The 56,990-nt window shown below is 73.1% G+C and carries 52 protein-coding genes (2 of these 52 cut by a window edge); 16 read left to right on the forward strand and 36 right to left on the reverse strand.

The genetic code is table 11. The features are described 5' to 3' along the window. Positions 1-505: the 5' portion of an enoyl-CoA hydratase-related protein gene (locus FE634_RS19810; RefSeq protein ID WP_148240910.1), read on the reverse strand. 275 nt of this gene lie to the left of the window's left edge; only the first 505 of its 780 coding nucleotides appear in the window; its start codon is at positions 503-505; the stop codon falls past the left edge of the window. A gap of 92 nt (positions 506-597) precedes the next feature. Between FE634_RS19810 and FE634_RS19815 the strand changes: the two genes are divergently transcribed. The 9 genes from FE634_RS19815 to FE634_RS19855 all read left to right on the forward strand — a co-directional run bounded on the left by FE634_RS19815 (position 598) and on the right by FE634_RS19855 (position 10,800). Then, positions 598-2,292: a molybdopterin-dependent oxidoreductase gene (locus FE634_RS19815; protein ID WP_138876885.1), complete on the forward strand. Its 1,695-nt coding sequence runs from the start codon at positions 598-600 to the stop codon at positions 2,290-2,292. Positions 2,293-2,397: 105 nt separating this feature from the next. Continuing rightward, positions 2,398-3,123 carry a fasciclin domain-containing protein gene (locus FE634_RS19820; protein ID WP_137295210.1) on the forward strand — a complete coding sequence of 242 codons (726 nt, stop codon included), beginning with the start codon at positions 2,398-2,400 and terminating at the stop codon, positions 3,121-3,123. Positions 3,124-3,161: 38 nt separating this feature from the next. Then, positions 3,162-3,776, forward strand: a complete 615-nt coding sequence (gene sigK / locus FE634_RS19825; RefSeq protein WP_137295209.1) for an ECF RNA polymerase sigma factor SigK — start codon at positions 3,162-3,164, stop codon at positions 3,774-3,776. After that, positions 3,773-4,498 (forward strand): anti-sigma factor, encoded by a 726-nt coding sequence (locus tag FE634_RS19830; protein ID WP_138876886.1) that lies wholly within the window; start codon positions 3,773-3,775, stop codon positions 4,496-4,498. Before sigK ends, FE634_RS19830 begins: the two co-directional genes overlap by 4 nt. Continuing rightward, positions 4,498-6,471, forward strand: coding sequence for an FAD-dependent oxidoreductase (locus FE634_RS19835; protein WP_138876887.1), 1,974 nt, complete (start codon positions 4,498-4,500; stop codon positions 6,469-6,471). The genes FE634_RS19830 and FE634_RS19835 overlap by 1 nt, the downstream gene beginning before the upstream one ends. Beyond that, complete coding sequence (locus FE634_RS19840) at positions 6,468-7,730, forward strand: SAM-dependent methyltransferase (RefSeq protein WP_137295206.1); 1,263 nt, start codon at positions 6,468-6,470, stop codon at positions 7,728-7,730. The genes FE634_RS19835 and FE634_RS19840 overlap by 4 nt, the downstream gene beginning before the upstream one ends. Continuing rightward, entirely contained in the window at positions 7,727-9,052 is a 1,326-nt protein-coding gene (locus FE634_RS19845) for an SAM-dependent methyltransferase (protein WP_138876888.1), read from the forward strand. The genes FE634_RS19840 and FE634_RS19845 overlap by 4 nt, the downstream gene beginning before the upstream one ends. 189 nt (positions 9,053-9,241) lie before the next feature. Further along, positions 9,242-10,051, forward strand: a complete 810-nt coding sequence (locus FE634_RS19850) for a DUF1295 domain-containing protein (protein WP_137295204.1) — start codon at positions 9,242-9,244, stop codon at positions 10,049-10,051. Beyond that, the gene (locus tag FE634_RS19855) at positions 10,048-10,800 is read left to right on the forward strand and encodes a serine hydrolase (RefSeq protein ID WP_138876889.1); all 753 of its coding nucleotides are present in this window, start codon (positions 10,048-10,050) and stop codon (positions 10,798-10,800) included. The genes FE634_RS19850 and FE634_RS19855 overlap by 4 nt, the downstream gene beginning before the upstream one ends. A gap of 21 nt (positions 10,801-10,821) precedes the next feature. On the opposite strand, the gene FE634_RS19860 is transcribed toward FE634_RS19855, so the two are convergent. The 16 genes from FE634_RS19860 to FE634_RS19935 all read right to left on the reverse strand — a co-directional run bounded on the left by FE634_RS19860 (position 10,822) and on the right by FE634_RS19935 (position 27,588). Further along, positions 10,822-11,247 (reverse strand): hypothetical protein, encoded by a 426-nt coding sequence (locus FE634_RS19860; protein WP_138876890.1) that lies wholly within the window; start codon positions 11,245-11,247, stop codon positions 10,822-10,824. Positions 11,248-11,321: 74 nt separating this feature from the next. Beyond that, on the reverse strand, positions 11,322-12,437 hold the full coding sequence (locus tag FE634_RS19865) for a YihY/virulence factor BrkB family protein (protein ID WP_187366765.1): 1,116 nt from the start codon (positions 12,435-12,437) through the stop codon (positions 11,322-11,324). A 187-nt stretch (positions 12,438-12,624) separates the two neighbouring features. Then, positions 12,625-13,797, reverse strand: coding sequence for an acyl-CoA dehydrogenase family protein (locus tag FE634_RS19870; RefSeq protein WP_137295201.1), 1,173 nt, complete (start codon positions 13,795-13,797; stop codon positions 12,625-12,627). Next, entirely contained in the window at positions 13,794-15,740 is a 1,947-nt protein-coding gene (locus FE634_RS19875; protein ID WP_138876891.1) for an ATP-binding protein, read from the reverse strand. Before FE634_RS19875 ends, FE634_RS19870 begins: the two co-directional genes overlap by 4 nt. 5 nt (positions 15,741-15,745) lie before the next feature. After that, entirely contained in the window at positions 15,746-17,338 is a 1,593-nt protein-coding gene (locus tag FE634_RS19880; RefSeq protein WP_148240911.1) for an acyl-CoA carboxylase subunit beta, read from the reverse strand. After that, positions 17,335-17,805 (reverse strand): SRPBCC family protein, encoded by a 471-nt coding sequence (locus FE634_RS19885; RefSeq protein WP_222847629.1) that lies wholly within the window; start codon positions 17,803-17,805, stop codon positions 17,335-17,337. Before FE634_RS19885 ends, FE634_RS19880 begins: the two co-directional genes overlap by 4 nt. Positions 17,806-17,872: 67 nt before the next feature. Further along, positions 17,873-19,639, reverse strand: a complete 1,767-nt coding sequence (locus tag FE634_RS19890; RefSeq protein WP_222847630.1) for an acyclic terpene utilization AtuA family protein — start codon at positions 19,637-19,639, stop codon at positions 17,873-17,875. Continuing rightward, the gene (locus FE634_RS19895; protein ID WP_138876892.1) at positions 19,632-20,432 is read right to left on the reverse strand and encodes a TIGR03084 family metal-binding protein; all 801 of its coding nucleotides are present in this window, start codon (positions 20,430-20,432) and stop codon (positions 19,632-19,634) included. Before FE634_RS19895 ends, FE634_RS19890 begins: the two co-directional genes overlap by 8 nt. Next, positions 20,429-21,043, reverse strand: coding sequence for a TetR/AcrR family transcriptional regulator (locus FE634_RS19900; RefSeq protein ID WP_316043820.1), 615 nt, complete (start codon positions 21,041-21,043; stop codon positions 20,429-20,431). The genes FE634_RS19895 and FE634_RS19900 overlap by 4 nt, the downstream gene beginning before the upstream one ends. Positions 21,044-21,088: 45 nt before the next feature. Continuing rightward, positions 21,089-21,949 (reverse strand): FkbM family methyltransferase, encoded by an 861-nt coding sequence (locus tag FE634_RS19905; RefSeq protein WP_138876893.1) that lies wholly within the window; start codon positions 21,947-21,949, stop codon positions 21,089-21,091. 9 nt (positions 21,950-21,958) lie between these two features. After that, positions 21,959-22,387 carry a DoxX family protein gene (locus FE634_RS19910; RefSeq protein ID WP_138876894.1) on the reverse strand — a complete coding sequence of 143 codons (429 nt, stop codon included), beginning with the start codon at positions 22,385-22,387 and terminating at the stop codon, positions 21,959-21,961. After that, positions 22,384-23,463: a VanZ family protein gene (locus FE634_RS19915; protein WP_138876895.1), complete on the reverse strand. Its 1,080-nt coding sequence runs from the start codon at positions 23,461-23,463 to the stop codon at positions 22,384-22,386. The genes FE634_RS19910 and FE634_RS19915 overlap by 4 nt, the downstream gene beginning before the upstream one ends. 10 nt (positions 23,464-23,473) lie before the next feature. Further along, positions 23,474-24,385 (reverse strand): endonuclease/exonuclease/phosphatase family protein, encoded by a 912-nt coding sequence (locus tag FE634_RS19920; RefSeq protein WP_138876896.1) that lies wholly within the window; start codon positions 24,383-24,385, stop codon positions 23,474-23,476. Between the two features lie 154 nt (positions 24,386-24,539). Beyond that, on the reverse strand, positions 24,540-25,235 hold the full coding sequence (locus tag FE634_RS19925; RefSeq protein ID WP_138876897.1) for a histidine phosphatase family protein: 696 nt from the start codon (positions 25,233-25,235) through the stop codon (positions 24,540-24,542). Next, a complete protein-coding gene (locus FE634_RS19930; RefSeq protein WP_138876898.1) occupies positions 25,235-26,326 on the reverse strand; it encodes a phosphotransferase family protein in 1,092 nt (363 codons plus the stop codon). Before FE634_RS19930 ends, FE634_RS19925 begins: the two co-directional genes overlap by 1 nt. Continuing rightward, positions 26,323-27,588, reverse strand: a complete 1,266-nt coding sequence (locus FE634_RS19935; RefSeq protein ID WP_138876899.1) for an acyl-CoA dehydrogenase family protein — start codon at positions 27,586-27,588, stop codon at positions 26,323-26,325. The genes FE634_RS19930 and FE634_RS19935 overlap by 4 nt, the downstream gene beginning before the upstream one ends. A gap of 60 nt (positions 27,589-27,648) precedes the next feature. Between FE634_RS19935 and FE634_RS19940 the strand changes: the two genes are divergently transcribed. After that, positions 27,649-28,206, forward strand: a complete 558-nt coding sequence (locus FE634_RS19940) for a hypothetical protein (RefSeq protein ID WP_138876900.1) — start codon at positions 27,649-27,651, stop codon at positions 28,204-28,206. Positions 28,207-28,957: 751 nt separating this feature from the next. Here FE634_RS19940 and FE634_RS19945 read toward each other — a convergent pair. The 9 genes from FE634_RS19945 to FE634_RS19985 form a co-directional block, all read right to left on the reverse strand. After that, positions 28,958-30,466 (reverse strand): CoA-acylating methylmalonate-semialdehyde dehydrogenase, encoded by a 1,509-nt coding sequence (locus FE634_RS19945; RefSeq protein WP_138876901.1) that lies wholly within the window; start codon positions 30,464-30,466, stop codon positions 28,958-28,960. Positions 30,467-30,479: 13 nt separating this feature from the next. Continuing rightward, positions 30,480-31,841, reverse strand: a complete 1,362-nt coding sequence (locus FE634_RS19950; RefSeq protein ID WP_138876902.1) for an aspartate aminotransferase family protein — start codon at positions 31,839-31,841, stop codon at positions 30,480-30,482. Positions 31,842-31,971: 130 nt separating this feature from the next. Continuing rightward, on the reverse strand, positions 31,972-33,126 hold the full coding sequence (locus FE634_RS19955) for an ABC transporter substrate-binding protein (RefSeq protein WP_138876903.1): 1,155 nt from the start codon (positions 33,124-33,126) through the stop codon (positions 31,972-31,974). 65 nt (positions 33,127-33,191) lie between these two features. After that, positions 33,192-33,980 (reverse strand): ABC transporter permease, encoded by a 789-nt coding sequence (locus tag FE634_RS19960; protein ID WP_148240912.1) that lies wholly within the window; start codon positions 33,978-33,980, stop codon positions 33,192-33,194. Continuing rightward, on the reverse strand, positions 33,977-34,900 hold the full coding sequence (locus tag FE634_RS19965; RefSeq protein ID WP_137295185.1) for an ABC transporter ATP-binding protein: 924 nt from the start codon (positions 34,898-34,900) through the stop codon (positions 33,977-33,979). The genes FE634_RS19960 and FE634_RS19965 overlap by 4 nt, the downstream gene beginning before the upstream one ends. Next, positions 34,897-35,835: an ABC transporter permease gene (locus tag FE634_RS19970; protein WP_137295184.1), complete on the reverse strand. Its 939-nt coding sequence runs from the start codon at positions 35,833-35,835 to the stop codon at positions 34,897-34,899. Before FE634_RS19970 ends, FE634_RS19965 begins: the two co-directional genes overlap by 4 nt. 7 nt (positions 35,836-35,842) lie before the next feature. Continuing rightward, the gene (locus FE634_RS19975; RefSeq protein ID WP_138876906.1) at positions 35,843-36,871 is read right to left on the reverse strand and encodes a TIGR03842 family LLM class F420-dependent oxidoreductase; all 1,029 of its coding nucleotides are present in this window, start codon (positions 36,869-36,871) and stop codon (positions 35,843-35,845) included. Positions 36,872-36,908: 37 nt separating this feature from the next. Then, positions 36,909-38,348 (reverse strand): dihydropyrimidinase, encoded by a 1,440-nt coding sequence (gene hydA / locus FE634_RS19980; protein WP_137295182.1) that lies wholly within the window; start codon positions 38,346-38,348, stop codon positions 36,909-36,911. An 11-nt stretch (positions 38,349-38,359) separates the two neighbouring features. Continuing rightward, positions 38,360-39,199, reverse strand: coding sequence for a nitrilase-related carbon-nitrogen hydrolase (locus FE634_RS19985; protein WP_246060906.1), 840 nt, complete (start codon positions 39,197-39,199; stop codon positions 38,360-38,362). A 123-nt stretch (positions 39,200-39,322) separates the two neighbouring features. On the opposite strand from FE634_RS19985, the gene FE634_RS19990 reads away from it, so the two are divergent. Both FE634_RS19990 and FE634_RS19995 read left to right on the forward strand, forming a co-directional pair. Beyond that, positions 39,323-40,657: an aminotransferase-like domain-containing protein gene (locus FE634_RS19990; protein ID WP_148240913.1), complete on the forward strand. Its 1,335-nt coding sequence runs from the start codon at positions 39,323-39,325 to the stop codon at positions 40,655-40,657. Positions 40,658-40,726: 69 nt separating this feature from the next. Continuing rightward, a complete protein-coding gene (locus FE634_RS19995) occupies positions 40,727-41,116 on the forward strand; it encodes a hypothetical protein (protein WP_138876908.1) in 390 nt (129 codons plus the stop codon). Positions 41,117-41,299: 183 nt separating this feature from the next. Here FE634_RS19995 and FE634_RS20000 read toward each other — a convergent pair whose 3' ends face one another. Both FE634_RS20000 and FE634_RS20005 read right to left on the reverse strand, forming a co-directional pair. After that, positions 41,300-43,510 (reverse strand): 3-hydroxyacyl-CoA dehydrogenase NAD-binding domain-containing protein, encoded by a 2,211-nt coding sequence (locus FE634_RS20000; RefSeq protein WP_138876909.1) that lies wholly within the window; start codon positions 43,508-43,510, stop codon positions 41,300-41,302. Positions 43,511-43,539: 29 nt separating this feature from the next. Continuing rightward, on the reverse strand, positions 43,540-44,751 hold the full coding sequence (locus tag FE634_RS20005) for an acetyl-CoA C-acetyltransferase (RefSeq protein ID WP_138876910.1): 1,212 nt from the start codon (positions 44,749-44,751) through the stop codon (positions 43,540-43,542). 125 nt (positions 44,752-44,876) lie between these two features. Here FE634_RS20005 and FE634_RS20010 point away from each other — a divergent pair, with 125 nt between their 5' ends. Next, positions 44,877-45,575, forward strand: coding sequence for a MerR family transcriptional regulator (locus FE634_RS20010; RefSeq protein ID WP_262347498.1), 699 nt, complete (start codon positions 44,877-44,879; stop codon positions 45,573-45,575). A 79-nt stretch (positions 45,576-45,654) separates the two neighbouring features. Here FE634_RS20010 and FE634_RS20015 read toward each other — a convergent pair whose 3' ends face one another. After that, positions 45,655-47,142 carry a DEAD/DEAH box helicase gene (locus FE634_RS20015; RefSeq protein ID WP_262347499.1) on the reverse strand — a complete coding sequence of 496 codons (1,488 nt, stop codon included), beginning with the start codon at positions 47,140-47,142 and terminating at the stop codon, positions 45,655-45,657. Positions 47,143-47,341: 199 nt separating this feature from the next. Here FE634_RS20015 and FE634_RS20020 point away from each other — a divergent pair, with 199 nt between their 5' ends. Then, positions 47,342-48,223: an NAD(P)H-binding protein gene (locus tag FE634_RS20020; protein WP_262347500.1), complete on the forward strand. Its 882-nt coding sequence runs from the start codon at positions 47,342-47,344 to the stop codon at positions 48,221-48,223. 6 nt (positions 48,224-48,229) lie between these two features. Here FE634_RS20020 and FE634_RS20025 read toward each other — a convergent pair whose 3' ends face one another. The 7 genes from FE634_RS20025 to FE634_RS20055 all read right to left on the reverse strand — a co-directional run bounded on the left by FE634_RS20025 (position 48,230) and on the right by FE634_RS20055 (position 54,665). Then, positions 48,230-48,919 (reverse strand): type II CAAX endopeptidase family protein, encoded by a 690-nt coding sequence (locus tag FE634_RS20025; protein WP_138876913.1) that lies wholly within the window; start codon positions 48,917-48,919, stop codon positions 48,230-48,232. Between the two features lie 82 nt (positions 48,920-49,001). Further along, complete coding sequence (locus FE634_RS20030) at positions 49,002-49,196, reverse strand: CsbD family protein (RefSeq protein ID WP_138876914.1); 195 nt, start codon at positions 49,194-49,196, stop codon at positions 49,002-49,004. 94 nt (positions 49,197-49,290) lie between these two features. After that, positions 49,291-50,766: a flavin-containing monooxygenase gene (locus FE634_RS20035; RefSeq protein WP_148240914.1), complete on the reverse strand. Its 1,476-nt coding sequence runs from the start codon at positions 50,764-50,766 to the stop codon at positions 49,291-49,293. 175 nt (positions 50,767-50,941) lie between these two features. Continuing rightward, positions 50,942-51,697 (reverse strand): amino acid ABC transporter ATP-binding protein, encoded by a 756-nt coding sequence (locus FE634_RS20040; protein ID WP_137295522.1) that lies wholly within the window; start codon positions 51,695-51,697, stop codon positions 50,942-50,944. Beyond that, the gene (locus FE634_RS20045; protein ID WP_137295523.1) at positions 51,694-52,545 is read right to left on the reverse strand and encodes an amino acid ABC transporter permease; all 852 of its coding nucleotides are present in this window, start codon (positions 52,543-52,545) and stop codon (positions 51,694-51,696) included. Before FE634_RS20045 ends, FE634_RS20040 begins: the two co-directional genes overlap by 4 nt. A gap of 19 nt (positions 52,546-52,564) precedes the next feature. Continuing rightward, positions 52,565-53,452, reverse strand: a complete 888-nt coding sequence (locus tag FE634_RS20050) for an ABC transporter substrate-binding protein (protein ID WP_137295524.1) — start codon at positions 53,450-53,452, stop codon at positions 52,565-52,567. Between the two features lie 43 nt (positions 53,453-53,495). Next, positions 53,496-54,665 (reverse strand): CaiB/BaiF CoA transferase family protein, encoded by a 1,170-nt coding sequence (locus tag FE634_RS20055; protein WP_148240915.1) that lies wholly within the window; start codon positions 54,663-54,665, stop codon positions 53,496-53,498. An 87-nt stretch (positions 54,666-54,752) separates the two neighbouring features. On the opposite strand from FE634_RS20055, the gene FE634_RS20060 reads away from it, so the two are divergent. Beyond that, entirely contained in the window at positions 54,753-55,928 is a 1,176-nt protein-coding gene (locus tag FE634_RS20060) for a MalY/PatB family protein (RefSeq protein ID WP_138876915.1), read from the forward strand. Between the two features lie 10 nt (positions 55,929-55,938). Continuing rightward, positions 55,939-56,990, forward strand: partial view of a UDP-glucose dehydrogenase family protein gene (locus FE634_RS20065; protein WP_262347501.1) — the 5' portion only. It continues 262 nt past the right edge of the window; only the first 1,052 of its 1,314 coding nucleotides appear in the window; its start codon is at positions 55,939-55,941; its stop codon lies off the right edge, out of view.

A 56,990-nucleotide genomic window follows, 5' to 3' on the forward strand; every position in this document is an offset into this window, starting at 1 on the left:
CGCTCAGGGCGGCGTAGGCCGCGGCGCGCGACGTCAGGCGGGGCAGGACGGTGAGGGAGATGATCGCCGGCGCCAGACCGAGCTTGACCTCGGTGAGCGCGAAGGTGGCGTCCTCGGCGGCCACGACCACGTCGGAGGCGGCGACCAGGCCGATGCCCCCGGCGCGGGCGGCCCCCCGGACCACCGTGACGACCGGCTTCGACATGCCCACGACGAAGCGCTGCAGGTCGACGATCGCGCGGGTGCCGGCCGACATCCCCTCGGCGGCGGCCTCCGCGAGGTCGGCGCCGGAGCAGAAGACCCGCCCGCTCGAGACCAGCCGGACGACACGGACGTCCTCGTCGGCCTCGGCCCGCGCGAGCCGGTCGGCCAGCTCGGTCACCAGCCGGCGCGAGAGCGCGTTGCGGTTGTGCGGGGAGTCGAGGGTGACCGTCGCGACGGGGCCGTCCACGCGCAGGTGGACGAGCTCCTCGTGGACGGCGTCCGCGGCGGGTGTCGTGGCCATGGCGGCCATCCTGCCGCACCCGGCGCCGCCCGCACCGGGGGCGGCCCGGCGCCCGACCCATCCGGAACACCCGTCGGCAACGAACACCGCTCATGGCCACCTCCCGTCCCACCCGTCGTCTGTACGCCCTCTTCGGCCTGATCTCGACCCTGGTCGGGATGGGGGTGGGCCACCTCACGGCGTCCCTGCTCACGCCGGACTCGTCCCCGGTGCTGGCCGTCGGCTCCGGGGTGATCGACCGGACGCCGGTCTCGCTCAAGGAGTGGGCGATCAAGAACTTCGAGTCCGACGGGTTCAGCATCGGCCCGATCGACTTCGCGGCCCGCAACTACGACAAGATCGTGCTCGTCGGCTCGGTGTTCGTCGGCGTGCTCGTGCTCGCCCTGGTCGCGGGCCTGCTGGCCCGCCGCAGCTTCGCGCTCGGCGCCGGCCTGCTCGTCGTCCTGGTCGCCGTGGCCGCGGGCGCTGTGCTGACCCGCCCGATCGTCGAACCGCTGGACGTCGTCCCGAGCATCCTGACCGCGCTCGCCGGCGTCGGCGCCCTGTGGTGGCTGCAGCGCACCGCGCTCGGCCTGCCGCTCGACCCCCGCGCCCGCTCGAGCGTCGAGGTCGCCAAGGCCGAGGGCGCCCGCGCCGCGGCCGCCGACCGCACCGGTGAGCCCACCGTCGACCGGCTCTCCGAGGGCCACGTCGACGCCCCGGCCGACGCCGACACCCGGCCCAGCCGGCGCGGCGTGCTCGTCGTCGCCGCCGTGCTGACGGCGTCCGCCGCCGTGCTCGGCGGCGCGGGTCGCTGGATCATCGGCCTGCGCGGTCGCCCCGAGGACATCGCGCTCCCCGAGCCCACCGCGGGCGGCGCCCTGAAGCCGCTGCCCGAGGGACTCGAGGCGCGGATCAAGGGCATCACGCCCCTGCAGGTCGCCAACGGCGACTTCTACCGCGTGGACACCCGCCTCGACACCCCCGTCGTCTCCTCCGACGACTGGACCCTCACCGTCGACGGCGACGTCGAGAACGAGCTCACCATCACCTTCGAGGAGCTCCTCGACATGCCGATGGTCGAGCGCGACATCACCCTGACCTGCGTCTCCAACAGCGTCGGCGGCAAGTACGTCGGCGGCGCGCGCTGGCTCGGCGTCCCGCTGATGGACATCCTCGACAAGGCCGGCATCGGCCGCGGCGCGGACCAGATGATCGCCACCGACTTCGACGGCATGACGATCGGCACCCCGATCGACCTGCTGCGCGACGGCCGCGAGCCGCTGCTGTGCGTGGGCATGAACGGCGAGCCGCTGCCGCGCGAGCACGGGTTCCCCGTCCGCGTCGTCGTCCCCGGCCTCTACGGCTTCATCAGCGCGACCAAGTGGGTCACCCGGCTCACCATGACGACCTACGCCGACACCGAGTCGTACTGGACCGAGCGCAGCTGGGACACCCGGGCCCCGATCAAGCCGTCGGCGCGCATCGACACGCCCCGCGCGCTCACCACCGTCGACGCCGGCAAGGTCAACGTCGGCGGCGTCGCGTGGGCCCAGGACAACGGCGGCGTGATGAAGGTGCAGGTCAAGGTCGACGGCGGCGACTGGGCCGACGCCCAGCTCGGCCCGGACGTGAACAACGTCTACTGGCGCCAGTGGTTCCGCGAGATCGAGGTCGAGGGCGGCCAGCACACCATCTCCGCGCGCGTCGTCGACGGCGACGGCGAGCTGCAGACCGACGTCAAGGCCGCGCCGTTCCCCGGTGGCTCGAGCGGCATCCACTCGTTCTTCTTCACCGCGGCCTCCTAGCGCCGGCTCGCGGAAAAACCTGCAAATCAGTTCCCATCCGGGCAATCCGCCCGGGGCCCGTCACCGAATCACTCACGTCATTCACTCAACGGAAGGTCCCACCCGATGAAGCTCCAGACCCTCCGCCGCGGCACTGCCGCTGCGGCCGTGCTCACCCTCTCGATCTCCCTCGCCGCCTGCGGCTCGGAGGACGACTCCTCCGACGACAACGCCGGCGACACCAGCTCGGCTCCGGCCGACACCGAGTCGGAGGCCCCGCCCGCCGAGGACACCCCGTCCGAGGACACCGGCACCGAGGAGAGCGGCGAGTTCGACGCCGTCTTCGGCCCGGCCTGCAGCTCGCTGCCCGCCGACGGTGAGCCCGGCTCGCTGACCGGCATGGTCGTCGACCCGGTGGCCACCGCCGCCGGCACCAACCCGCTGCTCAAGACCCTCGTCGCCGCCGTCGGCGCCGTCGACGGTCTCGCCGGCACCCTGAACGACGCCCCGGCCCTGACCGTGTTCGCCCCGACCGACGACGCCTTCGCCGCGGTCGACCCGGCGACGCTGCAGAGCCTGCTCGACGGCGCCAAGGCCGACGGTGCGCAGAGCGACCTCGCGACGATCCTGTCGCACCACGTGCTCGGCGAGAACCTCGACCCGGCCGGCATCGTGGGCGAGCAGCCCACCCTGATCGGCGACAACCTGACGGTCTCCGGTGACCCCGAGTCCGGCATGACCGTCTCCGACGGCAAGGTCGAGGCCAAGGTCCTCTGCGGCGGCATCCCGACGGCCAACGCCACGGTCTACGTGATCGACTCGGTGCTGACCAACGCCATGCCGACCTCCTGATCAGCTCACCTCTCGACTGACAGGGCAAGATCAGCTCCATGAACCGGCTCACGCCAGCCTCCGACGGCACCCCGCTCCGCGGGGTGCCGTCCGGCGGCCCGGCCCCAGGTGACGTCCTCAGCGACCTGCTCCGACGCTCGGCCAAGGGCGACCAGCAGGCCTTCGCGCAGCTCTACGACGCGACGTCCGCGCGGGTCTACGGGCTGGCGGTGCGCGTGGTGCGAGACCCCGCCCAGGCCGAGGAGGTCGCCCAGGAGGCGTTCCTCGAGGTCTGGCGGACCTCGTCCCGGTTCGACCCTGATCGCGGGAGTGCCCTCTCCTGGCTGATGACCATCTGCCACCGCAAGGCGGTCGACCGGGTCCGCTCGGCCGAGGCCTCCTCGCGGCGCGACACCTCGTACAACCAGCACAACCAGGCGATCGACCACGACACGACCGCCGACGCGGCCCAGGCCTCCATGGAGGCGCGACGGGTCCGCGACGCACTGACCGGGCTCACCGAGGTCCAGCGCGAGGCCATCGAGCTCGCGTACTTCGGGGGCTACACGCACACAGAAGTCGCCGGCATGCTCGACCTCCCGGTCGGGACGGCGAAGACACGGATCCGCGACGGCCTCATCCGCCTGCGCGACAAGATGGGGGTGGGCTCATGAGCGTCGACATCCACGCGCTCTCCGGCGCGTACGCCGTGGGCGCCGTCGACGACCTCGAGCGGGCCAGCTTCGAGCGGCACCTGTCGGACTGCGAGTCCTGCCGGGCCGAGGTCGACTCGCTGCGCGAGGCTGCGGCACTGCTCACCGAGACCGTCGCCGTCGAGCCTCCGGCCTCGCTGCGCGACTCCGTCCTCGCCGACATCCAGACCGTGCGCCCGCTGCCGCCGCTGGTCGCGAACGCGGCCGAACGAGGTCGGGCGACGCGACGTCGATTTCCGGCTCTGGTCGCAGCGGCTGCTGCACTGATCGCCTTCGGCGCCGTCGGGACGACCATCTGGCACCCCTGGTCCGACGACACGTCGCAGGGCACGGAGCTCAGCGCGAGCGAGCAGATCATCCAGGCCAAGGACGCCGAGGAGGTCGTCGTCCCGATCGAGGGGGGCGGGTCCGCGACCGTCGTCCGCTCGAAGTCGCTCAACCGTGCGGTCATGCAGGCCACCGACATGCCCGCCGCGCCGTCCGGCCACGACTACGCGCTGTGGCTCCAGCACGACGACACCATGGTCGCGGCCGGTCACATGGCCGGCGGGACCGGCGCGGTCATCCTCGAGGGCGACCCCGCCAGCGCCTCCGGCTTCGGCATCACCGTCGAGGAGGCCGGCACCGACCCGAGCGAGCCCAGCGGTCAGGTCGTCGCGGTGGTCCCGTTCGAGAACGCCTGATGACCCGCCGGATCGCCGTCGTCGGGTCGGGCGTCGCGGGCCTCACCGCGGCCTACGTCGCCTCCCGCACGGCCCACGTGACCCTCTACGAGGCCGACGACCGCCTCGGGGGTCACGCCGACACCCACGTGGTCCACGAGGACCGGGGCGGCGGGCAGCACGAGCTGCGGATCGACACCGGCTTCATCGTGCACAACCCGCGCACCTACCCGGTGCTGCTCAGGCTCCTCGCCGAGCTGGGCGTGGCCACGCAGGCCTCGGAGATGTCGATGTCGATCAAGGACGACGACAGCCGGCTCGAGTGGGCCGGCGCGCTCGGCCGCCGTGGGCTGTTCCCCACCTCGGCCAACCTCCGCAAGCCCCGCTACCTCGCGATGCTCGCCGAGATCCCGCTCTTCCACCGGCGCGCCCGCGCGCTGCTCGCGCACGAGTCCGACACCCGGACGCTGCGCGAGTTCCTCGACGACGGTCGCTTCTCGGCCTACTTCGTCCGGCACTTCATGGAGCCCCTCGTGGCGTGCGTGTGGTCGTGCGACCCCGCGGTGTCGCTCGACTACCCGGCCCGCTACCTGTTCCGGTTCCTCGAGCACCACGGCATGCTCGGCGTCTTCGGCTCGCCGCAGTGGCGCACCGTCACCGGCGGCTCGCGCTCCTACGTCGACCGGCTCGCGGCCGCGCTGCAGGAGGTCCGCACCGGCACCAAGGTGACGTCGGTGCTCGAGACCGCCGACGGCGTCGAGGTCACCGACGGCAGCGGCGTCACCACCACCTACGACGCCGTCGTGGTCGCGGCCCACCCCGGCCAGGCCCTCTCGATGCTCGCCGAGCCGACGCCGCTGCAGCGCGAGCTGCTCTCGGCGATGCCGTACTCCCCCAACACCGCGCTGCTGCACACCGACGCCTCGCTGCTGCCCGACGCCGACGACGCGCGGGCCAGCTGGAACTTCCGGCGCCGCACGCGCGAGGAGGGCATCACCGTCACCTACGACCTCACCCGCCTCCAGCGCCTCGACACCGACGTCCGCTACCTCGTGACGCTCGGCGGCGAGGACCTCGTCGACCCTGCCACCGTGATCGCCCGGCGCGAGTACGAGCACCCGCTCTACAACCCGACCTCGGTCGCCGCCCAGGCCAGGCTCCCCGGGATCGACACCGCCCGGCTGGTCTTCGCCGGCGCCTACCACGGCTGGGGCTTCCACGAGGACGGCGCGCGCTCCGGCCTCGCCGCGACCGAGCGGCTCGGCCTCGCCTGGCCCGAGGCCGTGGCCGCCGGCGGGCCCGCCATCGAGACCGGCGTCTACGACACCACCATCAGCCACAGCCGGCGCGCGCCGTTCCGGCGCCGCTTCACCCACCGCTCGCACACGTGGGTCGTCGACCTCGACGACCTGCCCGACCACGGCGTCCTGGCCCGCTTCGAGGCGCGCGACCACCTCGGCGTCCCGGACGCCTCGATCCGCGACAACGTCGTGGCCTTCCTGCGCCGGCACGACGTCGAGGTCGGCGCCGGCAAGGTGTTCCTGGCCGCGCACCCGCGCGCGTTCGGCTACTGCTTCAACCCGATCAGCGTCTACTGGTGCCACGACGAGGGCGGCGACCTGGTCGCCACCGTGGTCGAGGTGCACAACACCTACGGCGACCGCCACGCCTACCTCGTGCACGCCGACGGGAGGGGCCGGGCCACCACGCCCAAGGCCATGTACGTCTCGCCGTTCCACGGCGCCGACGGCACCTACCACCTCACCGTGCCGCCGCCCGCCGACCGGCTGCACGTCGTCGTCGAGCTGCACACCGAGGACGCGCCCCGCTTCAGCGCCTCGATGACCGGAACCCGGTCCAGCACCAGCCCGCTCCGTGCGGCCCCCGCAGCGTTGCGGGGCTCGTTGCTCATCCGCGCCCACGGCATCGTGCTGTGGCTGCGTCGCCTGCCGGTGCGCCCGCGCCCGGCCCACTCCCAAGAAGGTGTGTCGTGACCGTTGCTCCCGAGCGCGTCGCCGCCAACCACTGGCCCGGACTCGACGTCGTCCCGTCCGGCCCCCGCGCAGCAGTCTCCGCCAGGATCGCCCGCCGGCTCTTCCACGCCGCCATCGGCCGCCTCGACGTCACCGTCGTCGAGGGCGACGCCTCGTTCGGCCGTGGCGGTCCGACCATGGTCATCACCCGGCCCGAGGAGTTCTACGCCCGGATCGGCCGGCACCAGCTGATCGGGTTCGGCGAGGCCTACCTGACCGGTGCCTGGGACGCCGAGGACCTCGGCGGCTTCCTGCGCGTCCTCGCCGCCGAGATGCAGCACCTGGTGCCCGAGAGCCTGCAGCGGCTCCGCTCGGTCGTGGTGAAGCGACCGCCGCGGCGCCAGCGGAGCAGCACCAAGAACTCGCGCAACAACATCGCGCACCACTACGACCTGTCCAACGACCTGTTCGAGCTGTTCCTCGACCCGACGCTGAGCTACTCCAGCGCCCTGTACGCCGGCGACCCCGCCACCGCGGCGGCCGCCGACCTGGAGGCGGCCCAGGGCCGCAAGATCGAGCGGCTCCTCGACCAGGCCGGCGTCGGCGAGGGCACCCGGCTCCTCGAGATCGGGTCGGGCTGGGGCGAGCTGTGCATCCGCGCCGCCCGGCGCGGCGCCACGGTCACCTCGATCACCCTCTCCACCGAGCAGCAGTCGCTGGGCCGGGAGCGGGTGGCCGCCGCCGCCCGCGAGCACGGCTTCAGCGCCGACCAGGTGAGCATCGAGCTCTGCGACTACCGCGACGTCGTCGGCTCCTACGACGCCGTCGTCTCGGTCGAGATGATCGAGGCCGTGGGCTGGCAGTACTGGCCGACCTACTTCCAGACCATCGACCGGGTGCTCGCGCCCGGTGGCCGGGTGGCGATCCAGGCGATCACGATGCCGCACGACCGGATGCTGGCGACCCGCAACACCTACACCTGGATCCACAAGTACATCTTCCCGGGCGGCTTCCTGCCGTCGGTGCGCGTGCTCGACGAGATCACGCGCGAGCACAGCACGCTGCGGATGGCCGAGCCGTTCTCGATGGGTCAGCACTACGCCCAGACCCTGCGGCTGTGGGACCAGGCGTTCCTCGCCGCGCAGCGGCAGGTGCTCGACCTCGGCTTCGACGAGACCTTCCTGCGGATGTGGCACTTCTACCTCGAGTACAGCCGCGCCGGCTTCGCCTCCGGCTACATCGACGTCAACCAGCTCACCTTCACCCGGGACGACGCATGACCGCCGACCGCACGCTGGTCGAGGAGACCGGTCCCGGTCACCTCGGGACGCCGGGTGTGGCCCAGCGGATCGCGGAGGCCGTCGCCCCGTTCGTGGGCGGCGAGCTGCCGGTGCGGCTGCGCGCCTGGGACGGCTCGGAGGCCGGCTCGCCCGACGGCCCGATCGTCGTGCTGCACTCGGTGGACGCCGTGCGCCGGCTCCTGTGGCACCCGGGCGAGCTCGGCGCCGCGCAGGCCTACGTGACCGGCGAGCTCGACGTCCCCGAGCAGGACGGCTGGGACCTCGACACGGCCCTCACCTTCGCCTTCGCGGTGGCGCGGGAGCGGGGGCTCTCCGGCGCGCGCCCGGGCCTGCGGCCCGCCGCGGTCGTCCGGGCCGTGCGCACCGCGCTCGACCTCAAGGCGCTCGGCCGCCCGCCGGCCGCGCCCGCGTCGCAGGCCGACATCAAGGGCCGGCTGCACAGCGCCCTGCGCGACCGGCGCGCCATCAGCCACCACTACGACCTCTCCAACGAGTTCTACTCCCTGATCCTCGAGCCGAACATGGCCTACTCCTCGGGCTACCACTCCTCGCCCGAGCAGCCGCTCGAGGAGGCGCAGGCCGCCAAGCTGTCGCTGGTCTGCACCAAGCTCGGGCTCACCGAGGGCTCCACGCTCCTCGACGTCGGCTGCGGGTGGGGCTCGATGTCGCTGCACGCCGCCGAGCACTTCGGCGCGCGCGTCGTCGGCGTCACCATCGCCGCCGAGCAGAAGCGGTTCATCGACGAGCGGATCCGCGAGCGCGGCCTGGAGGACCGGGTCGAGATCCGGCTCCAGGACTACCGCGAGGTGCCCGAGCGCGACCACTTCGACGCCGTCTCCTCGATCGAGATGGGCGAGCACGTCGGGCAGCGGAACTACCCGACCTACGCCGCGGTGCTGCACCGCTCGGTGCGGCCGGGCGGCCGGGTGCTGGTGCAGCAGATGTCGCGCAGCGGGAGGTGGCCCGGCGGCGGTCCGTTCATCGAGTCCTTCATCGCCCCCGACATGTACATGCGCCCGGTCGGCGAGACCGTCGCGATGCTGGAGGCCGGTGGCCTCGAGGTCCGCGACGTCCACGCGCTGCGCGAGCACTACGTGCTCACCGTCGCCGGCTGGCTCGAACGCTTCGAGGCCAACGCCGACCGGCTCACCGAGCTGGTGGGCGAGGAGGTCGTCCGGGTGTGGCGTCTCTACCTCGTCGGCGGCTCGATGGCCTTCCGTGACGGCCGGATGGGCGTCGACCAGATCCTCATGGTCCGCCCCGGCGGCCCGCACACCCTGCCCCTCGTCCGCACCTGGTGAGCGGGTCGCCTCGCGTGGCCCCGCCCGTGCAATTGCCGCGGATCGGCCACGTCTCGTCGCGAGAACTGGCCGATCCGCGGCAATTGCAGGCCCAGGACCACCTCCCGGCCGGCCGGAACGACCGCCCCCGGATCGCCACCGGGCTGCCACCCAGCCGAGCCATGCCCGAGGATCGAGTCGTGAACGCCCATGCATAGCGTCCTGGCCCTGGCGGTCGCCCTCGCGGCGGTCGTCCTCGGCATGACCGTGACCGCGATCCGCATCCGGCAGCTCGACAAGGCCGCCGTCGTCGACATCGCGTGGGGGGCCGGGTTCGTGCTGGTCGCCCTCGCGACCGCCGTCCTCGGGACCGTCATCGACGAGGGCGAGGCCTGGCGCCGGTGGCTGCTGGTCGCGATGGTCGCGGTGTGGGGCGGCCGGCTGGCCTGGCACGTCCGGGGCCGCGCGGTCGGTGAGCACCAGGGCAAGGAGGACCCGCGCTACGCCGAGATGCTCGGCGGGTCGGTGTCCGAGGTCGGCATGGGCACCGTCGTGCGCCGGGTGCTGGTCACCCAGGGGACGGCGCAGTGGTTCGTCGCCGCCCCGGTCGCGGTCGCGGCCGTGCTCGCCGCCCCGTGGTGGCCGGCCGTGGTCGCCGGCGTCCTGGTCTACGGCGTCGGCCTCTTCTTCGAGGTCGTCGGCGACCGCCAGCTCGCCGCCTACAAGGCGACGCCGCGCGACCAGCGGCCGCAGGTGATGGAGACCGGGCTGTGGGCCTGGACCCGCCACCCCAACTACTTCGGCGACGCGACCGTCTGGTGGGGGCTCTGGCTGGTCGCCGGCCTCGGGTCCGGGTGGGTGGCCGGCCTCGCCACCGTGCTGTGCCCGGTCGCGATGACGCTGTTCATCCGCAACGTCACCGGCGCCAAGCTGCTCGAGAAGACGATGATGCAGCGGCCCGGCTTCCCCGAGTACGCCGAGCGCGTGCCGATGTTCTTCCCGCGGCCGCCCCGGCGATGACCTGGTCGGTCCTGGTCGTCGACGCCGGCACCGACGAGGTGCTGGCCGCGGAGACCCCGGACGCCGTGCTGCGCACCGCCAGCGTCGCCAAGGTGCTGCTGCTCTCGGCCCTCGCCGAGGCCCTCGAGGCCGGCACCGTGACGGCGTCCGAGGTGCTCGACCGCTCGGTGACGCCCCGCGTCGCCGACTCCGGCCTGTGGCACCGGCTCGACGTCGCCGCCCTCCCGGTCGGCGACGTCGCCACGCTGGTCGGCACGGTCAGCGACAACTGGGCCACCAACGTGCTGGTCGAGCGCCTCGGCCTCGGCGTCGTGCAGGCCGTGGGGCCGCGCGAGGGGCTCGGCGCGACCCAGCTGTGGGACGTCGTCCGCGACGACCGCGGCCCCGCCGACCCGCCCACGCTCAGCACCGGCACGGCGTCCGAGTGGGTCTCGGTGCTGACCCGCCTGCACCGGGGCACCTGGGTCTCGCCGGCGGTCTCGGCGCGGGTGCTCGGCTGGCTCGCCGGCGGCGCCGACCACTCGATGGTCGCCGGCGCCCTCGGCCTCGACCCGCTCGTCGTCCCCGACGGCCCGGTCCGGGTCGTCAGCAAGACCGGCACCGACGACGGCGTCCGGTGCGACGTCGGCCTCGTGACCGGGCCGGGGCGGACGGTGGCCTACGCCGTCCTCGCCAACGACGGCGACGTCACCGCGACGCTCGCGCGGATGCGCGGGCTCGGCGACCGGGTGCGGGCCTGGGTGTCGTGACCCGCCGCGGCTCCGCGGCGCTCAGCCGCGGGTGGCCTGGTCCTGGCGGGCGCGGTACCAGCGCTCACCCTCGCTGAACGCGGTGAGGATGACCGCGATCCCGACCGCGCTGACCAGGATGTCCCCGGCGCCGAGGATCGGGTCGACGGCGTTGACGACGAGGTAGCAGGCGACCATGCCGAGGCCGATGACGAGCGGGGCGAGCCGGTGGGAGCTGGTCGCGAACCCTCGCTCGCGCCGGACCATGCCGTGCACCAGGGTGGCGGCGATGGCGAGCGTCGTCACGATCGCGGTCACCGAGGCGGTCCGGTCGCCGTCGCGCCAGTCGGGCACGGCCCAGACCAGCGTCAGGGCCACCAGCGCGAGCGAGCACCCGATCGCGGAGGGGCTCCGCAGCACCGACCACGTGGCCCGGCGTGCGGTCAGGGGCGGGGCCGAGGCGCTCATGCGGTCATCATGCGTCACGACCCCGGCGCGGGGGAACCCCGACGGCGACGCGACGGGCCGTGGTGGGTGGTGGCTCAGCCACCGCTCCGGTCGCCCTCGCCGGGGTGCTTGGCCAGGGTCGCCGTCGGCGGCGGGTCGGGGTCGACCTCGGCGTCCACCGAGCCACGCAGGTCGGGACCCTTCTTCTCGGGCTCCAGCACGATCTCGTGGGTGTCGCCGTCGCGGCCGTCGAAGCGGACGACGACGGTCTCGAACCCCTTGTGCCGCTGCATCTGCGCGTACATCGCGTAGGCGCGGCGGTCGGCCTCGGTCAGGTCGACGGAGTCGGTGAACGGGGTCAGCAGCGCCCGCGGCCACAGCTTGCGGGCCAGGACGACGTTCACCTCGACGCCGAGGATGGCCATCACCGAGGCGATGTAGATGATGCCGACCAGGCCGAGGACGAAGCCGAACGTCTGGTTGAGCGAGCTGGGCCCGGTGAGCACGTTGGTGACGTAGATCGTGCCGAGGTACTGCAGCAGCTGCCACAGCAGCGCCACGGTGAACGCGCCCGGCGCGGCCCGCGTGATCGAGTGGCTGCGGGCGGAGGCGAAGCGCATCAGGCCGGTGAGGACGAGGCCGACCACCACGACGTTTGCGAGCTGGATGAGCACCCGGATGGTGCCGTTGATGCCGTCGCCGAACACCTCGGTGCTGCTGCCCAGGGTCGAGGCGATCGAGATCCCGAGCACCGCCATCCCGGCGAACAGGAGCAGCAGCAGGCTCTTGAGCCGCAGCAGGAACGGGTTGGGGCGGCTGTTGCGCGGGATGGCCCACGCCGTCGCCATCAGGTTCTGGATCGCCTGCCCGAGCCCGAGCGCACCGTAGAGCGCGGCGAGCCCGCCGGCCACGACGGCGCCGGTGGACCCCTGGAGACCCTGCGGCCGCCCGAGCTCCTCACCGACGATCGGGAACTGCCGCAGCGCCGAGTTCAGCACCTGGTCCTGGAGCTCCGGGTTGCCCTGGAGGAAGAAGCCGAAGATCGACGAGGCGAGCAGCAGCAGCGGGAAGGTCGCGATGAAGGCGTAGTAGGTGACGGTCGCGGCGAGGTAGTTGCCCTGGTCGTCGAAGAACTTGTAGATCACCGCCAGCGGGAAGCCGAGGACGGTGAAGCGCCGCTGCGTGCGGTCCACCCCGCCGACGACACCCATGGCCAGAACCTATCCGGCGGCGCCGCCCGCGGAACGACCCGCTACGCCGTCGGGTCCTACCGGTCCTCGGCCGTGGCCGGTCGCGCGGGTGGCCAGATCCGCGCAATTGCCGCGATTTGGGCAGCTTTCTCGGCGCCGACTGGCCACACGTCGGCAATTGCACGGCTCAGGCCAGCTCGGGGCGGGGTCAGTAGCTCTTCGGCAGCCCCAGCGAGTGCATGGCGACGAAGTTGAGGATCATCTCGCGGCTGACCGGGGCGATGCGCCCGGCGCGGGTCGCGACGAGGAGGCCGGCCATGCCGTACTCCTGGCTGATGCCGTAGCCGCCGTGGGTCTGCACCGCGCGGTCGACGGCGTCGCAGGCGGCCTCGGCGGCGGCGTACTTGGCCATGTTGGCAGCCTCGCCGGCGGCCATCTCGTCGCCGGCGTCGTAGAGGGCGGCGGCCTTCTGGGTCATCAGCCGGGCCATCTCGATCTCGATGTGGCTCTGCGCGAGCGGGTGCGCGACGGCCTGGTGGGCACCGATCGGGGTCTGGAAGACGGTGCGCTCCTTGGCGTAGGCCGTCGCCCGGTCCAGGGCGTAGCGGGCCAGGCCGGTGCTGAACGACGCCGCCATGATCCGCTCGGGGTTGAGCCCGGCGAAGAGCTGCACCAGCCCGCCGTTCTCGTCGCCGACGAGCGCGTCGGCGGGGAGGCGGACGTCGTCGAGGAAGACCTGGAACTGCCGCTCGGGGCTGACGATCTCCATCGGGATCGGCGTGTGCTCGAGGCCCTCGGCGTCGGTCGGGACGACGAACAGGCACGGCTTGAGCTTGCCGGTCCGCGCGTCCTCGGTGCGGGCGACGACCAGCACGTTGTCGGCCTCGTCGACGCCGGAGATCCAGATCTTCTGCCCCTTCAGCACCCACCCGTCGCCGTCGCGGCGCGCGGTCGTGGTGATGTTGTGGGTGTTGGTGCCGGCGTCCGGCTCGGTGATGGCGAAGGCCATCGTGCCGGTGCCGTCGCACAGCCCGGGCAGCCACCGCCGCTTCTGCTCCTCGGTGCCGTAGCGGGCGATCACGGTGCCGCAGATCGCGGGGCTGACGACCATGAGCAGCAGCGGGCAGCCCTGCGCGGCGAGCTCCTCGCACACGGCCGCGATGTCGCCGATGCCGCCGCCCCCGCCGCCGTGCTCCTCGGGGATGTTGATGCCGAGGTAGCCGTTCCGGCCGATCTCGAGCCACAGCTCGGTCGTCTTCTCCCCCGACCGGGCCTTCTCGGTGAACCACTCGCGGCCGTAGCCGCCGGCCAGCTTGGCGACCTGCTTGCGCAGCTCCTGGCGCTCCTCGGACTCGGTGAAGCCGACCTGACCGGTGCTCATGACCCATCTCCTTCCGACGCCGTCTCCACGACGGCGAGAACCTCACCGGCGGCGACCTGCGCACCGGCCTCGACGTTGACCTCCGTGACGGTGCCGCTGGTGGGCGCCTTCACGGTGTGCTGCATCTTCATCGCCTCGAGGACCAGGACGGCGTCGCCGGCCCCCACCTGCTGGCCGGCCTCGACGGCGACCCGGACGACGGTGCCCGGCATCGGTGCCAGCAGGCTCCCGCTGGCCACCGCGTCGGCGGGGTCGACGAACCAGGGGACGACGTGCAGCCGGGTGTGGCCGCCGGGGCCGTCGACGTCGACCGCTCCCGCCCCGGACACCGCGACGGCGTAGGTCCTCCGCACGCCGTCGGTCTCGAGCACCACGGCGTCCGGGCCGGCCGCCACGACGACGAAGCCGTCGACGCGGTAGCCGTCGCGGCCGCCGTACCACTCGACGACCTGCTCCCCGGGGTGGTCCGCACCGGGCGCGGCGGCGAAGGTCGTGCGCTGCGGCTGGCTGACGACGTTGCGCCACCCGACCGGCACGCCGTGCTGGACGACGCGGGCGAGCCGGGCCCGCTCGGCCAGGGCGACCGCGGCCGCGACCGGGGCGCCGGCGTCGCCGACCAGGCCCACGGCGAGCGGGTGCTCGTCGAGGAAGGCGGTGCTGACCTCACCGGCGAGGAACGCCTCGTCGCGCAGGACGGCGACCAGCTGGTCGCGGTTGGTGGTCAGCCCGTGGATGCGGGCCCGGGCCAGCGCCGAGGCGAGCTTGCGGGCGGCCTGCTCGCGGGTCGCCGCGTGGGCCACGACCTTGGCCAGCATCGCGTCGTAGTGCGTGGAGACCTCGCTGCCCGACTCGAAGCCGGCGTCGACGCGCACGCCGCCGTCGGTCGGCACCTCGAACGTCGTGAGCCGGCCGCTCTGCGGTTGGTAGCCGGCGGCGGGGTCCTCGGCGTAGAGCCGGGCCTCGATCGCGTGACCGACCGGTGCCGACTCGTCGAGACCGGGTGCGTGGTGGTGCACGACGCGGCCCTCGGCGACCAGGAGCTGGAGCTCGACCAGGTCGACGCCGTGCACCATCTCGGTGACGGGGTGCTCGACCTGCAGGCGGGTGTTCATCTCGAGGAACCAGAAGATGTCCTTCTCGTCGTCGTAGAGGAACTCCACGGTGCCGGCCCCGAGGTAGTCGATCGCGGCGGCCGCGGCCCGGCCGGCGGCGTGCAGCGCCTCGCGGGTGGCGTCGGAGAGCCCCGGGGCCGGCGCCTCCTCCACGACCTTCTGGTGGCGCCGCTGCAACGAGCAGTCGCGCTCGCCGAGCACGATGACGCCGTCGTCGGTGCCGAGCACCTGCACCTCCACGTGGCGCCCGCGCTCGACGTAGGGCTCGACGAAGACGGTGCCGTCGCCGAAGGCCGACTCCGCCTCGGCGCGGGCCTGCTCGACCTCGGCGGCCAGCGACGCCAGCGACCGGACGACGCGCATGCCGCGTCCCCCGCCGCCGGCGCTGGCCTTCACCAGCAGCGGCAGGTCCGCCTCGGTCGGCTCCGCCGGCGCCTCGAGCACCGGGACGCCGGCCGCGGCCATGATCTGCTTGGCCCGGATCTTGGAGCCCATCTGCTCCATCGACTCCGGCGACGGGCCGACCCACGTGAGCCCCACCGCCGCGACGGCGCGCGCGAGGTCGGCGTTCTCCGAGAGGAACCCGTAGCCCGGGTGGACGGCGTCCGCCCCGGCCCGCTTGGCCGCCTCGATCACCAGGTCGGCGCGCAGGTAGGTCTCGGCCGGGCTCGTGCCCGGCAGCCGGACGACGTGGTCGGCCTCGCGCACGTAGGGCAGGTCGGCGTCGGCGTCGGAGTGGAGGGCGACGGTCTCGATGCCGAGCCGGCGGCAGGTGCGGAAGACGCGGCTGGCGATCTCGGCCCGGTTGGCGACGAGCAGGCGGGTGATCATCGCGCTCACATCCTGAAGACGCCGAAGCGGTCGGTGCCCGCGTACGGCTTGTTCTCGATGACGGAGAGGCAGATGCCCAGGACGGTGCGGGTGTCGCGGGGGTCGATGACGCCGTCGTCGTAGAGCATCCCGGACAGGAAGTGCGGCAGCGACTGCTCCTCGATCTGGGCCTCGACCATCGCCTTGACGCCGGCGAAGCCGTCGGCGTCGAAGGTCTCGCCCCTCGACTCCGCCGAGGTGCGCGCCACGATCTCCAGGACGCCGGCCAGCTGGGCCGGGCCCATCACCGCCGACTTCGCGCTCGGCCAGGTGAAGAGGAACCGCGGGTCGAAGGCGCGGCCGTTCATGCCGTAGTTGCCGGCCCCGTAGGAGGCGCCCATCACCACGGTCAGGTGCGGGACGGTGGAGTTGCTGATCGCGTTGATCATCATCGCGCCGTGCTTGATGATCCCGCCCTGCTCGTACTCCGCGCCGACCATGTAGCCGGTCGTGTTGTGCAGGAACAGCAGGGGCGTGTCGCTCTGGTTGGCCAGCTGCACGAACTGCGCGGCCTTCTGGGCCTCCTCGCTGAAGAGCACGCCCCGGGCGTTGGCGAGGATCCCGACCGGACGGCCGTGCAGGCGCGCCCAGCCGGTGACGAGCGAGGTGCCGTAGAGCGGCTTGAACTCGTCGAAGGCCGCCGCGTTGCCGCGGGAGACGCCGTCGACCACGCAGGCGATGACCTCGCGCGGGTCGAAGGGCTCCTTGAGGTCGCCGGGGATGAGGTCGAGCAGCCCGTCGGGGTCGGCGTCGGGCTCGGCGTACGAGCCGGGCGCCGGGGGCGCGGTGGCCTTGCGCCAGTTGAGCCGGGCCACGATCCGTCGTCCGATCCGGATGGCGTCGCGCTCGTCCTCGGCGAGGTGGTCGGCCAGGCCGGAGGTGCGGGCGTGCATCTCCGCGCCGCCGAGCGACTCGTCGTCGGACTCCTCGCCGGTCGCCATCCGCACCAGCGGCGGGCCGCCGAGGAAGACCTTCGCGCGCCCCCTCACCATCACCGTGTGGTCGCTCATCCCGGGCACGTAGGCGCCGCCGGCGGTCGAGTTGCCGAAGACGAGCGCGATCGTCGGCTCCTTGCGGGCGCTGGCGCGGGTGAGGTCGCGGAACAGCTTGCCGCCGGGGATGAAGATCTCCTTCTGCGTCGGCAGGTCGGCGCCTCCGGACTCGACCAGCGAGACCGTCGGGAGGCCGTTCTCCTCGGCGATCTGCGCGGCGCGGAACACCTTCCTCGTCGTCCACGGGTTGCTCGCGCCGCCCTTCACCGACGGGTCGTTGGCGGTGATCATGCACTCGACACCCTCGATGACGCCGATGCCGGTGACGACGCTGGCACCGACGGTGAAGTCGGAGCCCCAGCCGGCCAGCGGCGACAGCTCGAGGAAGGCCGAGCCCTCGTCGACGAGCAGCTCGATCCGCTCGCGGGGCATCAGCTTGCCGCGCTCGTGGTGGCGCTGGACGCTGCGCTCGCCGCCGCCGGCGACCGCCTTGGCGTGCTCGGTGTCGAGGTCGGCGAGCTTCTCGAGCATCGCCTCGCGGTGGGTGGGACCCTGCGTGGTCGTCATGCCTCCAGCACCGCCCTCATCCGCTCCAGCGTGGTGCGCATGCCGTTGACGTTGGTGCGCCCGCGCAACCGCCCGAGCAGCAGCCAGTACACGCGCATCGCGAGCGCCGGCTGGAGGCGGAAGTACTCCGTGACCCGGGTGCCGCCGTCCTCGGGGTCGAGGCGGTAGCCCCAGTTGTTCACCGAGACCGCGTCGGTGCCGACGGAGAACTCGAAGACCCGCTCCGGCTCGCACACCGTCACCCGGCACGGTGACCAGTACGTCGGGCCGACGCCGTTGCGCTTGACGTGTCCGGCGAAGGTCGCCCCGACCTCGGGCCCGGTCGACCCCTTGGTCCACCGGGCCTCGAAGGTCTCCGGCGAGAACTCCCCGATCCGGGTCACGTCGCTCACCAGGGCCCACACCGCGGCGACAGGGGCGTCGACGTGGAGGCTCACCTCCTGGCCCATCGGCTTCATCAGCGGCATTGCGGGTCCTGTCGTCGGCGGTGGGGGGCGCTGACCGCGCCGGGTCGGCGCGGGGTGGGCGGGAGGGTCACAGCAGTCCCTCCTGGACCTGGACGTGGCGCGACCGGACCCACTCGCCGAGGCCCTTGGCCTGGGGGTCGAAGCGGGTGGAGGCGGCGACGCCCTCGCCGAGGAGGCCCCGGAGCACGACGTTGACCGCGCCGAGGTGCGGGAGCACGTAGACGTCGATGGCGTCGTCGGGCAGCGCGGCCGCCTCGGGCACGAGCTCGCGGACCCGGCGCGGGGTGATGAGCTTGGTCAGCCAGGTGACGCGGTCGGCGCGGGCCGGCGAGCCGTCGTGCGCGACCCACAGGCCGAGGTTGGCGTCGCCGCCCTTGTCGCCGGAGCGGGCGTGCACGAACGTGCCGAGCGGCACCCGGCGGGTGATCGTGTCGATCGGCGCCGGGTACGGCGAGGGACGGCGTCCGACGTGGTCGGCGTCCGGGTCGGGGTCGAGCGGCCCGGGCGGGTCGGGCACGACCTCGCGGCGTCCGTCGGCGTGGACGACGGTGTGCTCGACGGCGGCCCGGTCGACGAGCGCCGGCCGGTAGACGCCGTACGGCGTGGGCGGGCCGGGCGGCGAGGTCAACGTGAAGCCGGGGTAGGAGCCGAGGGCGAGCTCGACGAGCGGACCCGTGAACGCCTTGCCCACCGGTGCGGCGTCGGCGTCCTTGACGGTGCACCGCAGCAGGCAGGAGGCGCCCTCCTCGGTGTCGGCGTCGGCGGCGGGCAGCGCGGTGCGGGTCCAGGTCACCGAGGACGCCGTCAGCACCGCGTCGAGCTGGGCGCGGACCCAGTCGGCCTTGGCCTCGACGTCGAGGCCGGTGAGCACCAGCTCCATCGTGTTGCGGTAGCCGCCGAGGGTGTTGACGCAGACCTTGAGCCGCGCCGGCGGGGCCACGCCGCGCACCCCGGTGACGGCGACCCGGTCGGGGCCGACCTGCTCGAGCCGCACGGTGTCGAGCCGGGTGGTCACGTCGGGCCCGAGGTAGTGCGCCGACTGGATCTCGTAGACCAGCTGGGCGGTGACGGTGTCGACGGTGACCGCGCCGCCGGTGCCGTCGTGCTTGGTCACCACGCACGACCCGTCGGCCGCCACCTCGGCGAGCGGGAAGCCGAGCGGCCGGTCGAGCGACCCGGCCGGGAGGCTCAGGAAGCCGGAGAAGTTGCCGCCGGTGGCCTGGGTGCCGCACTCCAGGACGTGCCCGGCCACGACGGCGCCGGCCAGCTCGTCGTAGGACGTCGGCGTCCAGCCGTGGTGGGCCACGGCCGGTCCGACGACGAGCGAGGCGTCGGTGACCCGGCCGGTGACGACGACGTCGGCACCGGCGCGCAGGGCGGCGGCGATGCCGAACCCGCCCAGGTAGGCGTTGGCGGTGAGCGCGCCGGCGAGGCCGAGCTCGCCGGCGCGCGGGCGCAGGTCGTCGCCCTCGACGTGGGCGACGACGGGGTCGAGGCCGAGCCCGCGGGCGACCTCGCGGAGCGCGTCGGCCAGACCGGCCGGGTTGAGCCCGCCGGCGTTGCTGACGATCCGGACGCCACGCTCGAGCGCGAGGCCGAGGCAGTCCTCGACCTGGCGCACGAAGGTGCGCGCGTAGCCGAGCCGCGGGTCCCTCATCGTGTCCTTGCCGAGGATCAGCATGGTGAGCTCGGCGAGGTAGTCGCCGGTGAGGACGTCGAGGCCCTGCCCGTCGGCGGAGCCCTCGAGCATCTCGCGCATCGCGGAGAGCCGGTCGCCGTAGAAGCCCGAGCAGCTGCCGATCCGCAGCGGCCGGCGGGCGGCGTCGTCAGGCACGGGTCACCGCGTCCCGGCCGGCGCCGGGCGGACCGGCGAAGCACTGCGCGACGTCGAGCCAGGCGTCGGCGCCCGGCCCGACCGCGACGAGGTCGGTGTCGGCGCGGTGCACCCGCTGGGTCACGAGGCGGCAGAAGTCGTGCGCGGGTCCGGTCACCCGCTCGGGGGCGTCGTCGGGTCCCCAGGTCCAGGTCCCGCCGCTCGGGGCGACCAGCTCGACCCGCACGTCGGCGTCGGGGACGTCGACCCCGTGGGCGGCGAAGGCGAAGCCGCGGGTGCGCACGCCGAGGTGGGCGACGTGCCGGATGCGGTCGGTGACCTCGGGCGCGACACCGAGGGCGTCGTGGACGTCGAGGGCGTGCGCCCAGGTCTCCATGAACCGGGCGGTGACCATCGACGCCGGCGCCATCGGCGGCCCGAACCACGGCATCCGCACACCGTCGGGCACGGCCCGCAGCGCCGCGGCCAGCCCGGCGCGGGCGCCGTCCCAGCGGGCGAGCAGCTCCTCCGGCGGCAGGGCGGCGAGCTCGAGCGCGGCGGCGTCGACGAAGCCGGTGGGGTCCTCGACCGCGGCGAGCACCAGCGCGTCCCAGGGCCCCTGGTCGTCGTGGGCGCGGGCGGCCAGGGTGGCCGCCTCGTCGGTCCAGAGCAGGTGCGCGACCTGGGCGGCGACGCTCCAGCCGGGCGCGGGGGTGGCGGTGGCCCACCCGGCCGCGTCGAGGCCGGCGACGAGGGCGCGCAGCCGGTCGCCCTCGGCCGCCAGGTCGGCCAGCAGGTCGTCGAGCAGGGTCATCGGTGCTCCTCCAGCCGGGCGTCGAGGACGGCGGCCCACTCGTCGAGGATCCGGCCGCGGCGCCGGGCGTCGTCGCTGATGGTGGTGGCCAGGCCGAGGCCGCGCACCAGGTCGAGGGTCGCCTGCACCAGCTCGCGGACGCCGGGCTGCGACTCGTCGGCGCCGAGCGCCTCGACGACGAGCCGGTGCGCCTCACGGCCGACCCGCTGCTCGAGCGGCGCCACGGCGGCGAGCAGCGCCTCGTCGGTGCGGGCGGCCACCCACAGCTCGAGGGCGGCGAAGAAGACGGGCGAGGCGAAGTGGTCGCCGAGCACCTGCAGCACCGCACGGGTGCGGCGGACGCCGGTCGGCAGCCGGCTCGCGGCGGCCGCGAGCTCGGCACCCCGGACGACGGTCAGGTGCTCGACGGCGGCGACGACCAGGTCGTTCTTGGTCGGGAAGTGGTGCAGCTGCGCGCCGCGGCTGACGCCGGCCCGCTCGGAGACCAGGGTGGTCGAGGTGCCGGCGAAGCCGCGCTCGACGAGGCACTCGACGGTGGCCTCCAGCAGCCGCGCACGCATCGCGCGGGACCGCTCCTCCTGGGGCACGCGCTGCGGTGTCGTGGTCGGCACGTCGACGACGATGCCGCACCGACGAACAAACAGTCAACCCTGACTTTAACTGGGGTCGACCTCGGGCTCGTAGGCCGGACCGACCATCATCAGGTCGAACTCGATGGCGCGCAGCGTCGTGCGGTCGCGGTTGACCGGGAACATCCCGGTGGTCTGGAAGCCCGCGGCCTCGTAGATGTCGAGCATCTCGGCCAGGCGGGGCATGCCGTCGTAGATCGGCACCATCGCGACCTCCGACTGGAGCCCGAGCAGCTGCTGCACCTTGTCCCCGGCGCCGCGGAAGGTCTCCAGGTCGTAGCCCTGGGTGTCCATCTTGAGGAACGGGCGCGGGTCGTCGAGGCCGGCCATGACGTCGTCCCAGAGGTCGGCGAGCCGCCGGATCCGGATCTCCTCGACGGTCGTCCTCGACAGGTTCTCGGCCCAGTCGCGGCCGAACTCGCTGGCCGGCAGCAGCGAGCTCAGCGGACCCGGGGTCATGTTGATCTCCGCGGTGCCGTCCTCGTCGCCGAGCGCGCAGTCGACGATGCGCCAGTCGGGGTCGTCGGCCGAGAGCTCGCGGAGCCGCTCCACCAGGTGCGCGACCGGCTCGAAGCTGACGATCCGGCCGGTGTAGCCGTTGCGGCGCAGGCTCTTGGCGTACTGGCCCTTGTTGCCCCCGACGTCGAGGACGACGTTCGCGCCGACGGCCCGCAGCAGCCACGCCGAGTGCTCGCGGCCGAGGAAGTCGGCGACCGCACGCTCGAAGCGGCCCTGGCGGGTGCGCGCCGAGCGCGGCTGGTAGACGATGCTCGCCTCCACCTCCGGCGGCCCGAGCTGGCGCACCCGACGCCGGGCGCCGGGCCGGACGAGCAGCCAGGCGTCGTCGTCGACGCGCTGCGGCGTCCAGGTCGCGATGTCCTGATCCATGCGGCCACCCTAAGGGTGTGGCCGCAGCCGCCCGGCCGCGCGGTGGAGCCACTCCCAGCCGCCGGTGCACCACAGCGCCCAGACCACGAGCAGCGGCTGGAAGAGCAGCCGCACCACCCGGGCGGTGGCCGTGTCGAGGCCGAAGGAGGGTGAGCCGTCGACCGCCTGCCACACGTTGCCGGGGAAGACCGCGACGAAGAACACCGCGACCACGACCCCGAGGACCGCGCGCCGGTCGTCGTGCCGGCCGGCCGGGAGCAGCAGCGCCGCGCCCAGCACCAGCTCGACCACGCCCGAGACGAGCACGATCTCCTCGCGCAGCGGCAGGAACGTCGGCACCTGGCCGAGGAACTCCGCGGCGATCGCGAAGTGCGCGACCCCCGCGACCAGCAGGACGGCCGCGAGCAGCACCCGGGCCGCCGTCCGGACGGGGCTCACCGGTGCACCTCCCGCTCGAGCCGCTCCTCGGTGGCGATCCGCAGGTCGAGCCCGGCGACGACGTGGCTCAGCCCGCGGTGCTGCTCGGTGCGCCCGGCGACGACGACGTGGGCCACCGTGAGCAGGCCGAGCCCGACGAGGGCCGCGGTGGCGACCCACCCGGCGCCGGCCACCGCCACCGCCACCAGCGCGAACCCCGGGGTGGCGCCGGCCGCGAGCTTGACCAGCCGCCGCGGGTACGGCGACCGCGCCGCACCGCCCGCCCGGGGCACCGCCCGGACCGCGACCACGTGCTCGCCGACCGTGCGGCCCACCGCGAGCACCGAGACCGCCTGGACGACGTACGGGACGCCGACCAGCACCGCGGTGCGGACCGCGGCGTCGTGGTCACCGGGCCCGTGCTCGGTGAGGCCGCGGTACACGGCCGCGGCCGCGCCGCCGAGCAGCACCGAGAAGATGACGTCGCTGGCGAGGCCGACCAGCCGGCGACCGAGGCTGACCGTGCTCGGCAGCGGCGGGGTGGTGTCGTCGCGACGGTCGAGCACGACGAAGGAGAGCAGCGAGCCGCCCACCGCGCCGACGGTGTTGACGAGGAGGTCGTCGACGTCGAGGAGCCGGTAGGGGCAGTCGTAGAGGTTCCAGACGCCGGTGGTCTGGGTGAGCTCGATGAGCAGCGAGGTGGCGAGGCCGACCAGGGCCGCGGTCACCACGCCGCGCCGCACGATGACGCGCAGGTAGTAGCCCAGCGGCACGAAGAGCAGCACGTTGAGCGCGACCTGCCCGACCTGGAAGGTGTGGTCCGGGGCGCCGACGTCGGTCCAGATCCGGCTGATCGACCCGAACGGCTCGAGCTGGCGGCCCCGGCACCGGTAGCTGTCGGGGGCCGGCATCGGCAGCAGGGTGTAGGTCCACAGCGAGAGCCCGTAGACCGCACCGGACAGCAGGACCGCGAGGTCCTTGGCCTGCAGCCGGCCGTCGAGCCGGTACTGGTAGGCCGCCGTCGGCACCAGCAGCACGACCGCCACCACCGACCCCAGCACGATCGCCACGAGCGCGTTGGTCGCCTGGTCCCCCACCGGCCGAACCCTAGTCGCGCCCGGGCCGCAGCCGCGCCACGGTCGCGACCACGAACGGGTGGTCGGAGACCTTCTCCTCGCGGGCCGAGGCGTCGGAGTGGAAGCCGTTGAACTCGACGCCGGCGCCCAGGATCCAGTCGATCGCGGCGTCGTCGGGCGGGCGGCAGGTCCCGCTCCGGTGCGACCCTCCGTTGGCCGCGACCAGGACGCCGCCCTCGGTGAGTGCGCAGAAGGCCTCCTCCTCGGCGTTCAGGTCGCCGAGGAGCAGCACCGCGCGACCCTTCGCGCGCTCGGCCTCGACGAAGGCCCGCTCCCGGGCCACCGCCTCGGCCCGGTTGTCGCCGACCTCGCCGCGCACGTCGGCGGGGTTGTGCACGTTGACCACGGTGACGACGTCGCCGGTCGAGCGCACCCGCAGCACCACGACCGGCATCTCGCGCAGGTTGTCGTAGAAGTAGGGGATGGTGAGCGTCGTCCGCTCCAGCACCGCGAGCCTCGCCCGCCGCCACACCACCGCGTTGTCGAGGTCGCCGAAGTAGCCGAACCGGTCGCCCAGGCGCCGCCGCAGCACCGCGGACTGCCGCGCCTGCAGCTCCTGCAGGCCGAGGACGTCGGGCCGGTAGGTCCGGATCCTCCGCATCGTCCCGCCGATCCGCTCCGCCGCCGGCGGGTAGTACTCGGCCGCGCCGCCGCCCGGCGAGGTGTGGCTGGCCCCCAGCACGTTGAACGTCGCCACCGTGAGCAGCCGGCGCCGCGGCAGGTCCGCGGCGTCCGGGCCCGCCGCCGGTGACGTCGCCCCGCCGGCGGGCGGCCCGTCCCCGTCCCCGCCGCCGTCGCACGCGGCCAGCAGCGGCGCCGCCGTCACGAGGCACGCCACGACGCACGCCAGCCTGCGCCGCGCCCCGCCCCGTCGTCCGCCCACCCGTGCAACCTACGTCCCGGGTCGCCGACGGCCGGGATTTCCCCGGTCGACCGGGGAAGTCTGAACTTGGGGGCCGATATCCCGGCCGACAAGTTCAGGTTTCCCCGGTCGACCGGGGAAATCCCGCCGGTCCGACCCACCCCGACCCGGGACCTCAGCGGTAGGTCAGGAGGGGGCCGGCGAGGTGGGGGTGCTCGTTGAAGGTGAGGAGGCGGGGGCCGCCGGAGCCGACGACGACGCGGGTGATCGAGGTGTTGACGGTGACGGTGTTGAACCGCTGCCACAGGCGCGCGGACGTGGCGGGGTCGGCGTCGGGGTCGACCAGGGCGGCGCAGACGACGGCGATCGCGCCACCGGAGGTGACCACCACCGTCGTCCGACCGGAGCCGGACGCCGCCGCGGCGCGGTCGAGCGCGCCGCGCACCCGGCCCACGAAGCCGGGGTAGGTCTCCTCGTAGCTGCCGTCGCCGGCCGCCCAGCGCTCGGTCGCCCTCTCGAACAGCCGCTGGAAGGCCCGGCGGTCGTGCCGGACGTCGCCCCCGACGTCGGCTGGACCGGACTCACCCGGGGCGGCGACGAAGCCGGCGATCACGGCGAGGTGGTCGAACTCGTTCCAGGCGGGGTCCTCGACGACGTCGGCGGCCGACCAGCCGGCCCGCTCCCCCATCGCCTCGAGCGTCTCGCGGTGGCGCCGCATGTCGCCGCGCACCAGCGCGGTCGGCGTCGCCTCGTGCTCGGCGAACCAGCCGCCGAGCCGGCGTCCCTGCTCCCACCCGTTCTCGGACAGGACGTCGTAGTCGTCGGTGCCGAACGACGCCTGCCCGTGCCGCACCAGCAGGACGACGCCCATCAGGCCGCCCCACCCGGCCCCGGGCCGACCAGCGCCCGGCAGCGTCCCTCGAGGTAGGCGACGGCGCCGCCGAGGTGGGCGAAGGCCTCGTTGGTCGTCTGCCGGTGCACGTAGCGGTACCAGATCTGCTGGATGATGACGGCGAGCCGGAACAGGCCGAAGACCTCGTAGAAGCGCCACCGCTCGGGGTCGACGTCGCGGCCGGTGCGCTCGGCGTACGCGGCGACGACCTCGGCGCGCGTCCACATGCCGGGGGCGGCGGTGGGCTGGCGGCGGAACATCTGGAAGACCTCGTCGTCGTCGGCCTGCACCCAGTAGGCGAGCGCGCCGCCGAGGTCCATCAGCGGGTCGCCGACGGTGGCCATCTCCCAGTCGAGGACGCCGACGACGGCCAGCGAGTCCTGGTCGAGCACGAGGTTGTCGAGGCGGAAGTCGTTGTGGACCAGGACCTGCCCGACGTCGCGCGGCTGGCGCTCGTCGAGCCAGGCCACGACGGCGCCCCAGTCACCGGTGTCGTCGGTGCGGGCGTCGGCGAAGCGCCGCGTCCAGCCGCCGACCTGGCGGGCGACGTAGCCGTCGCCCCGGCCGAGCGCGGCCAGCGTCGGGACGGCGGCGACGTCGACGGCGTGCAGCGCGACCAGCACGTCGAGGGCGTCGCTGCACAGCGCCGAGGCGGCGGCGGGGCTCACCTCGACCTGGAAGTCCTTGCGCGGGATGAGGCCGTCGACCTTCTCCATGACGTAGAACTCCGAGCCGATCACGGAGGCGTCGGTGCAGAGCCCGACCATCGTGGGCACGAACGGGAAGACCGGCGCCAGCGCCTGCTGGACGTCGTGCTCGCGGCCCATGTCGTGCGCGCCGCGGGCCTTCGACCCGGCGGGCGGTCGGCGCAGGATCAGGTCGGCCCCGGCCGCGTCGTCGTAGCGCAGAAGGTAGGTGAGGTTGGAGGCGCCGCCGGCGAACTGGCGCACCTCGACGATCGGGCCACGCCCGATCCACGCCGCCACCGCGTCGACGTCGAAGGCGTCCTCGTCGCGGACCGGCCGCGCCGGGTTGCCCTCGACCCGCTGCGGGTCGGGGGGCGGGGTCACCGGCTGGCCCCGTGCTTGCCGAGCTCGAGGCGCGCGACGACGCCGCGGTGCACCTCGTCGGGCCCGTCGGCCAGGCGCAGCGAGCGGGCCGTCGTCCAGGCCCCGGCCAGCGGGTGGTCGTCGGAGAGCCCGCCGCCGCCGTGCAGCTGGATCGCCATGTCGATGACCTCCTGCGCCATCCGGGGGGCGGCCACCTTGATCTGGGCGACCTCGCTGAGCGCCTCGAGCGGCCCGCCCCGGTCGAGCTTCCACGCGGCGTGGAGCACGAGCAGGCGCGTCGAGTCGATGGCGATGCGGGCCTCGGCGATCCGCTCGCGGTTGCCGCCGAGGTTCGCCAGCGGCTTGCCGAACGCCGTCCGCTCCAGCGAGCGGCGGCAGGCCAGCTCGAGCGCGCGCTCGGCCAGCCCGATCAGGCGCATGCAGTGGTGCACGCGGCCGGGCCCGAGGCGGCCCTGGGCGATCGAGAACGCCTCGCCCGGCCCGCCGACGATGTTGGCCAGCGGCACCCGGACGTCGGTGAAGGAGACCTCGCCGTGGCCGAACGGCTCGTCGTGGAAGCCCATCGTCGACAGCATCCGCTCCACCCGGACGCCGGGGGTGTCGCGCGGGACGAGCACCATCGAGTGCCGGTGGTGCCGGTCGGCGTCGGGGTCGGTGAGGCCCATGAAGACGAGGATCCGGCAGTCGGGGTGCCCGACCCCGGTCGACCACCACTTGCGGCCGTTGATGACGACCTCGTCGCCGTCGACGACGGCGGTGGCCTCCATCGTGGTGGCGTCGGAGGAGGCCACGCCCGGCTCGGTCATCGTGAACGCCGAGCGGATCCGGCCCTCGAGCAGCGGCTCGAGCCACTCAGCCCGCTGCGCGTCGGTGCCGTAGCGCAGCAGCACCTCCATGTTGCCGGTGTCGGGGGCGTTGCAGTTGAGGACGACCGGCGCGATCGCCGAGCGGCCGGTGAGCTCGGCGATCGGCGCGTAGTCGACGTTGCTGAGGCCCTCGCCGCCGTCGGTGCCGAACCGGGCGGCGTACTCGCCGGCGTGCTCGCGGGGCAGGAAGAGGTTCCACAGCCCGCGCGCGCGGGCCTTCGCCTTCAGCTCCTCCAGCACCGGCAGGGGCTCCCACGGGCTGCCCAGCGACGGGTCGAGGCGCCGGGCGGCGAGCTCGCGGTGGTAGTCGGCCTCGACCGGCTCCACCTCCTCGACGAGGAACGCGCGGACGCGCTCGGTGAGGTCGGCGGCACGGGGCGAGGGGGCGAAGTCCACGTCGGGCACGCTAACGGGCGGCGCCCGGTCGCGGGAGGCCCCCGTGGGATGATCGGCCGCGTGCGCACCGCTCGTCATCCCGTCGCCGTGCGGCTGCCGGCGCTCGCGGCGCTCACCGGGCTCGCGACGCTCGTGCTGGGCGGGTGCGACGCCGACCTGAACCAGACCGACGACCACGACGCCCAGCCCGACGTCGTCCGCGCCGGGCTCGTCGACCTGTACGCCGGCGACGCGACCGACCCGGCCCCGGCCGACGTCCTCGCCGAGGGCGGGTGCTTCGCCGACGCGCTGCTCGACGCCGTCAGCCTCGACGAGCTTGTCGCCGCCGAGGTCGTCGACGACAAGGGGCAGGTCGTCGAGACGCTGCCGGTGCTCGACGTCGACGTCGCCGGTGCGTGGGTCGACGCCTTCACCGGCTGCGTCGACTACCGGGTCGCCGCCGCCCGCGGCGCGGGCCTCGCCGGGGATCTCGACGCCGCGGCCTTCCTGCGCTGCCTCGACGCCGCGGTGCCGCCCGGCGACGTGCCCGCCGCGCTGGTCGACACCCTCACCGGCCGCTCCGACAGCGCCGCCGCCACCGCGCTCCTCGACGCCCAGGACCGCTGCGCGACCGCCTGACACTCCGGCGGTCGAGCCGGTGAGCGTCAGCGAGCACCCCGCTGGTCGAGCCGGCGAGCGTCAGCGAGCCGAGTCGAGACCACCCGAGACCCCGGAGGTCTCGACTCGCGGTGACTCCGTCCCCGCGGCTCGATGACCGGAGGACCCGCGGCACCCCGCTGGTCGAGTCGAGACCACCCGACACCCCGGGGGTCTCGACTCGCGGTGACTCCGTCCCCGGCTCGACCACCGGAGGACCCGCGGCACCCCGCCGGTCGAGCCGGCGAGCGCCAGCGAGCCGAGTCGAGACCACCCGACACCCCGGAGGTCTCGACTCGCGGTGACTCCGTCCCCACGGCTCGACCACCGGAGGACCCGCGGCACCCCGCCGGTCGAGCCGGCGAGCGCCAGCGAGCCGAGTCGAGACCACCCGAGACCCCGGAGGTCTCGACTCGCGGTGACTCCGTCCCCACGGTTCGACCACCGGAGGACCCGCGGCACCCCGCCGGTCGAGCCGGCGAGCGTCAGCGAGCCGAGTCGAGACCACCCGACACCCCGGAGGTCTCGACTCGCGGTGACTCCGTCCCCGCGGCTCGACCACCGGAGGACCCGCGACACCCCGCCGGTCGAGCCGGCGAGCGCCAGCGAGCACCCCGCTGGTCGAGCCGGCGAGCGTCAGCGAGCCGAGTCGAGACCACCCGACACCCCGGAGGCCTCGACTCGCGGTCACTCGGTCCCCGCGGCTCGACCACCGGAGGACCGACGGCGACGCCTACTCGTTCTGCGGGAACCCCAGGTTCAGCCCGCCGTGGCTCGGGTCGAGCCAGCGCGAGGTGACGGCCTTCTCGCGGGTGAAGAAGTCCATGCCGGCCGGGCCGTAGGCCTTGGAGTCGCCGAACAGCGAGGCCTTCCAGCCGCCGAAGGAGTGGTAGGCGACCGGCACCGGGATCGGGACGTTGATGCCGATCATGCCGACCTCGACGTCCTGCTGGAACCGGCGGGCGGCGCCGCCGTCGTTGGTGAAGATCGCGGTGCCGTTGCCGAACTGGCCGCTGTTGATGAGCTCGAGGCCCTCGGCGTAGGAGGCGACGCGGACGATCGAGAGCACCGGGCCGAAGATCTCGTCGGTGTAGACCGTCGAGGTGGTCGCCACGTGGTCGACCAGGGAGGGGCCGAGCCAGAAGCCGTCGGCCGCGCCGTCGGCCTCCACCCCGCGCCCGTCGACGACGACGGAGGCACCGTCGGTCGCGGCCACCTCGAGGTAGCCGGCCACCTTGTCGCGGTGCTCGCGGGTGATCAGCGGCCCCATGTCGGCGCCCTTGCGGCCGTCGCCGGTGACCAGGTTCGCCATCCGCTCCTGGATCTTGGCGACCAGCTCGTCGCCGACCGGGTCGACGGCGAGCAGCACCGAGATCGCCATGCAGCGCTCGCCGGCCGAGCCGAAGCCGGCGTTCACGGCGGCGTCGGCGGCCAGGTCGAGGTCGGCGTCGGGCAGCACGAGCATGTGGTTCTTCGCGCCGCCGAGGGCCTGGACCCGCTTGCCGTGGCGGGTGCCGGTCTCGTAGACGTGTCGTGCGATCGGCGTCGAGCCGACGAACGAGATCGAGGCGACGTCGGGGTGCACGAGCAGGCGGTCGACGGCCTCCTTGTCGCCGTGGACGACGTTGAGGACGCCGTCGGGCAGGCCGGCCTCGGTGAGCGCGGCGGCCAGCCAGTTGGCGACCGAGGGGTCCTTCTCCGACGGCTTGAGGACGACGGTGTTGCCGGTCGCGATCGCCAGCGGGAAGAACCACATCGGCACCATGGCCGGGAAGTTGAACGGGCTGATGATCCCGACGACGCCGAGCGGCTCCTTGATGGAGTAGACGTCGACGTCGGTGGAAACCGACTGGGAGTAGGCGCCCTTGCTGACGTGCGGCATCGAGCAGGCGAACTCGACGACCTCGATCCCGCGGGCCACCTCGCCGGCGGCGTCGCTGAGCACCTTGCCGTGCTCGGAGGTGAGCAGCGCGGCGAGCTCGTCGCGGCGCTCGTGGAGGATCGCGCGGAAGGCGAACATCACCGTCTGCCGCTTGGCGATCGAGGAGCGGCCCCAGCCGCCCTTGCCCGCGAACGCCGCGCGTGCGGTGGCGACCGCGGCGTCGACGTCGTCGGCCGAGCCGTAGCGGACGTGCTTGGTGACCTCGCCGAGGGCCGGGTCGTAGACGGGCCCGGTGCGGTCGGAGGTGCCGGCGGCGAGGGAGCCGCCGATCCAGTGGTCGAGGACAGGCAGGTCGGTCATCGGTGGTTCCTTCTCAGATCTCGCGGTCGAGGATGGTGAGGACGTCGTCGTAGACCGCCATGGCCTCGGCGACCTGGTCGTCGGTGACCACGCACGGCGGCACCACGTGGAGGCGGTTGTCGGCGGCGAAGGGCAGCAGCCCGCGGGCCATGCACTCCTTCTTGGCCAGGCCGATCAGGGCCGGCGGCACGGGGGCCCGGGTGTCGCGGTCGGCGACCAGCTCGACGGCCCAGAACACGCCGAGCCCGCGGACCTCGCCCACGACCGGGTGCTTCTCGGCGAGCTCGGCCAGGCCGGGCCCGATGGCCTCGGCCCCGATGCGCCGGGCGTTCGCGACGATGCCCTCCTCCTCCATGGCGTCGAGGGCGCCGATGATCGAGGCGGCGGCGAGCGGGTGGCCGGAGTAGGTGAGCCCGCCCGGGAAGACGGTCTCGTCGAAGTCGGCGGCGATCGCGTCGCTGATGAGGACCCCGCCGACCGGCACGTAGCCGGAGTTGACGCCCTTGGCGAAGGTGATCAGGTCGGGACCGTGGCCGTCGAGCTCGGAGAAGGCGTCGAGCGCGAACCACTCCCCGGCCCGGCCGAACCCGGCCATCACCTCGTCGAGGATCATCACGATGCCGTGCTGGTCGCACAGCGCGCGGACGCCGGCGAGGTAGCCCGGCGGCGGCACCATGATGCCCGCGGTGCCGGGGATCGTCTCGAGCAGGACGGCGGCCACCGACGAGGCGCCCTCGCTCTCGACGACCCGGCGCAGGTGCCGGAGCGCGCGCTCGCTCTCCTCCTCGGGCGTGGTCGCCCAGAACTCGCTGCGGTAGAGGTAGGGGCCGAAGACGTGCACGTGCCCGCGGGCGTACTCGTTGGGCACCCGGCGCCAGTCGCCCGTCGCGACGACGGCCGCGCCGGTGTTGCCGTGGTAGGAGCGGTAGGTCGAGACGACCTTGTCGCGGCCGGTGTGGAGGCGCGCCATCCGGATGGCGTTCTCGTTGGCGTCGGCGCCGCCGTTGGTGAAGAAGACCTTGTCGAGACCCGCGGGCGCGCGCTCGATGATCCGTCGCGCGGCCTCGCCGCGGGTGAGGTTCGCGGTCGCCGGGGCGATCGTCGCGAGCTGCGCCGCCTGCGCCTGGATCGCCGCGACCACCTTCGGGTGCTGGTGGCCGATGTTGACGTTGACCAGCTGGCTGGAGAAGTCGAGGTAGCGGTTGCCCGCGTGGTCCCAGACGTGGCAGCCGAGTCCGCCGGCCACGACCATCGGGTCGAGGGCGCCCTGCGCGGACCAGGAGTGGAAGACGTGGTTCCTGTCGAGGGACTTGGTGCGGGCGTCGAGGTCCGCGCCCTCACCGGGAGCGGTCGTGGGGTGCTGGGTCGCCGTCATCGTCGTCGGTTCTCCTGGTCGGGGTCGTCGGGGGTCGTGCCGGGTCGTGCCGGGTGGCGTCGGGTCGTGCCGGGTGGGGACCAGGGTGCGGGTGGGCCTGGCCGGGGCCGGGCCCACCCGCACGTGGTGCCTAGCTCCCGCCCTCGGTGGGCGTGACCTCGATCGGGCTGTAGTCGGCACCGGTGGTGTCGACCTCGTCGCCGAGCTCCTCGATGGCCTGCTCGACGTAGGTGTTGTCGTAGGCCGTGGCCGGCGGCTCGGCGGTGATCAGGTTCTGGCCCTGCTCGTTGACCGCGGCCAGCGCACCCTCGACGGTCTGGTCCCAGGCGGCCTGGTCGATGACGCCGATGCCGGCGTCGGCCGGCCAGATGAGCTTGTTGGTCTCGTTGGCCATCCACAGCTCGTGGGTCGGACCCCAGCTCGAGCCGGCCGCGATGGTGGTCTCGGCGGCGCTCTCGACGTTGTCGCGGGCGTAGGCCCAGCCCTTGATGACGGCCTTGAGGAACTTCACCGTGGTGTCGGCGTACTCGTCGTCGCTCTCGAGGCGCTCGGTGTCGGCCCAGATGGCGTCCTGGAGCATGGCGCCCTCGGTGTCCTCGTAGCTGATGACGTTGAAGTCGTCGGCGGTGTAGAGCTCACCGGTGTCGGGGTTCGGCGTCTCGAGCAGCTGGGCGTACTCGTTGTAGGTCATCGCCTGGGCGGCGTCGATGTCGCCCTGCAGGAAGGCGTTCATGTTGAAGTCCTGCGTGACGATCTCGACCGACTCCGAGTCGAGGCCCTCGGCGGCCATCGCGGCGAAGATCTCCCACTCGTTGCCGAAGCCCCACGAGCCGATCCGCTTGCCCTCGAAGTCGGCCACCGACTCGATGCCGGAGTCGGCCATCGAGACCTGGAGGGTGCCGGAGCGCTGGAAGATCTGGGCGACGTTGGTCAGGTTGGCGCCCTGCTCGATCGAGCCGAGCACCTTCGGCACCCAGGCGATCGCGTAGTCGGCGTCGCCGGCGGCCAGGGCGTCCTGCGGCACGATGTCGCCGCCGGACGGCTCGATCGTCACGTCGAGGCCCTCGTCGGCGAAGAAGCCCTGCTCGACGGCAGCGTAGTAGCCGGCGAACTGGGCCTGCGGCAGCCACTGCAGCTGCAGGGTGACCTCGGTCGTGCCGCCACCGCCGCCGCCACCGCCACCGCCGCCGTCGTCCCCGTCGTCCCCTCCACAGGCGGTGAGCATGGCCGAGGCCGTCACCAGCGTCGCCGCGACCGCGAGGTTGCGGCGCATGGTCTTCAACATGTGTGTTCCTTTCGACAAGCGGTGAGCGGTCCCGCCCCGCGACGCTGCGAGGCGGTGGTGGCGTCTCAGCGGGCGCCTCCGGTCGGCAGGCGCCACTGCACGAGTCGTTCGAGCAGCACGGTGGCGACGTACGCGACCAGTCCGAGCACGATGGCCGCCACCACGTAGGCCCAGGCACGGGCGTAGGCGCTGGTGGCGGCGGAGGTGGAGATGAAGCTGCCGAGCCCGCCGCGCGGACCGCCGAAGTACTCCGCGACCAGGGCGGAGATGACGGCCAGCGAGCTGGCGACCCGGATCCCGGTGATGACGAACGGCGCCGCCGACGGCAGGGTCAGCGAGCGGAAGGTCTGCCACCCCGACGCCGAGTAGGAGTGCATCAGGTCGCGGTGCTGCGGCGTGGTCTGCCGCAGGCCGCGCACGGTGTTGACGTAGACCGGCACGAAGGCCGCGATGGCGGCGATGGCGCGGCGGCCGTACTCGCTGTCGGCGCCGTACATCGAGTTGAGCACCGGCGCCAGCGCGACGATCGGGACGACGGCGAGCGCGGCCACCGCGAAGGCCAGCATCCCGTCGACGACCCGCGCCCAGGCGGCCAGGCCGGCCAGCACGATCCCGACCACGGTGCCGAAGACCAGGCCGATCAGGGCGTTGCGCCCGGTGATCCAGAACGCCTCGCGGACCGCCTCGGAGTTGTCCCGCAGCTCGCCCCAGATCTCCTGCGGGCCGGGCAGCAGGTAGGGCGACACCTCGACCACCGAGACCAGGAACTGCCACAGCCCCACGATCAGCGCCCCCACCACCAGCGGGGCGACGACCCGGGCGACGTGCGCCACCGGCGTGGTGGGCGAGGTCACCGCTCCTCCGCGCCGCTCGAGGCGACCGGGGCGCCGTGCAGGGCCTCGCGCACCTCGGTGACCTTGGTGAAGAACGCCGGGTCCTCGCGCAGCCGCTGGTCGCGGACGACGTCGCGGCCGATGCCGGTGACGACCTCCTCGGTGATCCGGCCGGGCCGCGCCGACATCACCACGACCCGGTCGGCCAGGAAGACCGCCTCCGGGATGGAGTGGGTCACGAAGACGACCGCCGCGCCCGTCTCGACCGAGATCCGGGCCAGCTCGGCCTGCATCCGCTCGCGGGTCATCTCGTCGAGCGCACCGAACGGCTCGTCCATCAGCAGCAGCCGGGGGCGCTCGGCCAGGGACCGGGCGATGGCCACGCGCTGCTGCATGCCGCCGGAGAGCTGGTCGGGCCGCGACTTGGCGAAGTCGGTGAGGCCGACCATCTCGACCAGCTCGGCGACCCGCTGCTTGCGCTCGGAGCGGGACGCGCCGTGCAGCTCGAGGGGCAGGGCGATGTTGCCGGCGACCGAGCGCCACGGCAGCAGCCCGGCCTGCTGGAAGGCGATGCCGTAGTCCTGGTCCTTGCGGGCCTGGGTGGCGGTCTTGCCGAACACCTCGACGGTGCCGCCGGTGGGCTGCTCCAGGTCGGCGACCACCCGCATCAGCGTCGACTTGCCGCAGCCGGACGGGCCGATGAGGGCGATGAACTCGCCCGCCCGGACCGTCAGGTCGACCTCGGAGAGCGCGGTCACCTGGTTCTTGCGGGTGCCGAAGGTCTTCGTCACGCCGGCGACGCGGACGGCGTCCACGGTGCCGAACGGCGCCGCGGTCGAGGCGCCGGTGGGTCCTGACGTCGCCGCGGGCGTGCGCGCGGCGGGGTCCTCGCCGCCGTCCTTGGCGAGGGTGGGTGCGGGCTGGGGGTCCGGGGTGTTCATGAAGCCTCTCCACGTCGGTAGTTGCGCAGCAGCAGCCCGAGCAGCGCCACGAAGCCGGCGGCCACCAGGCCGAGGACGACGGCGCCGAAGATCGGGGCCCACGCCTTCTCGGGGTCTCCGGAGGCCTGGCCGGCGAACTGGACCAGCATCCGGCCGATGCCGTCGGGGTAGACGATCGAGACCTCGGCCACGACCGTGCCCACGACGGCACCGGCGGCGCCGAGGCGCAGCGCCGGCAGCAGGTAGGGGACGGCGGCCGGTGCGCGCACGCGGCGCAGCGTCGCCCACCAGCCGGCGTCGTAGGTGTGCATCAGCTCGGTGTGGATCCGGTCGGAGGCCTGCAGCCCGCGCAGCGCCCCGACCGCGACCGGGAAGAAGGCCAGGTAGCTGGCGATCAGCGCCACCGACATCCACGGCTCCCACTCCCAGCCGCCGATCTCGATGCGCGAGCCCCAGCTGCGGACCATCGGCGCGAAGGCGATGAGGGGCACGGTCTGGCTGAGCACGATCCAGGGCAGCAGCCCCCACTCGACCACCCGCAGGCTCGACATCAGCAGCGCGAGCAGCAGCCCGACCACCGTGCCGACCACCCAGCCGGCCGCGGCCACCTTGAGGGAGACCACGACGGCGTCGCCGACGACCTGCCACAGCGGCTCGGCGCCCGGCATGCTGGTGACCGGCTCCCCGAGGCGCTGGAACATGTCCCACACGTGCGGCATGGAGAGGTCGGTCGTGCGCGGCAGCACGCGGTTCTCGCCGACCAGGACGCCGTCCTCGGGGGCGAGCGCCTTGTAGGCCTCCCACACCCCGGCGGCGGCGACCAGCCCGAGGACGCCGAGCAGCGCCGAGCGCAGCACCGGCCAGGCGCCGGTGACCAGCCGCGGGCGGGCGCTGACCAGCCCGGGTGCCGCGCTCGTCTGAGCAGTGCTCGACATCGGGCCCTCAGGCCTTCGCCGTCACGTGCTCGCGCAGGGCCGGGATGATGGTCTCGCCGTACTGGCGCAGCGTCTCCTCCTTGTTGTCGTGCTGGAGGTAGACCGCGAACTGGTCGACGCCGATCGCCTTGAGCTGCTCGAGCTTGGCGATGTGGTCCTCGGCGGTGCCGAGCAGGCAGAACCGGTCGACGATCTCGTCGGGCACGAAGTCGACGTGGTCGTTGTCGGCCTTGCCGTGCGAGTTGTAGTCGTAGCCCTCGCGGCCCTTGATGTAGTCGGTGAGCGCCTGCGGGACGTCGCCGCCGTCGCCGTACTTGGCGACGATGTCGGCGACGTGGTTGCCGACCATCCCGCCGAACCAGCGGCACTGCTCGCGCATGTGGGCCAGGGCCTCGGGGGTGTCGGCGCCGACGTAGGCCGGCGCCGCCACGCAGAAGGTGATCGCGTCGGGGTCGCGCCCGGCGTCCGCGGCGGCCTTGCGCACCGCGCCGATCATCCACGTCGCGATGTCGACGTCGGCCAGCTGCAGGATGAAGCCGTCGCCGACCTCGCCGGTCGTCTTCAGCGCCAGCGGCCCGTACGCCGCGATCCACACCTCGAGCTCGGAGGACCGCGCCCAGGGGAACTGCAGGGTGGTTCCGTTGACGTCGACCGAGCGGCAGTTCGACAGCTCGCGGATGACGTGGGTGGCCTCGCGGACGTCCTTGAGGGTGGTCGGCTTGCCGTTGAGCACGCGCACCGCCGAGTCGCCGCGGCCGATGCCGCAGACCGTCCGGTTGCCGTACATCTCGTTGAGGGTGGCGAACACCGACGCCGTCACGGTCCAGTCGCGGGTGGCGGGGTTGGTGACCATCGGGCCGACGACGACCCGGTTGGTCGCGGCGAGGATCGCCGAGTAGATGACGTAGGGCTCCTGCCACAGCAGGTGCGAGTCGAAGGTCCACACGTAGTCGAACCCGTGCTCCTCGGCCTGCTTGGCGAGGCCGACGGTGCGCCAGGCGGGCGGGTTGGTCTGCAGGACGACGCCGAAGTCCATGAGTGCTCCTTGTTCGGTGGTTCGGGACCCGAGTCGGTCAGACGAGGTACTGGGTGAGGCCGCGCTTGAGGTAGCGACCGTGTCCGGCGCGGCCGTGGAACTCGCCGTCGGACACGAGGACCGAGCCGCGGCTGACCACGACGTCGACGTGACCGTCGACCTCGTAGCCCTCCCACGCGCTGTGGTCCATGTTCATGTGGTGGGTCTTGCCGACCCCGATGGAGGTGTGGCCGGCCGGGTCGTAGACGACGATGTCGGCGTCCGCGCCGGGGGCGATGACGCCCTTGGTGCCGTGCAGGCCGAACATCCGCGCCGGCGTGGTCGAGGTGAGCTCGACCCACCGCTCGAGGGTGATCTCGCCGGTGACCACGCCCTGGTACATCAGGTCGAGCCGGTGCTCGACCGACCCGATCCCGTTGGGGATGGCGCGGAAGTCGCCCCGGCCGAGCTCCTTCTGGTCCTTCATGCAGAAGGGGCAGTGGTCGGTGGAGACCATCTGGAGGTCGTTGGTGCGCAGGCCCTGCCACATCGCGTCCTGGTGGCCCTCCGCGCGCGAGCGCAGCGGCGTCGAGCAGACCCACTTGGCGCCCTCGAACTCGCCCCAGGCCGGGTCGCCGGTGGCGCCGAGCTGCTCCTCGAGGGAGAGGTAGAGGTACTGCGGGCAGGTCTCGCCGAACACGTTGCGGCCGCGGTCGCGGGCGGCGGCGATCTGGTCGACGGCCTGCTTGGCGCTGACGTGGACGACGTAGAGGGGCGACTCGGTGAGGTCGGCCAGCATGATCGCGCGGTGCGTGGCCTCCTCCTCCATCTGCCAGGCGCGGGCGATGCCGTGGAAGTAGGGCGTCGTCTTGCCCTGGTCGTGCAGCTGCTGGGCCAGGACGTCGATCGCCGGGCCGTTCTCGGCGTGCATCATCGTGAGCAGGCCCAGCTCGGCGGCCTTCTGCATCGCCTTGAGGATCTGGGCGTCGTCGGAGTAGAAGACGCCGGGGTAGGCCATGAACAGCTTGTAGCTGCTGATGCCCTCGTCGAGCAGGGTCTCCATCGCCTTGAGCGACTGCTCGTCGACGCCGCCGATGATCTGGTGGAAGCCGTAGTCGACCGCGCAGTTGCCGCGCGCCTTCTCGTGCCAGGCCTCGAGGCCGGTCTCGACCGCCTCACCGGTCTTCTGCACGGCGAAGTCGATGATGCTCGTCGTGCCGCCCCACGCCGCGGCCGTGGTGCCGGTCTCGAAGGTGTCGCTGGCCTCGGTGCCGCCGAACGGCAGCTGCATGTGGGTGTGGGCGTCGATGCCGCCCGGGATGACGTACTTCCCGGTCGCGTCGACGACGCGGTCGACGCTCGCCGCCAGGTCGGTGCCGAGCAGGTTCGACCCGGGCTCGAGGACGGCGACGATCCGCTCGCCGTCGACGAGGACGTCGGCGCGCGAGCGGCCGGTGGAGCTGACGACGGTGCCGCCGGTGATGAGGAGCGTGCTCACGTCGTCGCTCCTCACGCCTGCGCGATGTGGGTGTAGGAGTCGGGACGACGGTCGCGGTAGAACTGCCAGTCGTCGCGCATCTGCAGCACCAGGTCCATGTCGAGGTCGCGCACCAGCAGCTCCTCCTTCTCGGAGGAGCCGCGCTCGCCGACGAAGTTGCCGCGCGGGTCGATGACCTGGCTGGTGCCGTAGAAGTCGACCGCCTCGTCGCCGTACTCGTTGTCCTCGAGGCCGACCCGGTTGGGCTGGAGCACGAAGTAGCCGTTGGCGACGGCCGCGCACGGGCCCTCGACCTCCCACAGCCGGTTGGAGAGGCCGGGCTTGGTGGCGTTGGGGTTGAAGACGATGTGGGCGCCGTTCAGGCCCAGCTCGCGCCAGCCCTCGGGGAAGTGGCGGTCGTAGCAGATGTAGGTGCCGACCTTGCCGACCGCGGTCTCGAAGACCGGGTAGCCCAGGTTGCCGGGACGGAAGTAGAACTTCTCCCAGAACTTGTCGAGGTGCGGGATGTGGTGCTTGCGGTACTTGCCGAGCACGGTGCCGTCGGCGTCGACGACGACCGCGGTGTTGTAGTAGACGCCGGTCTGCTGCTCCTCGTAGATCGGGAGCACGTGCACCATGCCGAGCTCCTTGGCCAGGGCGGCGAAGCGCTGCACGATGGGGCCGTCGGCCGGCTCGGCGTAGCGGTAGTACTTCTGGTCCTGGGTGATCCCGAAGTAGGGCCCGTAGAAGAGCTCCTGGTAGCTGATGACCTGGGCGCCCTGCGCGGCCGCGTCGCGCGAGAACTGCTCGTGCTTGTCGAGCATCGACTCCTTGTCACCGGTCCAGGTGGTCTGGCTGATGGCGGCCTTCACGATCGTCAACGGGTCCTCCGCGGGGCTCGGGTTCGGGTGCTGCAGGACGTTCCAGATCCGTGAACTCTGTTATCCTGGTGCCTGAACATTTCGCGATCGTTACGCTCGTGTCAAGGATCTGGCGTGGACTTCTCCGAACTGGACGAGCGGACTCCGCAGGCGATCGCGGGCGCCGTCAGCCGCGCCGTCCGGGCGGGCGAGCTGGCCCCGGGAGACCGGATGCCGACCGTCCGCGACGTCGCCGCCGACCTCGGCGTGTCACCGGCGACGGTGAGCGCGGCGTGGCAGGCGCTGCGCCGCACCGGCCTCGTCGTCTCGCGCGGGCGGGCCGGCACCTACGTCAGCGACGCCCCGACCGCCTGGCTCAGCCCGCGGGTGCGCGGCCTGGTCGGCGCGGGTCCCGACGGGCTCCGGCTCGACCTGTCGCGCGGCACGCCCGACCCGCTGCTGCTGCCCTCGCTCGGTCCGGCGCTCGGTCGGGTCTCGGCCAGCGCCGCGACGCTGGCCTACCACGACGAGCCGGTGCTGCCCGCGCTGCGCGCGGCGCTGGCGCCGACCTGGCCCTACGTCGCCGAGACGATCACCGTGGTCGACGGCGCCACCGACGGCGTCGCCCGCACCCTCGAGCAGGTCGTCTCCTACGGCGACCGCGTGGTGCTGGAGTCGCCCGGCTTCCCGCCGTTCTTCGACCTCGTCGAGGCGCTCGGTGCCGAGGTCGTGCCGGTCGCGCTCGACGGGTCCGGCGTGCGGGTCGACGCGCTGCGGCGGGCCCTCGCGCGCCAGCCGGTCGCCGTCGTCCTCCAGTCGCGGGCGCACAACCCCACCGGGGGTGCGATGACCCCGGCCCGGGCCCGCGCCCTCGCCGGGGTCCTGCGCCGGCTCGGCGACGACGTCCCGTGGATCGTCGAGGACGACCACTCCGGCGCCATCTCGACCTCGCCCGACGTCTCGCTCGGCACCTGGCTGCCCGACCGGGTGGTGCACGTGCGCTCCTACTCCAAGTCCCACGGACCCGACCTGCGGATCGCGGCCCTCGGCGGGCCGGCGCACCTGGTCGACCGGATCGTCGCGCGCCGGATGCTCGGTCCGTCGTGGACCTCGCGGATGCTCCAGACGATCCTGCTCGACCTGCTCACCTCGTCGCAGTCGATGGACGAGGTCGCCGAGGCGCGGCGCCAGTACTTCGGCCGCCAGCACGCGATCGCCGACGCGCTCGCGGGGCACGGCCTCGACGTCGTCGCGCCCGACGGCATCAACCTCTGGCTCCCGGTCGCCGACGAGCGCGCGGCCGCCGTCCACCTCGCCGCCGCCGGCATCCGCGTCGCGGCCGGCTCGGCGTTCCTCGCCGCCGACCACGACGCCGAGACCGCCCACGTGCGGGTCACCACCGGCCTGGTCACCCCCGACGACGCCCCCGACGTCGCAGCCCACCTGGCGGGGGCGGCGCGGGCCCGGTAGGTGCCGGTGGGGCTCGTGGGCGCCGGACTCGGTCGTCGCCGCACCGTCGTGGATGGCATCCTGGGCGCCATGAACAGAGCCCCGGTCACGACGTTCCTCCGCCTCGGCGTCCCCGCCGTCCTGGCGGGTGCCCTGCTGTCCCTGCCGGCCCCGGCCCAGGCCGCGACCACCTGGCACACCATGGACCGCCTCCACGGCGCGAGGACGCAGGTGTGCAAGACGCCAGCGCCCGGCGGGTGGACCGTGCGGGTCCGGGTCGACAACCGCGGGGGCGACCACTGGCACCGGGCGCACCTCGGCAACCGGGCCGGCACCCGGTGGGTCGACACCCGCGCCGCCGCCGGTGCGATCAGCCCGGTGCGGTCGGTCTTCTCCACCGGGGGCATCTCGGTGGGTACCGGTGACGCCCGCGGCGACCGCGGCGGCTACGTCCCGATGGACGACGTCGGCCGCTGCTGAGCGCGACCCGTCGCTGATCAGCGACGGGTCACCCCCACCACCCCGCTGACCCGTCGCTGATCACTGACGGGTCACCCCCAGAACGACGCCGACCCGTCGCTGATCACTGACGGGTCACCTGCGAAACCACGCCGACCCGTCAGTGATCACTGACGGGTCGGCGGGGTGGAGCGGGGTCAGGGGTCAGGCGGGGAAGGAGCCGCCGGTCTCGGCGAGGTTGCGCAGCCACGGGGTGGGGGCGAACCGGTCGCCGTAGGTGGCGGCGAGCTCGTCGGCCCGGCGGACGAACGCCGCGAGACCGATCTCGCCGTCGGCACCCTCGTAACCGGTCATGAACTGCGCCGCACCACCGGTCATCGGCGGGAAGCCGATGCCCATGATCGAGCCGATGTTGGCGGCGGCCGCCGACTCGATGACGCCCTCCTCGAAGCACTTGGCGGTCTCGAGCGCCTCGGCGAACATCATCCGGTCCTTCATGTCCTGGAACGGGATCTGCGTGTCCGAGACCGGGAACAGCTCGGCCAGGCCCGACCAGATCGACGTCCGCCTGCCGGCCTCGTCGTAGTCGTAGAACCCGGCGCCGCGCAGGCGGCCGGCGCGGCCGGCGTCCAGCATCTTCGCGACGACGACGTTGCCCGGGTGCTCGACGTGGGTGCCGCCGTCGCGCTCGGTCGCCTCGCGGGTGGCCTTGCCGATCTTGGCCATCAGCTCGAGGTTGAGCTCGTCGGAGAGCTGGAGCACCGGGGCCGGGTAGCCGGCCTGGGTGGTGGCCCGCTCGATGCTCCACGGGTACGCGCCCTCGGCGAGCATCGCCATGCCCTCGTTGACCATGAAGCCGATGACGCGGGAGGTGTAGAAGCCGCGGCTGTCGTTGACGACGATCGGCGTCTTGCGGATCTGCTGGACGACGTCGTAGGCCTTCGCCAGCGCCACGTCGGAGGTCTTCTCGCCCTTGATGATCTCGACCAGCGGCATCTTGTCGACCGGGCTGAAGAAGTGCAGGCCGATGAAGTCGGCCGGACGGTCGACGCCCTCGGCGAGCTCGGTGATCGGCAGCGTGCTCGTGTTGGAGCAGAGCAGCGCGTCGGGGTTCACGTGCTCGGCGACCTCGGCGAACACCTTCGCCTTGAGCGCGGGGTCCTCGAAGACGGCCTCGATGACCAGGTCGCAGCCGGCCAGCGCGGCCGGGTCACCGGTCGCGGTGATCCGGGCCAGCAGCTCGTTCTTCTGCTCCTCGGTCGAGCGCCCCTTGGCGACGGCCTTGTCGAGCAGCTTCTCGGAGTATGCCTTGCCCTTCGCGGCGTTCTCGTCGGAGACGTCCTTGAGCACGACCTCCATGCCGGCGCGGGCGCAGGAGTAGGCGATGCCGGCGCCCATCATCCCGGCGCCGAGGACGCCGACCTTGGTCGCCCGCCACGGCTCGATGCCCTGGGGGCGGAGCTTGCCGGAGTTGATGGCCTGCAGGTCGAAGAAGAACGCCTGGATCATGTTCTTCGAGCCCTGGTTGACCACGAGGTTCGTCAGGTAGCGCGACTCGATCCGGCTGGCGGTGTCGAAGTCACGGCTGGCGCCCTCGACCGCGGCGCTGAGGATCGCGCGGGCGGCGGGGTAGACGGCGCCCTTGGTCTGCTTGCGCAGCAGCGCCGGGAACGCCGGCAGGAACGCCGCCAGCGCGGGCGACTTCGGGCTGCCGCCGGGCATCTTGTAGCCGGGGGCGTCCCAGGGGTTCTGCGCGGCCTCGGGGTTGGCCTTCAGCCACGCCCGCGCGGCCGGGAGGAGCTCGTCCTGGCTCGCGACGAGCTCGTCGACGATGCCGACCTTGAGCGCGGCCGGGGGCTTGAACTGCTTGCCCTCGAGCAGCACGCTCATCAGCCCGTCCTGCAGGCCGAGCATCCGCACGATGCGGGTCACCCCACCGCCGCCGGGCAGCAGGCCGAGGCTGACCTCGGGCAGGCCGAGGACGACCTTCGGGCCGTCGACGGCGATGCGGTGGTTGCAGGCGAGGGCGATCTCGAGGCCGCCGCCGAGCGCGGCGCCGTTGATCGCCGCGACGACCGGCTTGGGCAGGCGCTCGAGGCGACGCAGGTCGCGCTTGACGCTCTCGGACGTCGCGAAGACGCTCGCGGCGTCGTCCTTGGTCGCCCGGGTCATGTCGCGCAGGTCGCCGCCGGCGAAGAAGGTCTTCTTCGCGCTGGCGACGATGACGCCGCTGATGCTCGACTCGTCGGCGGCCAGCTCGGACTCGAGGCGGTCGACGGCCGCCTTCATGGAGTCGACGTAGAGCTGGTTCATGGTGTTCGCCGACTGGTTGGGGTCGTCGAGGGTGAGGGTGACGATGCCGTCGGCGTCCTTGTCGTAGCGGACGGCGGTCTGGGTCTCGGTGGTGGTGCTCATCGGTTCGTGGCTTCCTGTCCTGGTCCTGGTCAGACGATCTCGACGACGGTGGCGATGCCCATGCCGCCGCCGACGCAGAGCGTGGCCAGGCCGCGCTTCTGGTCACGGCGCACGAGCTCGTCGATGAGGGTGCCGAGGATCATCGCGCCGGTCGCGCCGAGCGGGTGGCCCATCGCGATGGCGCCGCCGTTGACGTTGGTGATCTCGTGGGAGATGCCCATGTCGCGCATGAAGCGCATCGCGACGGCGGCGAAGGCCTCGTTGATCTCCCAGAGGTCGATGTCCTTCGCCTCGAGGCCGGCCTTGCCGAGCGCCTTGCGGGCCGCGGGCGCGGGGCCGGTGAGCATGATCGTCGGGTCGGCGCCGCTGACGGCCATCGACACGATGCGGGCCCGCGGGGTCAGGCCGAGCTGGACGCCGATCTCCTCGGTGCCGATCGCCATCAGCGCGGCGCCGTCGACGATGCCGGAGGAGTTGCCGGCGTGGTGGACGTGGTCGATCTTCTCGATCCAGTGGTACTTCTCGAGCGCGACGTCGTCGAAGCCGGCGTCGGCACCGATCTGGGCGAAGCTCGGGCGCAGGCCGGCCAGGCCCTCGGGGCTGGTGTCGGGGCGCACGGTCTCGTCGTGGTCGAGGATGACCAGGCCACTGCGGTCGCGCACCGGCACGACGGCGTCGCCGAAGTAGCCGTTGGCCCAGGCCTTCGCGGCGCGGTGGTGCGACTCGGCGGCGTAGGTGTCGACGTCGTCGCGGGTCCAGCCCTCGATCGTGGCGATCAGGTCGGCGCCGATGCCCTGCGGGACGAAGCCGGTGGTCAGCGCGGTGGCCGGGTCCTGGGCCCACGCGCCGCCGTCGGAGCCCATCGCGACGTTGCTCATCGACTCGACGCCACCGGCGAGGATCAGGTCCTCCATGCCGCCGCGGATGCGGGCGGCGGCCTGGTTGACGGCCTCGAGGCCGGAGGCGCAGAAGCGGTTCAGCTGCACGCCGGCGACGGTCTCGGGGTAGCCGGCGGCCAGCGCGGCGGTCTTGGCGATGTCGCCGCCCTGCTCACCGAGCGGCGAGACGACGCCGAGCACGACGTCGTCGACGCGCGTGGGGTCGAGGCCGGGGTTGCGGGTGCGGACCTCCTCGAGGAGGCCGACGATCAGGTCGATCGGCTTGACCTCGTGGAGGGAGCCGGCCGCCTTGCCCTTGCCGCGCGGAGTGCGCAGGTGGTCGTACACGAATGCTTCTGCCATGACCCGTCCTTGTCGATCGAGGTGATGTGGTGCCGCGGTGTTGCGCTGTCACGATTGTGACACCAATACTGTCAGTATCGTCAAGGAGTGGTCACCAGACCACCGAGTGAGAGGGGTCACGTCGCGTGGACGCGCCGCTGGACGGGCTGATGACCCTCGACGAGCTCTGCTCGCGGGTCGGCCTCACCGTGCGCAACGTCCGCTTCTACACCTCGCGCGGCCTGGTGCCGCCGCCGATCCGGCACGGCCGCTCGGGCTACTACTCCGGTGAGCACGTCGCCCGGATCGAGCTCGTGCTCGAGCTCCAGGCCCACGGCTTCACGCTCTCGGCGATCGAGCGCTACGTCTCCGCCCTCCCCGCGGACGCCGAGCCGGAGGACATCGCCCTGGCCCGCACCATGCTCGCGCCGTGGCAGTCCGACCTCCCGGTCGACATGGAGCGCTCGGAGCTGGAGCAGCGCGCCGGCCGCGACCTCTCCGAGGAGGACGTCGCCACGCTGGTCGCGCTCGGCATCGTCCGGGTGCGCGCCGACCGGTTCCTGGTCGCGCGCACGCAGCTGGGCATCGGCGTCCAGCTGCTCGAGCTGGGTTTTCCCCGGGCGGTCGCCGAGGCCGCCCGCGACGTCTACCAGTCCCACGGGCGCCAGATGGCCGAGGAGCTGCACCAGGTCATCACCGAGCAGCTCGCCCCGCTGTACGGCGCCGACGAGTCCGAGCGCTTCCAGGAGGTCATGGAGAGCCTCAAGCCGCTCTCCGTCGGCGGCCTGGTGACGGCCTACGAGACCGCCGTGGCGCGGGCGGCCCGCACCGCCACCACGAAATGACGCCGACCCGTCAGTGATCACTGACGGGTCGGCGGCGGATCCTGATCGACCCGTCAGTGATCACTGACGGGTCGACCGATCAGCGGTGGGACGAGAACGACGCGGCGGAGTGGCCGCCGCTCGAGGAACCGGTCGACGAACCGGTCGAGGAGCCGCCGGAGCGGCGACGGTTGCGGTTCGAGGAGCCGGCCGGCTTGCTGCCGGCGCCCGCGGACGCCTGGCCGCCGGAGCGACCGCCGCCGGAGCGGCCGCGACCGCGACCCCCGCCGTTGCCCCCGCCGTTGCCGCCGCCGCCGTTGCCCGAGGACTTCGGCTTCGAGGAGCGCTGCGGGGAGGACGTCGGGACGTCGAGGGTGAGGCCGCCGGGCACGAGGACCCGCTCGCCGGGGGCGAGCGTGGCCAGCATCGGGTGCGAGGCGCCGGTCACCTTGGTCGTCGTCGGCTTGATGCCGGCGGCGCGGGTGAGCTGGCGGACGTCGCGGACCTGCTCGTCGGTCATCAGCGTGACGACGGTGCCGGCGGCACCGGCGCGGGCGGTGCGGCCCGAGCGGTGCAGGTAGGCCTTGTGCTCGGTCGGCGGGTCGGCGTGGACGACGAGCGCGACGTCGTCGACGTGGATGCCGCGGGCCGCGATGTCGGTCGCGACCAGCGTGGTGGCCTGGCCGGAGTGGAAGGCCTCCATGTTGCGGGTGCGCGCGTTCTGGCTCAGGTTGCCGTGCAGGTCGACCGACGGGACGCCGCTCTTGTTGAGCTGGCGCGCCAGCGCCTTCGCGCCGTGCTTGGTGCGGGTGAAGACGACCGTGCGGCCGGGGGCCGAGGCGAGGTCGACGAGCACCGGGATGCGGCTCTCGCGGCCGATGTGCAGCACGTGGTGGTCCATCTTGGAGACCGGCGACTGCGCCGAGTCGGCCTCGTGGACCACGGGCGAGTGCAGGAACTTCTTCACCAGGACGTCGATCGCGTTGTCGAGCGTGGCGGAGAAGAGCAGGCGCTGACCGTTGCTCGGCGTCCGCTCGAGGATGCGGCGCACGGCGGGCAGGAAGCCGAGGTCGGCCATGTGGTCGGCCTCGTCGAGCACGGTGACCTCGACGTTGCCGAGGTTGCAGTGGCCCTGGCCGATGAGGTCCTCGAGCCGGCCGGGGCAGGCAAGCACGATGTCGGCACCGCGGCGCAGGTTCGCCACCTGCGGGTTCTGGCCGACGCCGCCGAAGATGGTCATCGTCGAGAGGCCGTTGGTCGCGGCCAGCGGCTTGAGGGCCTCGTGGATCTGGCCGACGAGCTCGCGGGTCGGCGCCAGGATCAGCGCGCGGGGCTTGCCCGGCGCCGCCGTGCGGTTCGACGCGACCAGGCGCGCCACCACGGGGAGCAGGAAGGCGTAGGTCTTGCCGGAGCCGGTGCGGCCCCGGCCGAGGACGTCGCGGCCGGCGAGCGAGTCGGGCAGCGTCGCGGCCTGGATGGGGGTCGGGATCGTGATGCCCTGGGCGTTGAGCACGGCGACGAGGTCGGCCGGCACCTTGAGGGCAGCGAAGGAGGACTGGTGGTTCTGGGTCACAGAAAGATCACTCACGTTGGTGTGTCTCACCAAGCTGTCCCGCCGGCGGCGGGATGGAGAAGCATGTGCCTCACGAGGAGGGGCGCCGGTCCACGGCTCGAGGCCGGACGGTCCTGCGCGGGAGCCCGAGGCAAGACTTGACGGGCTGCTGGACCCAACTCTAGTGGCTGGTGGGGTGAACCCACACATCCCTGGACCTCCCTAGGGTGTGAGGGTGCCCACCGTCCTCGTCACCGGCGCGACCGGCTTCGTCGGACGTCGCCTCGTCCCCGTCCTCCTCGACCGCGGCCTCGCCGTGCGCGCGATGACCCGCCGACCCGAGAAGTACGACGGCCCCGGCGAGCCCGTCGGGGGCGACGTCCACGACGCCGCCTCGCTCACCCAGGCCCTGACCGGCGTCGACGTGGCGGTCTACCTCGTGCACTCCCTCGACGACAAGGACTTCGAGCGCAAGGACGCTGAGGCGGCGCAGACCTTCGGTCGCGTGGCCGCCGAGTGCGGCGTCCGCCAGATCGTCTACCTCGGCGGCCTCGGCGAGGACGACGACGACCTGTCGCCGCACCTGCGCTCGCGCCGCGAGGTGGAGGGCAAGCTCGCCGAGGGCGGCGTGCCGGTCACGGTGCTGCGCGCCGCGATCGTCGTCGGCGCCGGCGGCATCTCCTGGGAGATCACCCGCCAGCTGGTCAAGAACCTGCCGGCGATGGTGGTCCCGAAGTGGGTCAGCACCAAGACCCAGCCGATCGCGATCGACGACGTCGTGCGCTACCTCGACGGCGTCATCGACAACGACGCCGCCGCCGGCCGGGTGCTGGAGATCGGCGGCCCCGAGCAGCTGACGTACCTGGAGATGATGCAGCAGGCCGCCGAGGTCATCCTCGGCCGGCGGCTGCCGATCGTGAAGGTGCCGGTGCTGACGCCCTCGCTCAGCTCGCACTGGATCGCCTTCGTCACCGACGTCGACACCACGACCGCGAAGAACCTCATCGACTCGATGTCGACCGAGGTGATCGTCTCCGACCACGCGATCGACGAGATCGTGCCGGGCCGGCCGATCGCCTACCAGGAGTCGGTGCGCCGCGCGCTCGAGGAGAGCTGAACCGGCTCAGACGCCGAAGATCGCAGGCAGGGCGAACAGCATCGTCAGCGACCAGGTGCAGTGGGTCAGGATCGGCGCCAGGATGCCGCCGGAGGCGCGCCGCTGGAGACCGACGATCACCCCGAGCAGGATCGCGGCGAAGGCGAGCATCACGTTGCCGGTCGCGGCCGTGGCGATCGTGTAGGCGAGCGTCGTCCACGCCACCGGGTGGCGGGTGATGGCGGCGTAGGCCGCCCCGCGGAAGAAGAGCTCCTCGGCGACCCCGTTGACCGCCGTGACGATCACCAGCACCGGCAGGTAGCCCTCGCTGGCGAACCCGAGCACGTTGCGGATCTGCTCGGCGAGCGGGTCGATCTCGCGGACGATGAGCGCACCGACCACGAAGATCCCGGCCAGCGCGGCCCCGATGAGCAGCGGCTGGACGATCGGGCGCACCTCCATGTCCTTGGCCGCGATCCGGCCGAGGTGCAGCGGGCCGGACGCGAAGGCGCCCACGGTCCACACCCCGGCGAGCACGAAGGACATCACCACGAACATGGCGCTGCCCTGCTCGAGCCGGAGCAGCGTGCCCAGGACGATGGCGCCCAGCAGCACGAAGCCACAGGTCACCAGCTGACGCCGGCGCAGCGCGCGCGGCTCGTCGCGGTGGTCGCGGGGGACGACGTCCCACAGCGACCGCTCGATCCACTGCCTCACCACAGCACTCACCCCTCCCCGGCTACGGACGCGTCACGGTAGCGAGGAGGGGTGAGGATGATCGTGGGGTGGGGGCTCAGACCTACTTGGTCAGGCCGTCCTTGACGTCCTTGGCGGCGTCCTTGACCTTCTCGCCGGCCTGCTTGACCTTCGAGGAGGACTGATCGCCCTTGCCCTCGGCCTCGAGGCGCTCGTCACCGGTCGCCCGGCCAGCGCCCTCCTTGGTCTTGCCCTTGAGCTCTTCGGCCTTGTTGCTCAGCTTGTCGTCGATTCCCATACCTCCAGGGAACCACGCGGCCCAAGGCCGCGGGCTCACCCCTCGGGGCCGTGCGCCCCTGGCGCGGCCGGGCTCAGCCGGGCTCAGCCCGGGCTCAGCCGAACGACAGGACGCCGTCGTCGATGGCGCCGCGCCGGATCGCCCGGAGGTCGACGAGGTAGTTCTGCTTGAGCATCCACGGCGCGCGGTCGCCCTGCCGGGGCAGCCCGGCCAGCGCGCGCTGCACGTAGCCCGAGGCCAGGTCCATGAACGGCCGCTCGCCCACGGAGTCGTCACGGACCGCCACCACCGTGCGCAGGCCGTGCCGGTCCATGTGGGCCAGCAGCCGGACGACGTACTCGCCCACCAGGTCGGCCTTGAGCGTCCAGGACGCGTTGGTGTAGCCGACGGTGAAGGCGAAGTTCGGGACCCCGCTGAGCATGAGGCCCTTGTAGGACATCGTCTCGCTCGGCACGAACGGCACGCCGTCGACGGTGACGTCGATGCCGCCGAACAGCTTGAGCTTGAGGCCGGTCGCGGTGACGACGACGTCGGCGTCGAGCTCGCGGCCCGACGTCGTGCGGATGCCGGTGGGCGTGAACGTCTCGATCGTGTCGGTGACGACCGAGGCGGTGCCGGCCCGCAGCGCCTTGAAGAGGTCGCTGTTCGGGACGACGCACAGGCGCTGGTCCCACGGGTTGTACGGCGGCTGGAAGTGCTCGTCGTACGACGTCCCCTCCGGCAGCTGCGGCTCGGTGAAGCGGCGCACGAGCTTCTTCGCCTGGTCGGGGAAGCGCTGCGAGAGCTGGTAGTTGCCGACCAGCTTGAGCACGTTGGCCCACCGCACGATCGGGTAGCGCACCTTCTCCGGGACGCGGCGCAGGGCGACGGCGAGCGGGTCGCGGTCGGGCTGCGGGAGGATGTAGGTCGGCGTCCGCTGGAGCATCGTCACGTGGGCGGCGGTCTCGGCCATCGACGGCACCAGCGTGACCGCGGTGGCGCCCGAGCCGATGACGACGACGTCCTTGCCGGCGTGGTCGAGGTCCTCGGGCCAGAACTGCGGGTGGACCACCTGGCCGGTGAAGGACTCCTCGCCCGGGAACGCGGGCCGGTGGCCCTCCTCGTAGTCGTAGTAGCCGGTGCAGCCCCACAGGAAGTCGCAGGTCATCGTCAGCTCGGCGCCGTCGTGCTCGATCCCGACGGTCCAGCGGGCCGTCTCGCTGCTCCACGCCGCCGAGGTGACGCGGTAGCGGTAGCGGATCAGCTTGTCGACGCCGCGCTCCTGCGCGACGGTGCGCAGGTAGTCGAGGATGAGCGCCCCGTCGGCGAGGGCGGTGTCGCTGGGCCACGGCCGCCACCGGTAGCCGAAGGTGAACATGTCGGAGTCGGACCGGACGCCGGGGTAGCGGAACAGGTCCCACGTGCCGCCGCTGACGTCGCGCGACTCCAGGACCGCGACCGTGCGGCCGGGGTGCCCGGCCCGCACCTGGCACGCCGCGCCGATGCCGCTGAGCCCGGCCCCGACGACCAGGACGTCGACGTGCTCGACCTCGGTGCCGGCGGTGCTCGAGGAGGACGCAGGAGTGCTCATGTCCCGACGGTAGCCGGGATCGGCGCTTGTTGACAGATATTCAGCAGTGGTCTGTGAGCAACGCCACCCCGCGCCGAGTCGGCGTTCGCGTTGAGCACGAACGCCGACTCGGCGCGATTCGACTTGCACTTCACGCCGACTCGGCGCTCACGCCGGCTCGCCGCCCGCGACGCCCTCAGGCCGGGAGGACGCGGCGGAGGAACTGGCGGGTGCGGTCCTCGCGCGGGTCGCTGAAGATTTGCGCGGGCGGGCCCTCCTCGAGGATGCGGCCCTGGTGGAGGAAGCAGACCTTGGTGGCGACCTCGCGGGCGAAGCTCATCTCGTGGGTCGCCAGCACCATCGTGGTGCCGGCCTCGGCGAGCGCGCGGACGTTGGTGAGGACCTCGCCGACCAGCTCGGGGTCGAGGGCGGCGGTGATCTCGTCGAGCAGCAGCAGGTCCGGGCGGGTGCAGAGCGCGCGCACCAGGGCCACGCGCTGCTGCTGGCCCCCGGAGAGGCGGTCGGGGTACTTCTCGACGTGCTCGGCCAGGCCGAAGGTCTCCAGCAGGTCGCGGGCGCGCTGCTCGGCCTCGCCCCGGGCCACGCCGTGCACGCGGCGCGGCGCGAGGACGCAGTTCTCCAGCACGCTCAGGTGGGGGAAGAGGTTGTAGGCCTGGAAGACCATCCCGATCCGGCGGCGCACGACGCGGGGGTCGACGCGGGGGTCGGCGATCTCGCCGCCGTCGAAGCGGATGACGCCGTCGTCGACGTCCTCGAGCAGGTTGAGGCAGCGCAGCAGCGTCGACTTGCCCGACCCGGAGGAGCCGATCAGGCAGACGACGTCGTGGGGCTGGACGGTGAGCGACACGTCGTCGAGGACCAGCCGGTCGCCGTAGGACTTGCGCAGGCCCTCGACCTCGAGCAGCGGGCGGTCCGTGGTCGGCTCGGTCATCGGGCACCGGCCCTCTCGCGCTCGGCGAGGCGGCGCTGCAGCCAGTCGGTGAACCGGGCCAGCGGCACGGTCATGACGATGAAGAAGCACGCGACGACGACGAGCGGGGTGTAGTTGAAGTTGTAGTTGCCGTAGTCGCGGGCGGCGAAGACGGCGTCGAAGATGCCGGCCGCCGCGACCAGGGCGGTGTCCTTCTGCAGCGAGACGAAGTCGTTGAGCAGCGGCGGCAGCACCCGCCGCACCGCCTGCGGGACGACGACGAAGCGCAGCGTCTGCGAGCGGCTCAGGGCCAGCGCCTCGGCGCTGGCGACCTGCGAGGGGTGGATGGAGTCGATGCCGGATCGGAAGACCTCGGCCACGTAGGCGCCGTAGGACAGCACGAGCGCGACCCCGGCCCAGAAGAGGGCGCTGTTCGGCACGCCCTGCAGGCCGAGCGCGGGCATGCCGAAGGCGAGCAGCACGACGAGCAGGATCGTCGGGATGCCCCGGAAGACGTCGGTGTAGAACGCCGCGACCAGCCGGACCGGCACCAGCCACGCGGAGCGCGCGCTGCGCGCGAGGGCGACGCCGAGCGCGAGCACCAGGATGATCGGCTCGCAGATCAGGAACAGCTTGACGTTGATCCAGAACCCGTCGCGCACCGACGGGAAGGACTCCTTCGCGTGGTGCCAGTCGAAGAAGGTCTCCCGCACCGTCGGCCAGCCCGGCGAGGACAGCACGACGGCGGCGGCCAGGCCGAACACGACCAGCGTGGTGATCGTCGCGACCAGCACCGAGACCAGCCGCTGGCGCCGCCGGACGTCGCGCCGGTCGAGCTCGCGCCTGCTCGGGACCCAGGCCTCGGTCACGCGAGGCTCACGGCGTCGTTCACGGGAGCTCGGGGACGGCCGTGGCGGCCGGGATCCACTGCTGCTCGAGGTCGGCCAGGGTGCCGTCGGCCTCGAGGGCGTCGAGCGCCTCGTCGACGCACGGCACCAGGCCGCTGCCCTTCTCGAAGAGCAGGCCGAACTGCTCGGTCTGGTCCTCGGCGACCTGGAACTGGCCGACGATCCTCGCCTTCGGGATCTCGGCCGCGGTGATGTAGAGCGCGGTCGGGAGGTCGGCCACGATCCCGTCGACCTGGTCGTTGAGCAGGGCCTGCTTGGCGGCGTTGGTGTCCTCGAAGACGAGCGGGTCGTCGCCGGGCTGGATCACGTCGCGGATCGCCGTGAGCGACGTGGTGCCGGTCTGGGCGCCGAGGCGGTAGTCGGCCAGGTCGGCGACGCTGGACGCGTCGGACACCGGCGAGTCGTCGAGGGCGATGACGGCCTGGCTCGCGGTGTAGTAGCCGCGGGAGAAGTCGACGGCCTGGGCGCGCTCGGGGCTGATCGAGACCTGGTTGACGTCGAAGTCGAACTTCTTCTCGCCCGGGGCGTAGGAGTTGTTGAACGGCACCGTGACCCAGGTGACGTCGTCGGCGGCGAAGCCGAGCCGGTCGGCGACGGCGTAGGCCACGGCGGACTCGAAGCCCTTGCCGTTCGTCGGGTCGTTGTCGGCGAACCACGGCTCGTAGGCCGGGGAGTCGGTGCCGATCGTCAGCGTGCCGTCGGTCAGCAGGGGCAGGTCGGCGACGTCGCAGGACGCGGTCTCGCCGGTGCCGCCGCTGCCGTTGTCGGCGGCGTCGTCGTCCTCGGCGGGCGCGCAGGCGGTGATGGCCGCGGTGAGCGCGGCGGTGAGCAGGACGGGGAGCGCGGCGTGCGAGAGGCGACGGTGCATGTCGAAATCGTAGGGCCGCACCCCCGCCGCCGCCGCCGCGGCCTCAGACCTGGACGGCGACGCCCCGCTCGAGGAGGCCGTCGACGTCGTCGACGCCCCACGCGGCGAGCGCCGCGCGGGTGTGCTGGCCGGGCAGCGACGGCGGCGTGGTGAGCGTCGCCCCGGTGCGGGAGAAGCGCGGGGCGGGCGCCGGCTGGGTGAGCCCGTCGCGCTCGACGAAGGTGCCGCGGGCGGCGAGGTGCGGGTGCCGGGCGGCCTCGCTGAGGGGGATGATCCCGGCCACGCACGCGTCGGTGCCCTCGAAGAGCTCGACCCACTGCGCCTGGGTGCGGCCGGCGAAGGTGTCGGTGAACAGCCGCCGCATCTCGTCGTAGCGATCCAGGTCGGTCTGTCCCGGGCAGGTGCCCTCGAGGCCGAGGAGCCGGACCAGGGTGGCGAAGAACTGCGGCTCGAGCGCGCCGACGCTCATGTGCCGGCCGTCGGCGGTCTCGTAGACGTCGTAGTACGGGACGCCGCCGTCGAGCAGGTTGGCGGCCCGCTCCTCGCGGTAGTGCGGCTCGTGGGCGAAGGCACTGGTCATCGCGTTGAGGTGGGCGGTTCCGTCGACGATCGCGGCGTCGACGACCTGGCCCCGGCCCGAGACCCTCGACTCGAGCAGCGCGGCCAGCAGCCCGATGACGAGGTAGGTCGACCCGCCACCGAAGTCGCCGACCAGGTTGGCCGGGAAGTGCGGGCGGGCCGGGTCCTGGCCGAGCCCGAACAGGGCGCCGGTGATCGCGACGTAGTTCATGTCGTGCCCGGCGGCCTGGGCGAGCGGGCCCTCCTGGCCCCACCCGGTCATCCGGCCGTAGACCAGGCGCGGGTTGACCTCCAGGCACGTCTCGGGCCCGAGGCCGAGGCGCTCGGTGACACCGGGCCGCAGCCCCTCGACGAGCAGGTCCGCGTCGGCGACCAGGCGCAGGACGACGGCCGCGGCGTCGGGGTTCTTCAGGTCGAGCGCGACGCTGGGACGGCCGCGGTTGAGCAGCATCGCCGGGCCGCCGCCCAGCCCGGGCGGGCCGGGCCGCTCGACCCGGATCACGTCGGCACCGAGGTCGGCCAGGATCATGCACGCGTGCGGACCGGGGCCGAGGCCCGCGATCTCGACGACCTTGACGCCGCGCAGCGGCCCGGTCCCCTGCCCCAGCTGGATCTCGCTCGTCTCGTCGACCATCCCGCGATCCTGCCACCCACGCTGCCAGTACCGCTGTCAGCGTCCGCGTCCTACGGTGGTCGCCATGAGCCACGAGGACTGCCGGGCATGACCGGCGCCGTCGACACCGCGCTGGTCCGCGACCTCACCGACGACGAGGCGCGCGCCGCGCTGGTCTGCAAGTGGGGCGAGGTCGAGGCCGACGTGCTGCCGGCCTGGGTGGCCGAGATGGACTACGCCGTCGCCGAGCCGATCACCGCCGCGCTGCACCGCGCGGTCGACGCCGGGATGACCAGCTACCCCCGCCCCGGCGGGGGCGGCCCGCTCGGCGCGGCCTACGCCGGGTTCGCGGCGCGCCAGTTCGGCCACGACGTCGACCCGGAGCGCGTCGTGCCGACGGTCGACGTCACCGCCGGCGTCCGCCTCGCCCTCGACGTGGCCGCGGGGCCCGGTGCCCTCGTGATGCCGGTGCCGGGCTACAGCCCGCAGCTGGCGATGGCCGCGATCACCGGCCGCGAGCGTCGCGACCTGGTCGTCCACCCCGACGACGAGCGGGCCGAGCTCGACCTCGACCAGCTCGACCACCACTTCGCGAACGGCGCCCGCGCGCTGCTCCTCACGCAGCCGCACAACCCGTGGGGCCGGGTCTTCACCCGTGCCGAGCTGGAGGGGGTGCGCGACGTCGTCCTGCGCCACGGCGGCTTCGTGGTCTCCGACGAGATCCACGCGCCGCTGGTGCTCGACGGCCGCGAGCACGTGCCCTACCTCGCGGTCGAGGGCACCGCCGAGCACGCCGTGGCGGTCGTGGCGGCGTCCAAGGCCTTCAACGTCGCCGGCCTCAAGTGCGCCCAGCTGGTGACGGCGTCCGACCGGCTGCACGAGGCGCTCGTCTCGGCGCCGATGGCCCGCAACGACTCGTGGTCGGTGCTTGGGGTGGAGGCCTCGGTCGCGGCCTACACCGAGGGCGACGCGTGGCTCGACGCCCTGCGGGCCCGGCTCACCGCGCAGCGCGACCTGCTCGTCACCCTGCTGGCCGAGCACCTGCCGCTGGCCAGGATGCGACCGGTCGAGGCGACCTACCTCGCCTGGATCGACCTGCGCGCCTACGGCCACGACGACCCGGCGGCCGTCGCGCTCGCGCGGCAGCGGGTGCGACTCGCGCCGGGGCACGACTACCAACCCGGGCTCACCGGGCACGTGCGGCTGAACTTCGCGACCAGCCCGGAGCGGCTCGCCGAGGTCGTGCGCCGCCTCGCCTCCGCGGTGGCACCCCGCGCCACCTAGGCTGACCGCCGTGAAGATCACCGTCATCGGGTGTGGTTACCTCGGCGCGACCCACGCCGCCTGCATGGCCGAGCTCGGCCACGAGGTCCTCGGCGTCGAGATCGACGACGCGAAGCGGACGGCGCTGGCCGCCGGCACCGTGCCGATGTACGAGCCCGGGCTCGAGGACCTGCTGGCCAAGCACGTCGCGACCGGGCGGCTGCGCTTCACCGACTCATACGCGGAGGCGGGCGCCTTCGCCGACCTGCACTTCGTCTGCGTCGGCACCCCCCAGCTCGCCTCCAGCCTCGGCGCGGACGTCTCCCACGTCGAGGCGGCGGTGCGGTCGCTGGCGCCCCACGTCGCGCGCCCGGCCCACGTCGTGGGCAAGTCGACCGTGCCGGTCGGCACCGCGGCCCGGATGGCCGCGCTGCTGGCCGAGCTGGCCCCGGCCGGCGCCGGCGCCGAGCTGGTCTGGAACCCCGAGTTCCTCCGCGAGGGCTTCGCGGTCCAGGACACCCTCGAGCCCGACCGGATCGTCCTCGGCGTCCCCTCGCCGGGTGCCGAGCAGGCGCTGCGCGCGTTCTACGCGCCGATGGCCGAGGCCGGGACGCCGTTCGTCGTCACCGACTACGCCACCGCCGAGCTCGTGAAGGTCTCGGCCAACGCGTTCCTCGCGACCAAGATCTCCTTCATCAACGCCGTCGCCGAGGTCTGCGACGCCGCCGGCGCCGACGTGGTCGCGCTCGCGGACGCGATCGGCCACGACGTCCGGATCGGGCGGCGCTTCCTCAACGCCGGCGTCGGGTTCGGCGGCGGCTGCCTGCCCAAGGACATCCGTGCCTTCGTGCACCGCGCCGGCGAGCTGGGGGTCGAGGACGCGATGTCGTTCCTGCGCCAGGTCGACGACATCAACCAGCGTCAGCGGGCCCGCGCCACCGAGATCGTCCAGGGCATGCTCGGCGGCTCGGTGCTCGGCGCCCGGATCGGCGTGTGGGGCGCGGCGTTCAAGCCCGACTCCGACGACGTCCGCGACTCCCCCGCGCTCAGCATCGCCGGGCAGCTGCACCTCGGCGGCGCGCA

Origin of the sequence: Nocardioides sp. S-1144 (assembly GCF_005954645.2) — a bacterium.
Lineage (GTDB): Bacteria > Actinomycetota > Actinomycetes > Propionibacteriales > Nocardioidaceae > Nocardioides > Nocardioides dongxiaopingii.

What these genes read in the sequence shown, in the direction of transcription:
- FE634_RS19975 (WP_138876906.1), bottom strand. Translation starts at nt 36,871, where the DNA reads ATGGACTTCGGCGTCGTCCTGCAGACCAACCCGCCCGCCTGGCGCACC.
- FE634_RS19850 (WP_137295204.1), top strand. Translation starts at nt 9,242, where the DNA reads ATGCATAGCGTCCTGGCCCTGGCGGTCGCCCTCGCGGCGGTCGTCCTC.
- FE634_RS20030 (WP_138876914.1), bottom strand. Translation starts at nt 49,196, where the DNA reads ATGGGAATCGACGACAAGCTGAGCAACAAGGCCGAAGAGCTCAAGGGC.
- FE634_RS19860 (WP_138876890.1), bottom strand. Translation starts at nt 11,247, where the DNA reads ATGAGCGCCTCGGCCCCGCCCCTGACCGCACGCCGGGCCACGTGGTCG.
- FE634_RS19845 (WP_138876888.1), top strand. Translation starts at nt 7,727, where the DNA reads ATGACCGCCGACCGCACGCTGGTCGAGGAGACCGGTCCCGGTCACCTC.
- FE634_RS19945 (WP_138876901.1), bottom strand. Translation starts at nt 30,466, where the DNA reads ATGACCGACCTGCCTGTCCTCGACCACTGGATCGGCGGCTCCCTCGCC.
- FE634_RS20055 (WP_148240915.1), bottom strand. Translation starts at nt 54,665, where the DNA reads ATGGTCGACGAGACGAGCGAGATCCAGCTGGGGCAGGGGACCGGGCCG.
- FE634_RS19955 (WP_138876903.1), bottom strand. Translation starts at nt 33,126, where the DNA reads ATGTTGAAGACCATGCGCCGCAACCTCGCGGTCGCGGCGACGCTGGTG.
- FE634_RS19885 (WP_222847629.1), bottom strand. Translation starts at nt 17,805, where the DNA reads ATGCCGCTGATGAAGCCGATGGGCCAGGAGGTGAGCCTCCACGTCGAC.
- FE634_RS19830 (WP_138876886.1), top strand. Translation starts at nt 3,773, where the DNA reads ATGAGCGTCGACATCCACGCGCTCTCCGGCGCGTACGCCGTGGGCGCC.
- FE634_RS19925 (WP_138876897.1), bottom strand. Translation starts at nt 25,235, where the DNA reads ATGGGCGTCGTCCTGCTGGTGCGGCACGGGCAGGCGTCGTTCGGCACC.
- FE634_RS19865 (WP_187366765.1), bottom strand. Translation starts at nt 12,437, where the DNA reads ATGGGTGTCGTCGGCGGGGTGGACCGCACGCAGCGGCGCTTCACCGTC.
- FE634_RS19950 (WP_138876902.1), bottom strand. Translation starts at nt 31,841, where the DNA reads ATGACGGCGACCCAGCACCCCACGACCGCTCCCGGTGAGGGCGCGGAC.
- FE634_RS20060 (WP_138876915.1), top strand. Translation starts at nt 54,753, where the DNA reads ATGACCGGCGCCGTCGACACCGCGCTGGTCCGCGACCTCACCGACGAC.
- FE634_RS19895 (WP_138876892.1), bottom strand. Translation starts at nt 20,432, where the DNA reads ATGACCCTGCTCGACGACCTGCTGGCCGACCTGGCGGCCGAGGGCGAC.
- FE634_RS19880 (WP_148240911.1), bottom strand. Translation starts at nt 17,338, where the DNA reads ATGACGACCACGCAGGGTCCCACCCACCGCGAGGCGATGCTCGAGAAG.
- FE634_RS20050 (WP_137295524.1), bottom strand. Translation starts at nt 53,452, where the DNA reads ATGCACCGTCGCCTCTCGCACGCCGCGCTCCCCGTCCTGCTCACCGCC.
- FE634_RS20005 (WP_138876910.1), bottom strand. Translation starts at nt 44,751, where the DNA reads ATGGCAGAAGCATTCGTGTACGACCACCTGCGCACTCCGCGCGGCAAG.
- FE634_RS19970 (WP_137295184.1), bottom strand. Translation starts at nt 35,835, where the DNA reads ATGTCGAGCACTGCTCAGACGAGCGCGGCACCCGGGCTGGTCAGCGCC.
- FE634_RS19870 (WP_137295201.1), bottom strand. Translation starts at nt 13,797, where the DNA reads ATGAGCACCGGTCAGGTCGGCTTCACCGAGTCCGAGGAGCGCCAGGAG.
- FE634_RS19835 (WP_138876887.1), top strand. Translation starts at nt 4,498, where the DNA reads ATGACCCGCCGGATCGCCGTCGTCGGGTCGGGCGTCGCGGGCCTCACC.
- FE634_RS20040 (WP_137295522.1), bottom strand. Translation starts at nt 51,697, where the DNA reads ATGACCGAGCCGACCACGGACCGCCCGCTGCTCGAGGTCGAGGGCCTG.
- FE634_RS19875 (WP_138876891.1), bottom strand. Translation starts at nt 15,740, where the DNA reads ATGATCACCCGCCTGCTCGTCGCCAACCGGGCCGAGATCGCCAGCCGC.
- FE634_RS19855 (WP_138876889.1), top strand. Translation starts at nt 10,048, where the DNA reads ATGACCTGGTCGGTCCTGGTCGTCGACGCCGGCACCGACGAGGTGCTG.
- FE634_RS19995 (WP_138876908.1), top strand. Translation starts at nt 40,727, where the DNA reads ATGAACAGAGCCCCGGTCACGACGTTCCTCCGCCTCGGCGTCCCCGCC.
- sigK (WP_137295209.1), top strand. Translation starts at nt 3,162, where the DNA reads ATGAACCGGCTCACGCCAGCCTCCGACGGCACCCCGCTCCGCGGGGTG.
- FE634_RS19905 (WP_138876893.1), bottom strand. Translation starts at nt 21,949, where the DNA reads ATGGATCAGGACATCGCGACCTGGACGCCGCAGCGCGTCGACGACGAC.
- FE634_RS19815 (WP_138876885.1), top strand. Translation starts at nt 598, where the DNA reads ATGGCCACCTCCCGTCCCACCCGTCGTCTGTACGCCCTCTTCGGCCTG.
- FE634_RS19965 (WP_137295185.1), bottom strand. Translation starts at nt 34,900, where the DNA reads ATGAACACCCCGGACCCCCAGCCCGCACCCACCCTCGCCAAGGACGGC.
- FE634_RS20035 (WP_148240914.1), bottom strand. Translation starts at nt 50,766, where the DNA reads ATGAGCACTCCTGCGTCCTCCTCGAGCACCGCCGGCACCGAGGTCGAG.
- FE634_RS19820 (WP_137295210.1), top strand. Translation starts at nt 2,398, where the DNA reads ATGAAGCTCCAGACCCTCCGCCGCGGCACTGCCGCTGCGGCCGTGCTC.
- FE634_RS20000 (WP_138876909.1), bottom strand. Translation starts at nt 43,510, where the DNA reads ATGAGCACCACCACCGAGACCCAGACCGCCGTCCGCTACGACAAGGAC.